Source organism: Collinsella intestinalis DSM 13280, from assembly GCF_000156175.1.
Classification (GTDB): domain Bacteria; phylum Actinomycetota; class Coriobacteriia; order Coriobacteriales; family Coriobacteriaceae; genus Collinsella; species Collinsella intestinalis.
Genome location: NZ_GG692710.1, coordinates 914046 through 956831, shown reverse-complemented (window position 1 = coordinate 956831; position 42786 = coordinate 914046). Strand labels below are relative to the sequence as shown.

The window sequence follows — 42786 nt, the reverse complement described above, 5'->3', positions numbered from 1 at the left end:
CCTGAAGGACGAGTTCCTCCGCGGGCGCGACTGGGACACGTTCGAGGAGTTCAAGGCGGACCTGGAGGACTACATCCACCACTGGAACAACGTGAGGCGCCAGGTCAAGCTGAAGGGCCTGACCCCGGTGGAGTTCCGGGAGCAGGCCCTTCGGGGGGCCGCTTAGCGGTTATGATTTATCGCGTCCAAGTTTCGGGGCGCAGTTCAGAAATCTGGTCGCACCCCCATCTGTTTAAGAGCGTTTTGCTTGGTAAAGTCGGGCTGCGGGCGAGCCCGACGGGTGGCTGGGCGAGCCCGGCGGGCGGCCGCTATTCGACCTCGTAGGGCCAGCTGTTGATGCCCCCGAACTCGACGACATTGGTGTAGCCGAGGTCCACGAGTGCTTGCGAGGCCTGCTTGCTGCGATTGCCGCTGCGGCAGTATACAAGGATGAGCTGGCCCTTGTCGGGCAGTGCGTCCTCGGCGGCAGTCGCCACGGTGTCGTGGGGGATGAGGATGGCGCCGGGGATGTGGCTCTCGTCGTACTCGGCTTGCGTGCGAACGTCGAGGATGACGTAATCGTCCTCGGTATCCATGAGCTCTTTTGCGGTTTCGGCGTCAACTTGCTGGTAGGAGCTAGAGTTGCTGCTGTCATTCGTAGCATTGCTTCCGTTGCCGTTGCCGTTGCCGTTGCCGTTGCCGTTGCCGTTGCTGTCGGCGGCCGCTCCAAAGCAGCCAGTGAGCCCGGCGAGGGAGACGATGCTCGCGAAGGATGCGGCAATTAGGAATGTGCGACGGTTCATTCTGTGCCTTTCTCTCGGCTTTTTCGATTCCAGCATATCAGGAAATGATTGTGTCCTTGTCACATAGAAGGCAGGCGGGGTTATGCGCGAGCCGTAAAATCGCCGCAGGTAATTGCCGGCGTCTATGCAGGGCAAAAAACGTATCGGCTGAAAAGCGTGTTTTTCGCCTGCCGGCGGCCGTTCATTTTTCAGAGTCTGGTCAAAATACCCTGATTGTGCGCTGAAGGAAGCCGGGAAACGGCTGTGAAACCCGCGGTGCCCGGCATTTCTCCCTCATTTCGATCTCCGGAAAGGGCTGAGGGACAAAGATAATGAACAGATGACAATTATTTGAGAAATGTATAAGGTTTCTGGGCACATTCAAGCGTCAAGTCGGCGCACCATCAGGGTATTTTGACCACAATCGCGAAAACGCACGATGCCCGGCGCTCCAAAGAGCCCGCGGTGCCTCATCTAGAGGCAAGTAAATCCTCAACAAGGCTCGCAATGCGGTTCGCAATGAGCAGAGAGCCGGCTTCGCTTGGATGAATCCCGTCCGCAGCGTAGAGATCTTCTGGCTTCTCATATTGGGCGGCTATGCTCGCCATGTCGACCAGCGGCACGCATGCCGCATTTGCCGCCCGCCGGCCCCCTACGCTCATGAGCTCGCACATCTCTTCTGCGGTCATCCCAAGTTTTTCGAGACGAGGGCATCCGACCTGATATCCCCAGGTGCCATACAGAAGCGGAGAGGCGTCGTGGCTCCTGGCCAACTTGCTCATTGCCGCAACGGAGCGCACATGCGCCGCCGGATTCGTTGCGGCGAGGTGGCTCATGTCCTGCATTATGACCAGGTCAAAGTCTCCAGATGAAAGCGCTTCCCGTGCACGCTGACCTGTCCGGGTTTTCTCATTCGAAAACTCCGCCAACCGCGCTCCGCCGCGCGTGATGGCGATGACCTCGGTATCCAAGATGGACGCGAGCGTCTGGGGGATGTTGTTGGCTGAGGTCAGGCTGTTGCCAATCATGAGTATCGAGCGCATAGAGAGTCTTCCATGTGAGAGCTGCTTAAAGCCAGTGAACCCGTTTATCGTAGCAGTCGTCATCCGTGCAAACGAGCCGCGAAGAGCCGAGGCGGTTAGACTGGTGTTGCCAGGGCGTGGGCGCGCCCGTTCTGCTGGGGGGTCGGAGTTCAAGAAAGGGGTCCAGATGTCGCCATTCGATTACTATATGTATGTGCTCGCCTGCGGCGACGGAAGCCTCTACACCGGGTATGCGACCGATGTTCAAGCGCGCTTGGCGGCCCATCAGTCGGGCCGTGGCGCCAAGTACACCAAATCCCATGCGCCCGTCAGCCTTGTCGCTTATGCCCGGTTTTACTCGAAGGCTCGTGCGATGAGTGCGGAGGCTCATTTCAAGCAGCTTTCCCGTGAGCAAAAAGACAAGCTCCTGGAACGGTCCAAGCATGAGCCGCTTGAGGACGTGCTGCGGCGTGAGCTTCCGGGTTTTGGCGAGGACACCGCTGCCGAATTCGTATGCAGGAGCTTGGCAAACCACGTGGACCCCAACTACGCCGCATTCATGAGGCCGCTCGTTCCCACGGTCGATCCCCGCCGGCTTGTTGGTGTTCGCACACCGCATTTGCGAAAGATCGCTCGCGAGCTGTGTCGACGCGACGATGCATCGGACTTTTTACGCTCACTTCCGCATGTCCTGTTTGAGGAGAACCAGGTCCACGCGTTTGCCATCGGCATGGAACGGGAGTGCGAGCGGGCGATTGAGTTGTATGACTTGTTTTTGCCGCATGTAGACAACTGGGCGACATGCGACCAATTGCCGGTGCGAGTGCTGGCCGAGCAGCCTGCCCGAACGCTGGAGTGCGCGCGGCGTTGGATGAGCTCGGAGCACGGCTTTACCGTGCGCTTCGGCATCGGAGTTCTCATGCGTCTGTTTTTGGACGACCTGTTCGAGCCGAGGTTTGCGGCGATGGTTGCGGCTGCGCGCATGCCGGGTTCGCCCGCGCGCCCCGAGCCGGAATCGGACGCCTACTACGTTGACATGATGCGGGCATGGTATTTCGCTGAGGCGCTGGTCAGGCAGCCAATGGCGGCATGGCCGTATATGGAACGTCGGGATGAATGCGCGCTGCTTGATGAATGGACGCGCCGCAAGGCAATCCAAAAGGCCTGCGAGAGTCGGCGCATTTCCGTTGAGGCAAAAGAGCGCTTGCGTTCGTTCCGCTAAACCTTGGTCGTGGGCGGTCGTTTCCGCGTTGAGATGGGCGGGCGATGGGCATAACGCGTGCCGGGCAGGCGTGGACCTCGGCTGAACGAAGATATCCGGGGTTCATGTCACATATGCAATAGAATAAGAAGCAATTGAGAGCGATTGAAGGGAACTGTCATGAAGAAGTATGCCAACAGCGCTTTGATTTACGCGATTCTCGCCATGGTGGGAGGCGTGTTCTTCCGTGAGTTCACCAAGTTCAATGGTTTCGAGGGGGCAACGACCCTCGCGTTCGTCCACACCCATTACTTTGCGCTGGGCATGATCGTCTTCCTCTTGCTTGTGTTGCTTGAGAACGCCCTGCACATCACCGATGCCAAGGTGAGCCGCGCCGTGACGGCGTATCACATCGGTCTCAACGCCACCGCAGCGATGCTCGTGGTGCGCGGTGTTCCGCAGGTACTCGGCATTGAGCTTGCCCACGGTATGGACGCGGCGATTTCCGGCGTTGCCGGTCTCGGCCACATAGTGCTCGGCGTGAGCATCGTGCTCATCTTGCTGGGCGTGAAGCGCGCCGTCTCCCGAGCGGAGGCGTAGGCCCTCGCAGGCTCGATGCGATTCAACTCGAATCGGCAAACGCCCGACACCTCGATAGTGAACTGTCTCCCATTTCTTGGACATGAGAAATGGGAGACAGTTCATTGTGGGTGCCGGGCGCTTTTAAAGTTACAAACATCGTCTACGAGCGCGCCTGCGTGCAGCGCGCGTTCAGGTGTTACGGCTGATCCTAAATGGTGAACTCGGCGAAAGGCGCATCGTCGCCGGTGGCGGGGCCAGTCGCGGGTGTTGAGAGGAATGTGCAGCCTCCGTCGGCCCCGCCTTCTCCGTTGAGCAGGTCTTTGAGGGCGACATCGGGGTTCTGGCACATGATGTCCAACAGCTCGATGAAATCGCGGATGACTTCGCGCGGCGTGAGGTGCGTGTCGGCACCCACGCGGCCGAACTCGATTTTGAGGAAGTTGACCAGATCGCCCTCGTCCAGGTTGCTTTCGTATCCGAAATATCCGGCGTGGATTTGCGCGAGCTTTTCAATGAGCACGAGCAGCTCCTCATAGGTGAGCGGCTGAAGTCTGATGATGGGGGCGAGCATGTCGCGCATCCCCTCGCGAGCGAAACGCCCCTGAGTGAGGCGGCTGCGCAGCGCCTCGTATGAGAACACGCCGCGCCTGCGGTCCTCGATGGAGGTCGGCGTACCGCCCATGATGATGCCCAGGTGTTGGGCCTTGCCCTGCAGCGTGTCGTTATACATCTGCAAGATCTTCTCGTAGTTGTATTGACGGGTGATGGCGTTGGGAATCTTGTACAGATTGACCAGCTCGTCGATGAGGACGAGCATGCCGCGGTATCCGGCTCCGGTAAGAAAGCGCGCGAACAGCTTGACGTAGTCGTACCAGGAGTCGTCATCGATGATGGCGCTTATCCCCAGCTCTGCTCGGGCTTCCGTTTTGGTGCGGTACTCACCGCGCAGCCATTTGACGGCGCGGCTCTTCATCTCGTCATCGCCTTGGGCGCAGGCCGCCCGGTACACGCCGAGCACGCGCGTGAACTCGAAGCCGTGGACCATTTCCTCGAGGTCGGCGAGCTGCCTGCGAAGGCCGGTGTATGTCGGGCCGTTATCCGCCGTGATGCCTATCGTGGACCCGGCGTTCATCGCGGATGCGTTCGCTGCCGCCGAATCCTCCTCTGCTTGGATATTGGCGACCCATTTATCGAGAATCAGGGTAAGAGCCCCGCCTTCGGGCCTCGTTTTGGTCGAGAGATTGCGGATGAGCTCACGATAGGTTGCGAGGCCCTGGCCCTGACCACCCTGTAGGCGACGTTCGGGGGAGAGGTCGGCATCGGCGACCACGAAGCCCTCGCCCATTGCATGGGTGCGGATGGTCTGCAGCAAGAAGCTTTTGCCGGCGCCGTATCGGCCTACCAGGAAGCGGAAGCTCGCCCCTCCGTCGGCGATGAGGGCGAGGTCGGTGAGAAGGGCCTGGATCTCGATTTCACGGCCAACGGTGATATAGGGAAGGCCTATACGAGGGACCACGCCGCCCTTGAGGGAATTCAAGATCACGGCGGCGACGCGTTTGGGAACGCGCGGTGCGGCGGGCTGGTTACTCATGGTTCAGAAATCCTTCCACGTCTTCGCGGTAATCTTCGATCAGCTCGGGTCCGTCTGGTCCGTATTCGATCACGGTGTCGCCGACGAGGTCGAAAAGGACCTCGTTGATGGCATCGACAAGCATGTCTTCGGAGCCGTACTTCTCCTTGGCGATCTCGGCAGCCTCGGCTTGGTCTTTTTCGAGCAGAGCTCTCAGGTAGCCGACCTCGGAGGGGACGAGCCCTGCGGTTTGGTGCGTGTACCCAGCGGCGGCTGTGGCGGTGGGCGGCGAGATGGGCTCAACCGGAGACGCGGCCGCAGCCGCCATGGGGAGCGGCTCGGGGGCCGTACGGTCCACGTGCGTCACATCGTCGCTCTCGCCGTCGCGGGTATCGCCGTCCGCCGCGTCGAGCAGCGCCCCTGTCCCCTCGCGCTCCTCGTCGATGAGGAGCGATTCGCGCGTGCTTGCGGCGGCACGACGGATGTCCGTGAGCTGCGAGAGGTCGATCTCGACGCGCACGGGTGCATGCGCCGCGCTCCAGGCGAGCCAGGCCGCAACCTCCTCCTCGATGAGCCCCTGCAGGTACTTGGGGAGCTTGCCCTGCTCCTTAAGGGGGCGGTCGAATCCGAGCCCCTCGCGTAGGATCCGGTCGGCGGCGCGCATGGCTTGGCCGAGTTTGGCGTTGCGCGAGCGATTGCCCTGATAGCGTTCGCAGGACCAGGCGCCGTTGCGGCAGCGATACCGATGAATCTCGTCGAGCTCGTAATCAGCGTCAGGATGGCGCTCGGGTTCGAAGAACACCGCCGAGCCGAACATGGTGTACGCGAGCTCGAACTGCCCGCCGAACAGGCTTTCCGTAAGGCTGTATTTGCGCTGCTTGTGATAGTACTCGCTCATGCGGACAAAGACCGCACAGCACACGTGGCGCAGCGCCTCGGGCCTTGATTTGTAGAGTCGGCTTCCGGCGAGATGATACGTCGAGAGCGCATCCAGGGCATCGAACAACCGCTGCTCGGCAGCAGGGTCCCCGGGCAGGGGCAGGGCGGAGGAGCCTTTTTTACGTCGTCCTCTCTGGGGGTTGGCAAGGCGGGCGCACGCCAGCTCCTCGGCGCGCGTCAGCGCGACGAGGGCCCGATCGAAGGAGAGCGTCTTGTATGGTTCGAGCAGCTGGGGCGACAGTCCGTGGTAGACGACGTAATCCTGCAGCCATGTGCGGGCGTAGCGGTCGATCTTGGGCGAGAAAGCTCGGTACGCTCGCCAGAAGGATTCGAGCTTCTGAAATCCGTCCATCGGGTCCGTGACGCCGATTCCGCAGATGAGCTCGTAGAGGTATACATAGGCGAAGGAGAGGCACGACTCTCGGACGTCGCCCTGGCGCACCGCCGCGCGCCAGGTGAAATATCCGCGCAGCTGACGATCGCTCATCGCGTTGTACGTGGGAAAATACGAGTTGAACGTGCCCGGGTAGGGGCAGTCATCCTCGAAATCCGCCATGAACGTGCCTTGCCGGTAGAACAGCTCCGCCTCGGAGAGCCAGCGCCCACTGCCGTTCGAGTTGGTCTCCCAGCGCGAGATGGCCTTCATTTCGCGATAGCGGTCGGGGAGGTAGTTCGCCATTTGTCGGCCGGTGGTGAGGATCGGTTCGCTCGCATACACGCGTTCGGAGAAGTGGGAGCTGCCTTGCAAGCGCTCGCTCGCCATAATGCGGTCTATGAGCTCGCGAGCAGCGGGCTTCAATCCGTTCATCGGCTTCATGGCTCACCTCCCCGGCATATCGGATGTACTCTCCAGTATACCACAGAACCAAACAGATGTTCGTATTTTAAGGGAAGGGATGGCGCCTCAGGCCCCTCTTCAGCGTTTCCCAAGCTCTCTTACAAAAGCGCAAGGCGTGCGTAAGCCAAATCGATGGTGCTGTTTTCGCAGGTGGCGGATGATGCAGTCAAGAACAAAAGGGCCGCCCGTCCGCAGGCCGATAAGGAGGCAATCGATGAATACCCGCAATCCGTACGAGTACAACCCCTATGCTCTCGATGACGAGGCGCGCCACCGCGGTGTGAAGGGCCTATTCGACAGGGCCTTTGGGATGGTCGGCTGCCTGGCGGCTTCCGCCGCCCTGTTCTTCGGCATGATGTACCTGCTCGGAAAAGCAGCGCGCTAATCGCGCCGCCCGCCGCCGGCTGTATTGAGCGCGTCCTCAAGTCCGCGGATCAACGGTCGGTCCCCTATAATCTATCGGCTGTTCAGCTGGCCCCGTGTCGTGCGGGGCCAGCCGCTTTTGAGGATCGATGCGAAGGGGCGTATGAATATGGGGCGCGTGAGCGGGGGAATCGGAGCGAGCGACACCGGGCGAATGGGCGAAGAGGCCGGCATGACATCTCGACAGTGGATGGCGCTTGCGGGCCTGACGCTCTCTGCGTTCATGCTCAATACCTCGGAGTTCATGCCCATCGGCCTCTTGACCGATATCGCTTCGGGCTTCGGCATCACCGAGGCCGCCGCCGGTGTCATGATCACGGTGTACGCGTGGGCGGTGATGCTGCTCTCCCTGCCGCTCATGATCGCGGCGTCGCGCATCGAGTTCAAGCGCCTGCTCCTGGGCGTTCTCGCGGTGTTTGCGGTGGGTCAGGCCCTCTCGGCCGGCGCCCCCACGTTCGCGATTCTGGTGGTCGCGCGCATCGTGGTCGCCTGCGCCCACGCGATTTTCTGGTCCATCGCCTCGGTTATGGCGACGCGCCTGGTGAGCACGAGGCATGCGTCGGTTGCGCTCGGCATGATCGCGACGGGAACGTCCATCGCCATGATCTTCGGAATGCCGCTGGGGCGCGCGATCGGCCTCGCCCTGGGATGGCGCATGGCGTTCGGCGTCGTTGGGGCGGTTTCTGCGTTCGTGGCCGTCTACCTTGCCTTCATCTTGCCTAAGATACCGGCGGGCGAGCCCTTCACCCTCGGCAAGTTGCCGGCGCTCATGCGAAATCGCCGCCTTGCGGCCATGTATGCGGTGACGGTCTTGTTCGCCACGGCCTACTACACGGGCTATAGCTACATCGAGCCGTTCCTGGCGCACGTGGGTGGGATGGAGCCCACCGCCATCACCGCGGCGCTCACGGTTTTCGGCTGCGCCGGTTTGATGGGAAGTATCCTGTTCTCCCGCGTGTACGATGGTCGTCGCAAGGCGTTTATCGCGTGCTCCGTCGCTGGCATGGTCCTGGCGTTGTTCGCGTTGCGCGCATGCGCGGCGAGCTTCGCCGCCACGAGCGCGGTTTTCGTCTTGTGGGGCTGCTGCGCCACGGCGTTCAACGTGGCCTTCCAATCGGAGGTCATCCGCGCGGTCGAGGCGGACGAGTCCGCCGTGGCCATGTCCATCTTTTCCGGGCTGTTCAACTTCGGTATCGGGGCCGGTTCCGCGGTGGGCGGGTTCGTGGTGACGAGCCTGTCGGTCGAATTGCTCGGCGTCGTGGGCGGTGCGGTGGGCGCCGTTTGCTTGCTGGTCACGGTGGGGGTTCTGTTCAGGCTCATGCGGTAGGTCGGGTGCGGCGGCCTTTCCGTAGCCGCCGCACCCCTCTCGCATTTCGGGCACTTGGATGCCGATTGAGTTCTCGTGGCGTCCGTCACCGTGCACCGGAGTTGTCCGCGTGCTCGGGTATACTGCAACAAGCTAAAGTACCCGCGCGCCATCGGCCGCGGACGTGGGGCCGTATGGTCAGGATGGAGTGCGCGCATGGCAGAGCCGGTGAAGCTGTATAACGGTGGCGTTTATCTCGTGGATGGGAAGACGATCATCTCCGAAGAGAGCGTGTCCGGGGCCATGCAAGACGCCCCCCAGCTCCCCAACCCGGATGCCGCCCGCGAGGGGACCATCGCCTATGGGATCCTTGCCGAGCACAACACGAGCGGCGACATGGGTCGCCTGCGCCTGCGTTTCGATGCACTCGCCAGCCATGACATCACTTATGTGGGCGTGATCCAAACGGCCAAGGCCTCGGGAATGACCGAGTTCCCCGTACCCTACGTGCTCACCAACTGCCACAACACCCTGTGCGCCGTGGGCGGTACCATCAACGAGGACGATCATGTCTTTGGCCTGTCCGCCGCAAAGAAGTACGGCGGCATCTTTGTCCCGCCACATATCGCCGTCATTCACCAGTACATGCGCGAGATGCAAGCCGGCTGCGGCAAAATGATCCTCGGCACCGATTCCCACACCCGCTATGGCGCCCTGGGCACGATGGCCATCGGCGAGGGCGGCGGCGAGCTGGTCAAGCAGCTGCTGCGCGACACCTACGATGTGGCCTATCCCCGCGTGGTGGCAGTGTATCTCGAGGGTGCTCCCGCGCCCGGCGTGGGCCCGCAGGACATCGCTCTGGCAATCGTCCGCGCGGTGTTCGATTGCGGCTATGTGAAGAACGCGGTCATGGAGTTCGTCGGCCCCGGCGTGGCGAGCATGCCGACCGATTACCGCAACGGCGTGGATGTCATGACCACCGAGACGACGTGCCTCACCTCCATTTGGCGCACGGACGAGGATACGCGCTCCTATCTTGCCGAGCACGGACGCGAGGCGGACTACCGCGAGCTCAATCCCGCTTCCGTCGCCTACTACGATGGGTGCGTGCGCGTCGACCTTTCCGCGGTGCGCCCCATGATCGCGTTGCCGTTCCACCCCTCGAACGCCTACGCCATCGAGGAGCTCAACGCCAACCTCGAGGATATCCTGCACGAGGTCGAGCTCCGCGCCGCCGAGGTGGGCGGAGGTCGCGCGTCGCTGTCCTTGCTGGACAAGATCCGTCCGGACGGTCGCCTACAGGTGCAGCAGGGCGTCATCGCGGGTTGCTCGGGCGGCAATTTCACCAATGTGATGCAGGCCGCTCGCGTGCTCAAGGGCAAGACCTGCGGCAATGGTGAGTTCGCGCTCTCGGTGTACCCCAGCTCCCAGCCCGTGTTCCTGGAGATGGCGAGCAATGGCGCCGCATTCGACCTCATGCAGGCCGGCGCGATCGTGCGCACGGCGTTCTGCGGTCCGTGCTTCGGCGCGGGCGACACGCCGGCCAACAACGGCCTGTCGATCCGTCACACCACCCGAAATTTCCCCAACCGCGAGGGCTCAAAGCCCGGAAATGGCCAGCTCACGGGTGTGGCGCTCATGGACGCACGCTCTATCGCCGCGACTGCAGCCGCGGGCGGCGTGCTAACCGCCGCGACCGATCTGCCCGAGGATGTCTGGGATGAGCGCATGTCGTACCATTTCGACGCAAGCGCGTACGAGCACCGCGTGTACCAGGGGTTCGGCGCCGCCGAGGGCGGGCGCGTCCTGGTGTACGGCCCCAATATCAAGGACTGGCCGGACATGGAGCCGCTTGCCGAGAATATCTTGCTGCGTGTCGCCTCCAAGATCATGGACGACGTGACCACCACCGACGAGCTGATTCCCTCGGGCGAGACGAGTTCGTATCGTTCCAACCCGCTGGGCCTCGCCGAGTTCACGCTGAGCCGCCGCGACCCGGAATACGTGGGTCGCGCCAAGGCCGTGGCTGAGCTTGAGGCGCAGCGCCTCGAGGGCGCTGTGCCTGCCGAGGTTGCCGGCGTGTTCGATGGCCTCGTCGCCGCCGGCGCGCCCGGTGCGGACGACCCGGCGTCCGTGGAGATCGGGTCGACCATCTATGCGGTCAAGCCGGGTGACGGATCCGCGCGCGAGCAGGCCGCCAGCTGCCAGCGCGTGCTGGGCGGCCTGGCCAACATCACGCGCGAGTACGCCACCAAGCGCTATCGCTCCAACGTGATGAACTGGGGCATGGTCCCCTTCCAGATGAAGGGCGAGCCCATGTTCGAGGTGGGGGATTACGTGTACGTGCCGGGCATTCGCTCCGCGCTCGAGGGCGCGATGGACGCGATTCCCGCGTGGGTCGTGCGTGCAAATGGCGAGGTCGAGCAGATTGAGCTGTTCGTCGCCGATATGACGCCCGAGGAGCGCGCCATCGTGAAGGCCGGTTGCCTCATAAATTACAATCGCGACCGCGCGAAGAATAACTGACACCTGCTTGGAGTTGCTTGTCGTGGGTATAAACGCCACGTGAACAGGGCATGCCCGCCTCACGACGAGGCGGGCATTTTTGCACGAAAGGCTCCATGCATGTCGCAGATCGAAATCGACCGCAATCCCAAGGGTCAGAAAATCCCGGGCAAAGTCGCCTTTGTGGCCACATTGCTTTTGCCCATCCTCGGCGCGGCGTGCCTTGTCATGCCCGAGCCCGTGGCCGAGCACCTTCCGCACCTCCTCGGCGGCGTCATGCTGTTCGTCGGCACGGCGGATATCGTGACGGACATCTTGGAGCGCAACTCGAATCCCGGCAAGATCACCGTGGGTACGGACGTGGTCATGATCGTGCTCGGTATCGTCACGTTGCTCAACACGCATGAGTCGCTCAACGTCATCGCCGTCATGTGGGGCCTGCTGGGTCTGGAGAACGCCGCGGCGGAGATCGACGAGTCCCTGAAGGCGTACGCTGCCGGCTACAAGTGGATCGCTCCGCTCGCCTCCGGAATTTTCGAGCTGGTGCTCGGCACCATGCTGCTGCTCGCGCCCATTGCCAACTTGGGCCATCATGTCCTGCTGCTCGGTCTGGAGCTCGTGGTTTATCCGTTCCACGTTGCCAACCACGAGGAGCAGCCGAGCGCGTAGCGGCGCGGCGGCGGCACGGCATCGCCCGGTCTTCACACATGGCCGCCGTGGCATCGGTACAATAGTCAGCTAACGGTTCATACGCGCCCGCCATCGCGGGCGCTTCGCATCTGCGCGCTTGCCTGGGCGCGATAAGGGAGTTCGCATGGCCGAGCAGCACGATATGTTCGACGACATCATCGAGATCAGCAAGGGCGTCGACGCCCTCAAGAACCCCTTTGGGGGCATCACGGACGCGCTGCTGGGCACCGTGGACGAGAGCAAGCCGCATTGGAATCCCGCCGATTACAAGGAGCGTCCGCGCGTCAACTGCATTCCGTGCCTGGCCTGCAAATCCGAGAAGAGCAGCTGCCATGCGTGCATGGACGTATGCCCGGTGAACGCGATCGAGATCGAGGACGGCGCGATCGACGTTCTGGACAGCTGCCGCAAGTGCGGCCTGTGCGTCGCCGCTTGCCCCACCGAGGCGTTCGTGAGCCCTCGTCTGCAGCCCAAGAAGGTCTACGACGCCGTTGCCCGCGCCGCCACCGCGCATGAGACCGCGTATGTCACCTGCACGCGCGCCCTCAAGCGCATCCCACGTGAGAACGAGGTGCTCGTGGCCTGCGTCGGCGACGTGACGCGCGAGACCTGGTTCTCCATCCTGACCGACTTCCCCAACGTGAGCGTCTATTTGCCGCTGGATATCTGCGCCAACTGCCGCAACGCCTGCGGTGAGGAGATGCTCGGCGAGGCCATCGGCGAGGCCGAGGAGTGGGCCGGCCGCGGTATGGGCCTTGAGGTCGAGCCGCGCGACCTCAAGTGCAACAAGCGCCGTGAGTACGAGCGCAAGGAGTTCATGGACAAGATCGTGCGCCAGACGGGCCTCACGGTGTCCAAGCTCACGCCTGCCACGGCTGCCGTCGCCAGCGTGACGCAGCGCATCCGCGAGCACTCGAGCCGCGTGAGCGCGCTGGAGAAGACGTTGAACAGCGCCTGCGGCGTGACCACGCAGAAGCGTCGCCGCATCCTCACGCAGGGGCGCCAGCTCATGCTCTCCACGCTGCAGCAGCATCCTGAGCTTGCGGAGAACGTCCGTGTGCAGTTCCCCGAATTCGACCACGACAGGTGCACGATGTGTGGCGCGTGCGTCGAGGCGTGCCCGACCTTCGCCTGCGACCTGCTCAACGGCGGCAAGCTCGCCATCGAGCCGACGTATTGCATCGGGTGCGGCCTGTGCGCTGAGGTCTGCTCCGACCATGCCCTCAAGATGGTCGAGCGCGATGGATCCGAGCTCGTTGTTCCCGATCCGGAAGCCGAGCGTAAGGCCAAGCTCGCCGCGGAGGCCAAGGCGGAGTACGCGGAGGCCAAAGCCGAGGTTAAGCAGAGGCTCGGCCGTGCCCTCGACCAGATCGAAAAACTCGCAGACTAAAGAGAGCTGACTTCCCTAAATTGCAGAGTAGGGCGAGCGTCATCTGGCGTTGAATGCCCTGATTGCGGAGTTGCCGCCCGCGTGGACCGCGTGTCCTCAAGTTGAAGCGCCCTCCCTCGCTCTTTGCGATGGAGGGCGTGTTGCATCAATTCGAGGTTTGGCCGCGCCTTGCGAGAATTGACTACGCCGCTGGGGAAATTGCCTACGGTGTCCTGGCGATTGCCTATGGTGTGCTGGGAATTGTCTATGGGAATCTTCTTTACGGGTCGGTCAAATGGAGAAATCTCATAGGCAATTTTCGCGCGTGCTAGTGGGACGCTGCCGTGCCGCATGTGTGTCCGTTCATGCTTTTCGCCCTACAGCAGCACCCTGGACTTCACGGTCCCCGTGTTTGAAGTGTTTACCCTACAATACTTATATTGATGCAAAATGTAGGGTAAACTTTGATTAAGCCGAGGGAGGGACAGCACATGTCCGTGTTGGAAGACATACTCGAGGAAGAATACGAGCGCTCTGCACGTTTGATACGTCTTATGGAGGAAGAGATCGCATCCCTGCCCAAGGGTAGTGTCCGGACTCGAAGGATCGGTTCTCGCGATTACTACTACCTCAATTATCGGGAAGGCGATAAGGTGAGGTCCGATTACATCCAAATCTCTGCAGTCGAAGAGGTTCGAGGAAAGATAGCTCGACGTAAAGAGCTGCAAGCGGCTTTAAAGGAGCAACGCACGTCGCAGAGGCAAATCGAGCGTGCATTGGGAAGGCGTCTTCGAAATGAATGAGCAGCAAGGGGCGTTTTGCAGAATTCTTGATCTAATTGAAGATGCTGGATGCATGCGACATGTCATTCTAGTGGGGTCCTGGGCGGAGTTCGTTTATCGTGAGTCCGGGTTAATCGAAGGCTTTGCCCCCAATATCAGGACCTTAGATGTTGACTTCTTGATTAGGAATCTACGCAAGCCCACCCCTGCGGCAAATTTAAGCACGATGGCTCGAGAACGAGGCTATTTAGTCGAGTCGGACATTCTGAACGGCACGACAAGGCTGTTCGATACAACGGGTCTCGAGGTTGAATTTCTCATTGGAAAAGTTGGTGCGGGAATTGAACCTGCCCTTAAAACCAATGTGGGAGTGACGGCGCAGACTCTTAGGCACATGAATATTCTCTCTGGGAATTCGATTGAACTTCCGTGTTTCGAGCATATGGTGCGTGTGCCCCTGCCAGAGGCATATGCGGTGCATAAGATGGTGATTAATTCGCAGCGCAGGGGCAAGCGCGAGAAAGATCGTCGTGCCGTTCTTCAGATATGGCCGTACCTAGACAAGAAGCGCGTGTCGGTAGTGATGGCGGGTCTTACCAGAAAAGAAAACGCTAGGGTCAAAGAATTTATGGCGGCAAATGATCTGGAGTTAGATGAATGAATGATGCACTAGCGATACATTATCCATGCTCATGCATGGGCCATACGGGCCGCATCGGTCTATAATGGCAAGGTTTACGTATACGCAGCGCTTGCGGCGCTGAGCTATGAGTAAAGGAATCCCATGGCACTTTCCATCGGAATCGTCGGTCTGCCCAACGTGGGCAAGTCCACGCTGTTCACCGCTCTCACCAAGAAGGGCGGTCTGGCCGCGAACTATCCCTTCGCCACGATCGACCCGAACGTCGGCATCGTCGATGTGCCGGACGACCGCCTGAACGCGCTCGCAAAGATCGTGAACCCCGCTCGCATCCTCCCGGCCACCGTTGAGTTCGTCGACATCGCCGGTTTGGTGAAGGGCGCCGCTTCCGAGGGCGCAGGCCTGGGCAACCAGTTCCTGGCCAACATCCGCGAGTGTGATGCCATCTGCCAGGTGGTCCGTTACTTCAAGGACCCGGATGTCATGCGCGAGGCCAATCACACGGGCGAGTTCGTCGACCCGGCGAGCGATGCCGAGACCATCATGACCGAGCTCATCCTGGCCGATATCCAGACGCTTGAAAAGCAGCTTCCGAAACTCGAGAAGGAAGCCAAGCGCGACGCCGAGCTTGCTCCCAAACTTGCGGTGGCAAAGCGTTTGGTTGAGTGGCTGAACGAGGGCAACCGTGCCATCACGATGGAGATGACCGATGAGGAGCGCGCCGCCGCCAGGGGCCTGTTCCTGCTGACCATGAAGCCGATGCTCTACGTCGCCAACGTCGACGAGGACATGCTCACCGAGGACCTCGACGCAATCGAGGGCGTGAAGCCCATTCCGATTTGTGCCAAGGTCGAGGCGGAGCTCTCCGAGCTCGATCCCGAGGAGGCCGCCGAGTTCCTGGCTGACCTGGGGCTTGAGCGCTCCGGCCTCGAGGTCCTGGCCCAGGCCGCATACAAGCTGCTCGGCTTGCAGAGCTTCTTCACCGCCGGTGAGGTCGAGGTCCGCGCTTGGACGGTTCGCCAGGGCGCTACGGCCCCGCAGGCCGCCGGCGTGATCCACACCGACTTCGAGCGCGGCTTCATCAAGGCCGAGACCATCGCGTTCGAAGACTACGTTGCCCTCGGCGGCGAGAAGGGCGCCAAGGAAGCCGGCCGCCTGCGCATGGAGGGCAAGGACTACATCATGCAGGACGGCGACGTGGTCCACTTCCGCTTCAACGTGTAGATGCCCAAGGCCGCCGGGGGAGACCTCGGCGGCCTTCGCGATGTGATTCCGAATGCCGCCACAAAGCGGCTCATCTTCGAAAGGTGCGCTATGTTCTCTTACGGTAAATCCGCCGGCATGAAGGCCCTGCTGGCCCTCATGATCGCCTTCGTCCCCGTGCTCATGGTCCTCATGGCCTTTCCCGAGCTGGGCGACCAGGTGCCCATGAAGGTCAACGCCGCGGGCGAGGTTCTTCGCTACGGCAGTAAGGGCGAGCTGCTCTTCCTGCCCGTCATGGGCTTCATGCTCAGCGCAGCGACCGTCGCGATGGGTCTCAAGCAGGCCCGTAAGTACGGCGACGACCTCACCATGGCGACCATCACCTTTACCCGCGCCGGCCGTAACGCCATCGTCCAGGGTGTGGTGTTCGTCGCCGCGACGGGCATCCTGCTGTACGGAGCGCTCTCCGGGCACGGTATCGGGTTCTAGCAGAGACCTTCTTCCCAGCTATTCGCCACTGTCATATTTTGCGGTGCAAAGGCCGCTCCAGTTCGTTTCGCGGGCCGGGGCGGCCTTGTTTTTGCGTCCGCATTTTCTCTCGGGATGGCGATTAAACGCTTCAAGCTGCAGAAATATGTCATTTGGCAGTCTATATCGTGGTGAAACCCGCTACAATTTTGACCTGATATGCGTCGCGGCCGCGGTTTATGCGCGGCCGCGCACAGTTGGGGGAAATATGGGAGGGAAGCCAATGTTTTCTCTGCACAAGACAAGGGGCGGTGTGCATCCGCCTCAGTGCAAGGACATGCGGGACTTTGCCTGCACGTCCATCGCTCCGCCCGAGCGAGTGCTCATTCCGCTGAACATGCACATCGGCGCGCCGGCGAGCCCGGTGGTGAGCGAGGGCGATCATGTATATGTAGGTACGCTGATCGGCCAGGTGAACGGTCTGGGTTCGCCCATCCACGCGAGCATCTCCGGCACGGTGACCAAGGTCGCCACCGAGCAGCTGCCCACGGGCGCCACTGCACCTGTGGTGGAGATCGTTTCCGATGGCAAGATGGAGTCCGATCCCGCGCTCAAGCCGCCGACCTATTCGAACAAGGAGGAGTTCATCGCCTGCGTGCGTGACTCCGGTATGGTCGGTCTGGGCGGCGCCTCGTTCCCCACGTGGTTCAAGATGCGCGCCCCCGAGGGCAAGAGCTTCGAGTTCCTCGTGGTCAACGCCATGGAGTGCGAGCCCTACATCACGAGCGACTACCGTCAGATGATGGAGCATTCCGAGCGCGTGATCGACGGCGTGTTCCGCACCATTGAGGCGCTCGAGATCCCCGCCGCCGTGATCGGCGTCGAGGACAACAAGCCTGAGGCCATCCTCGAGCTCAAGCGCGTGGTCAAGGAGAAGGGGCGCGAGGACCGCATCGAGGTCATGGAGATCCCGACCAAGTACCCCGCTGGTGGCGAGAAGGTGCTCATCAAGGCCACGACCGGGCGCGACGTGCCCGCCGGCGGCCTGCCCATCGACGTGGGCTGCCTCGTGGTCAACGTCACCACCATTTCCCGCGTGGAACAGTACTTCCGCTACGGCATGCCCCTTACCTGCAAGACCGTCACGGTCACCGGTGACTGCATCGCCAATCCGGGCAACTATCGCATCCCGCTCGGCATGAGCGTCCGCGACGTTATCGAGGCGACGGGCGGCATGGTCAAGGAGCCGAAGAAGATCATCATGGGCGGCCCCATGATGGGTCGCACCATCACGAACATCGACTGCCCGATCCTCAAGGCCAACAACGCCATCGTGGCCCTGCATGACGCCGCCGTCCTTCCGGACGAGACCGCCTGCATCCGCTGCGGTCGCTGCGTGCGCGCATGCCCGCTGGCCCTCGAGCCGTTCGCGCTTGATTCCGCCTCTCGCAGCCATGACGTGGTCGCGCTCGACGAGCTCGCCGTCATGAACTGCATGGAGTGCGGCTCCTGCGCCTATGTGTGCCCGGCCCATCGCCGCATCACCGCGTCCATCCGCGAGGGCAAGGCCGTCTATCGCGGCGAGGTCGCTCGCCTGACCGCCCCGTCCGAGAAGAAGGAGGCGTAAATCCATGAACCTCATCAACGAGGCCTCGCCTCACTTCCACGGCAAGGGCTCCACGCAGTGGATCATGGGCATGGTGTGCCTGTCGCTTTTGCCCACGCTCGTGGCTTCCGTGTTTCTGTACGGTCTCGGCGCCCCGCTGCTCGTTTTGGTGTGCGTCGCCACGGCGCTCGTGACCGAGCATGTGTGCTGCCGCCTCATGAACCGCGAGAGCACCGCCGGCGATCTGTCCTGCGTGGTCACTGCCATGCTCTTCGCCTTCACGCTGCCGGCCAACTGCGGCTATTTCCCCGCGATCCTGGGCACCGTGTTCGCCATCGCCGTGGTGAAGATGCTCTTTGGCGGCATCGGCTGCAACTTCGCCAACCCCGCTGTTACGGCCCGCGTGTTCATCATGCTCGCCATGCCCATCGCGCTCGGCGCCTACCCTGACATCATGGGTCGTCCGCTCGACGCCATCACCGGCGCCACCCCGCTGGCCATGAACGCCGCCGGTGACGCGCCGTACAGCTACATGGACATGATGTTCGGCCTGCACGCCGGCGCGCTCGGCGAGACCTGCATCATCACGCTGCTCGCCGGCTATGTGTTCCTGCTCGTGATGCGCGTCGTCGACGCCTGGGCCACCGTGCCGTTCATCGCCACGGTTGCCGTCATCACCGGGTTTGCCGGTCAGGACGCCATCTACCAGGTGCTCTCCGGCGGCCTCGCCCTCGGCGCCTTCTACATGGCAACCGACTACACCACCACGCCCATGACGCCGAAGGGCAAGATCATCTTCGGCATCGGCTGCGGCGTCATCACCGCGCTCGTGCGCCTGTTCGCCGCCGCCCCCGAGGGCGTGGCGTTCTCCATTCTGTTCATGAACATGTTCACCCCGCTGATCGACCGCTACACGCGTCCTCAGCCCGCTGGAGGTGTGAAGCATGCCCTCGTCTAACAAGTGCCCGATGGCCCGTCGTCGCAACGGCGCCATCTTCTCCGCCTTTGCCGTCCTTGTCGTCGCCCTGCTGTGCGCGGGCGTGACGGCCGGCGTCCACCACGGCCTCGCGGGGGCCTTCGAGCAGTCTGACCTCGCGCTCGACGAGGCCAAGGGCGGCGCGCAGCGCAAGCTGCTGTTCCCGGATGCCACGTCCTTCGAGTCCCAGTCCGCCCCCGCGATCGAGGGCCTGAACTCTGTGTACAAGGCCGATACCGGCGCGTGGGTCTTCGATGTGACCTCCGCGCAGGGTTATCACGGCGATGTCGAGCTCATGATCGGCATCAACGCCGACGGCACCGTGGCCGGTATCCAGGTCGTGGCCGAGGACGAGACCGACGGCATCGGCACCAATGCGCTCACCGAGGAGTACTTCGGCGGTTTTGCCGGGGCGCCTGCCGCCGGTGAGCTCACGGTCGACGAGGCCGGTGCCGGCCAGACCCACGTCGACGCCGTCTCCGGCGCCACGTTCACCTCGCGTGCCGTGGTCGACTGCCTGAATATCGCCTTTGCCGCCTACGCCCAGATGGGAGGCAACTAATGGCTCTGAACGAGAATATTGTGCGCGAGCAGGACGCTCGCATTTCTAAGATGGTTCACACGCCCACGTTCCTGGTCGTCGCCGGTGCCCTGCCGGGGCTCTTCGCCGCGACCTCGCTCGAGAACGGCCTGATGATCGGTTTGGTTACCGCCGCTGCGATTGTGGTCATGGCCTCGATCGCGCCCCTTCTGCGCGCCTTCACCGGCGCGTGGTCGCGCACCGCGGTGATGCTCATGGTGAGCGTGACCGTCGTGACTCTGCTCGGCTTCGGCGTCCGTGTCACCGATCCTGTGGTGTTCGAGGCGCTCGGCATCTACCTGCCGCTCGTTGCCGTGAACGCGATCGTCGTGGCGTGGATCGCCGGCGACGGCCTGGTGGTCGCCCCGGCAAAGACGCCGCTCATGACCGCGATCTTCGCCGCCGCCATGGTGCTCGCCACCCTGGTGTTCGTCGGCTTCATCAACGGCATGCTCACCACCGGTCAGGTCTTCGGCCTCACCATGGGCGAGCTTGCCGCCTCGCCGATCGCCGCCTTTGGCAAGCCCGCCGGCTCGCTGCTGGTGCTGGCACTCGTGGCCGTGTTCGTCCAGTCCATCGAGCAGATGTGCGCCAAGGGTGCCGATGCCGATGCGACTTCCCTAAAGGGAGGTGAGCGCTAATGGCGTTCCTGAACGCGCTGTTTACCGCCGCTCTCGATAGCAACCTGGTGTTCGTCCAGCTCATCGGCATGGTGTCTGTGATCTTGATTGCGGCTCGCCCGCAGGACTCTTGGCGCTTCGGTGTCATGATCGCCATCGCCACCGCCGTGGCGGGCGCCCTGGGTTGGCCTCTGTATACGCAGGTTCTGCAGCCTTGGGGCGTCACGTTCCTCGCGCCGCTCGCTTACGTGCTCGTGAGTTGGACCGCGATCGTGGTCACGGCCACGGTGCTTGGCTCCGGCAAGACCGCTGCCGAGCGCGAGCGCCTGCTGCGTGTGTGCCCGATTGTGGCCTGCAACGCCGCCGTCCTGGCAGTGGCGCTCGGCAACGCCGCCGTGGCCGAGACCCTGACGTGGGACGCCGCCTTGGGCGCGTCCGTCGGTGCCGGCCTGGGCGTCCTGCTTGCCGTCGTGCTCTTCGCCTTCGTGCGCAGCCGTATCGACGAGCGTCTGGTTCCTGCCGCTCTGCGCGGTCTGCCCATCACGCTTGTGACCGCGTCGCTCATGGCGCTGGCGTTCACCGGTGTTGCCGGTATCGCCGGCGGCCTGTTCGCCTAAGGGGGTATGAGCCATGTTCGAATCTGTGTTCTACACCGTGGCGCCCATGGTCGTGATCGGTTTTATCGCCGTTCCCGCTGCTCTCGTGCTGTCCATCTGCGCCGGTGTGCAGAAGTACACCGAGTGGCGCGAGTACAAGGCAGCGCTTGCCGCCGAGGAGGCCGCTGAGGTTTCCGCCGCCGAGTCCGCTACTGACGGAGAGTAGTCTCGCCGACTGGGGTCCTTTGCTGTTGAACCTCAATTGAGGGACAGTCCCTAAATTGAGGTGGACGACAGGCCGCGATGGAATGCGATGTCCTCGCCGCCGAGAAGGCCGATGGGTTTTGTCCCCCTGCCATCGCCCGTTGCCCTGACATTGCCGGTATTGTCTGAGTTTCAACCGGCACCTTTTGGAGGATATGAACGACCGAATCGTTCATATCCTCCATTTTTATGCCGATTCGCTGTCTCATCCGTAGTTTATGAACGATTGGTCGTTCATAAACTGCAAAGGCGCCATGGAAAGGGCGAGCGCATGCGGATGCAAAGAGACTTTTGCATCGCGATTGTCGATCCGGCCGGTAGGAGTGGGTAGAATTGCGGCATCAGCAGGGGGGGCGCCGCATTGCGTCTCGGCGGGGTCGTGGCTGTTCGTTAAGAAGCTGCTTGCCTGTTTGGCCCATGTGGAATGGGGGCGAGAGATGAATATCGCATCGAAGGTCGGGTCGCGTATCCGCATCTTGCGGGAAGCGGCGGGATTGACGCAGTCCGAGCTGGCCGCCACCGCATACGTCACGCGTCAAAGCGTGGGTAATTGGGAGCGCGGGAACACGTTGCCCGATGTGCAGAGTCTGCAGCTCGTTGCCAAGGCCCTCAACACCAAGGTTGACGGGCTTTTGGGCGATGGGTTGCCCGACATGCTGGAAGAAACCGCCGAAGCCCGCCGTCAGTTGACACATTGCCTTGCTGCGCTTGGCGCTATTTTTGCACTTGAGCTCTTACTCGCTTTCTTGTATTCCTCTTTTTTGCGAGCACCTGGAAGCGGAGAGTTCCGTTTGGTGCTCAGCGGGATGAGGGTGGTGCTTTGCTTTGCCTCCATGCCGATCGCGAAGAGGTTTCGCAGCATCGCCTCAGGCCAAGATCTGGGAGACGCCATCAGCATTATGATGTTCGTCGAGGGTTATCCGAAAGGGAAGGAACCGCCGGCCACGTGGTTCTATCGAGTGCTCCTCACCAACCTACCGGCGTTCTATACGCTCTATATCGTGCTACTTGCCGCCGCGTTGATTGTCGTCGCGTACGCTTAGAGATCGATGTGGTTTAAGGTAATACCAGCTCAAGGCATGTGTTAAAGGGAATAGACAAGGGTTTCCGAGGTGAATTGCAAGGTCGAGGTTTAGGCGGGTGTACACTCAGCGCATGGAGTCCCAACCATGATGATGGGGAGGCCGCGATGTGGCAGGAAAACATTGTCGCACAGCAGACGCGTTCGGAAGATCCTGGCATCGATTGCGCTAAGCACGATGGGCCGGACGTGAATTCAAGCGGGCTTACTAGTCCGCTCGCCAAGCGAATCCGAGGCCTTCGCGAAGGTGCGGGCATATCGCAAGCGCGCCTGGCCAAGCTTGTGTTCGTGTCGCGTCAGACGGTGATCAACTGGGAAAAGGGGCGCACGTTACCGGACGCCGAGAGTCTGAAACGCCTTTCCGCTGCGTTTGGCATCACGTTGGACGCGCTTTTGGACGAACGTTCAGAGGAGTATCTGCGTCAAACCGCACGCGATCGAAGAACAATCAAGGTTGCGATCACGCTCAATTTCCTCTGGATGTTAGAGATACTCGTGGGCATCGTTGTCATATCGATCGCGCACAAGTTCCTTTCCCCCGATCAGGCGTATACGATCTCCGATACTGAAAACATCGTACATTGGTCAATTATGATTGCGAGCATCGTTGCTTCGTGGAAAATGCAGGGGATCAAAATTGAGCACAACCTTGAGAGCGTCGTAGATGTCGCGGCGTTTTTGGAGGGGTATGAGCCCGGCGCAGCGCTGCCACAGACATTCGTATGGCGCTGGCTGCTGCCACATTGGACATTGGTGACCACCGTGCTTTCGTTCAGCGCTATTGCGTGGACCTTCGTCCTTCTGGTCGCTTTGAAGCTGGCGTGATGCGGCATCGCACGTGGGTTCATAAGTAACAAATTAGGCGCCGTACGCGAAAATGCGCACGGCGCCTATGCAAGATGGCCCGAATCCCGTGCGGAGCTCGGTGGCTCATTGCGGGCATGCGGGTCGCTGCGGTTGGGACCGCCCTTTACGGCATGATGCTGTTGGCGCCGTCCACGATGACGCTCTGGCCGGAGAAGTAGCAGGAATCCGGGCCGGCGAGGAAGGCGATGACGGGCGCGATGTCCATCTCGGGGTCGCCGAAGCGCTTCATTGGGTTAAGGTTGACCTGCTTGGCGTACTCCTCCGGGAATTTCTCGGCCCATGCCTTGGCGGCCGGGGACTCGGCGCCGGGCAGCACAACGTTGACGGTGATACCGTACTGGCCCCACTCCTTGGCGGCGATCTTGGTCAGACCGCGCAGGGCCTCCTTGTTGGAGCCGTAGGCGAGCTGGCCGGCGATGCCGAACATGCCGGTGGCGGAGGCGAAGTTGATGATGCGGCCCTCGTGCTGCTCCTTCATGTGGGGGAAGGCGGCCTGCATATAGTTGAGGGAGCCGATCACACCGGACTCCCAGGCTTTGAGCATGTTGTCGTATTCGGTGTCCTCGACGGGCTGGGAGGGAACGATGGCCTGGCCGTTGTTGACGATGACGTCGATGGAGCCGTAGGTCTCGACGGCCTTCGCAACGACCTCGAAGACGCGCTCGCGGTCGGCGGAGTCGCAGGTCATGGCAAAGCCCTCGCCGCCGAGCTCACGGATCTCGGCGATGGTGGCCTCAATGGGCTCGAGGCGACGGCCGGTGGCGATGACCTTGACGCCGCGCTTGGCCAGGCACAGGGCAATGCCCTTGCCGATGCCCTGACCGGCACCGGTGACGACGGCGACCTTCTCGTTGAGCTGCTTCATGATGGTTCCTCTCTCCTCTGAAGCCGACGTGCGCGGGATTGCGCAGGTACATTTGGCAATGCGTACGCATTTGCACGGTTTGTATCCAGATGCCGATGCTTTAAGCGGGTGAACTGGAATTCACCGCTGGGTGGCGACACGTTATTCCGTTATCGGTATGCGGAGGAGGGAAAGCATCCGTGCGCGATGGTACTCTGTAGTGGTTGAGATTTGACTATCGGGGAGGCCCACGTGACGGAGCAGCAGAGCTTGTTTGGCGATATGGCGACGGATGGCGGCGCGCGGACGGATGGCGCTTCGGCGACTACCGAGTCCCCGCAGGACGTCCGCGCTCAGGCCGCAGCGCGCGCGGCCGAGCTGCGCCACCTGCTCGATTACCACGCCTATCGCTACTACGCCCTCGATGCGCCCGAGATCACAGATGCCGCCTTTGACAAGCTGCTGGTCGAGCTCCAGCAGATCGAGGCGGCCCATCCCGAGCTCGTCACCCCCGACTCCTACACCCAACGTGTGGGCGGTTATGTGTCCGAGCAGTTCACGCCTGTCACGCATATGGCGCGCATGTATTCCATGGACGACGCCATGAATCTCGAGGAGCTCGACGAGTGGCTCGCCCGTACGGAGGAGGCGCTCGGCGCGGGGCGCGTTGCCTACACCTGCGAGCTCAAGATCGACGGCCTCGGCGTGGCCATCACCTATCAAAACGGCGCCTTCGTACGCGCCGCCACGCGCGGCGATGGCACGACGGGCGAGGACGTTTCGCTCAACGTGCGCACCATCAAAGACGTGCCCATGCACCTCTCCGAGGCCGCGTTGGCCCACATGGGCGCGGACCGCGGAACGCCCATCGAGGTCCGTGGCGAGGTCTACATGCCCAAGGGCAGCTTCGCTCGTCTGAATGCGGAGGCCGACGCCGAGGGTCGTGAGCCCTTCGCCAACCCCCGCAACGCCGCCGCGGGCAGCCTGCGCCAGAAGGACCCCAAGGTCACCGCGACGCGCAGCCTTGCCACCTTCATCTATTCGATCGCCGACACGGCGCCCTTGCATGTGGACTCCCAGCATGCGTTCCTCGACTGGCTGCGCGAGGCGGGCTTTTCCGTCAACGCATCCGTGGCGCGCTGCACCTCGCCCGCGGAGGTCCACGCCTTTTGCGCCGATGCGCTCGCGCACCGTGGCGACTTGGATTACGACATCGACGGTGTGGTTGTGAAGGTCGATGGGTTCGACCAGCAGGCCGACCTCGGCTTCACCGCCCGCGCACCGCGCTGGGCCATCGCCTTCAAATTCCCGCCGGAGGAGAAGACCACCGTTCTGCGTGAGATTCGCATCCAGGTGGGGCGCACCGGCGTGCTCACCCCGGTTGCCGAGTTCGACCCCGTCACGGTGGCCGGCTCCACCATCGCCCGCGCAACTCTGCACAATCTCGACGAGATCCGCCGCAAGGATGTGCGCGTGGGCGATACCATCATCGTCCACAAGGCCGGCGACGTGATCCCTGAGGTCGTTGGTCCGATGCTGGACAAGCGCCCCGCCGACGCGGTCGAGTGGGATATGCCCGAGGCTTGCCCCGCCTGCGGCAGCCCCGTGGTGCATGAGGGTGACGAGGTGGCGTACCGCTGCGTGTCCCTCGATTGCCCCGCGCAGCTCAAGGAGCGCCTCATCCACTGGGTGAGCCGTGGCTGCATGGACGTGGACGGCCTGGGCGACGAGCTCATCGACAAGATGATCGAGGCCGGCCTGCTGCGCGATGTCGCCGATTTCTACACGCTCGATGCCAGCGCCATCGCAGCGCTGGATACGGGCCGAACCTACGCTAAGGACGACAAGAAGAAGGGCGTGGCCGCGGGCGATCCCATCAAGGTCGGTCACACCATCGCTGGCAAGGTGATGGACGAGCTCGTCCGTTCCAAGGCGCAGCCACTCTCCCGTGTGCTGTTCGCGCTGGGCATCCGCCATGTGGGCAAGTCGGTCGCCGAGGTCCTGGCGCAGCGCTTCCTCACCATCGATGCTCTGGCGGCCGCATCCGAGGAGGATATCGCGGCGTGCGAGGGTATCGGGCCCAAGATCGCGGCGTCGGTGCGCGAGTTCCTCTCTGTGTCCGAGAATCTCGAGGTCTTGCAGCGCCTGCGCGAGGCGGGCCTCGCGCTCGAGGAGAACTTGGGTGCGGCGGTGGCGCAGGCGGCCCAAGAGACCGGCGTCGATGCCGACCTGGCGGCGGGGCAGCCGCTGGACGGCCTCGCCTTCGTGCTCACCGGCACGCTCGTCAACCGCACGCGCGACGAGGCGGGCGCGGCCCTCAAGCTCCTCGGCGCCAAGGTCTCGGGATCCGTGTCTAAAAAGACGAGCTACCTGGTCGCAGGCCCCAAAGCGGGCTCCAAGCTCACCAAGGCCGAGAGTCTGGGCGTTCCCGTGCTCGACGAGGAGGCCCTGGAGCGGATCCTCGCCACGGGCGAGGTGCCGCAGGTGTAGTCGGCAGCGGAGCGCCGATGCGAAAAGCAGCCGGCGCTTCGCGTGCCCGCGCAGGTCGCGGCGGTAGAATGATGCGCGGACGAATTCGATGAGAGGACGACGCGCATGATCAAGCTGTTTGCGAGCGATTTAGATGGCACTCTGCTCAACGGTCTGCATGAGGCGGACCGCACAATCCGCGGTGCGATACAGGAGGCCATTGCCCAGGGAGCTCATGTGGTGCCCGCGACAGGTCGTTCCCTCTTGCCCGCCGGAGAGCATGGGTTCACGGGCCTTAAGGTCGACGCGGTCTGCGCGAACGGCTCGATCATCCGCGGGAGGAACGGCGAGCTGCTCAAGACCTTCACGGTCGATCCGGCGTTCGTGGAGGAGCTCATCCGTTCTTTCCCGCAGATCTGCTTCGATTGCTGCACGCCCGACGGCATGTTCTCAAGCGGCAGCTTTGAGATGCACCAAGAGGGGTTCGCCCGCGACAACCTGTTCCGTCGCATCGTGATGCGCGGTATGCGTGCCCGGGGAGGAACGCACGAGGAACAGTTCTTCGACCAATCGATCAGCTCGATCCTCTCCCATGATGTGTGCAAGATCAACTGCCGCGTGACGAGCGACGGCCTCGAGCGGGAGCTCAAGGCGTTTTTGGCCGATCACGCCGACACGGTGGTCAATGCTCCGTTCGATCCCGTGATGTTCGAGATCACGGACAAGGATTGCAACAAGGGGGCCTCGATCGCGTGGCTCGGCCGTCACTATGGCATCGAGGAGGATGAAATCGCCGTGTACGGCGATGGCGGCAACGACCTGGTCATGTTGCGTCGGTTCCGCCATTCATACGCGACGGCTAACGGTAGTCCCGAGGCCAAGGCGGCGGCGAGTGCGGTCATCGGCCGCTGCGAGTTCCACGCCGTGCCCAAGCACATCCTGCAGACGCTTCGCTCCCAGCGCGGTCGCGTGATGATCGAATAGATGAAAATGGGGCCCGTGTGAGCGGGCCCCGATGCGTATAAAGCGGTGCGACGCGTCCGTCGTGATATGGCTTATCGCGCCTTTTGCACGTAGTCGTAGACAAAGCTCGCAATGGCAGCCGAGTCGTTGATGTCGAGGAACGGTGGCAGATGGACGTCCGCCTCGGAGAAGGCGCGTCCGGCTTCCTCTGCGGCAGCGCGGGCCTGCTTGACCGCTCGGGTGCGGAAATCGCGCGCCACCACGTCGTTGCAGGCGACGGCGATCGTGTCGTCGTTGATGAGCTCGAAGGAATCGCGCCCGCGCATGCGGTCGATGCCCGAGCGGGCGACCACGATGCTCGGCAGGCCAGCGGCCTTGTAGCCCTCTACGATGACGGTGTCCACATCGGTGTAGCGCGTGAGCATGTCCAGCACGGGCACCTCTTCGGTCGTGCGGGAGTACTCGGCGTACATGTCCGGCGAGATCAGGCCCACATGGCGGCTACCCGCCTGCGCATGGCGCCAGGAATCCTTGCCGGGCTGATCGATGTCGAAGCCCTTGTGCCCATGGTGCTTGATGGAGCCAACGCGGACGCCGCGCTGCGCGAGGCGGGAAATGACTTTCTCCACCAGTGTGGTCTTGCCGGCGTTCTGGTAGCCCACAAAGGCGACGGCGGGTGCCGGCGTGCCCGTGCGCGGCCCTCCGGGAAGTGGGGAGGGGAGTTCGGCGGCGATGATCTCGGCTTCCTTTGCCTCGACATCGACCTCGTCGGTATGGGTGTGTTCTCCGTCTCGTGCCCAGAGGCCGGAACGCCCGCCTTCCTTCCGCAGTAGGCGGACATCGACGATCTCCATACCGCGGTCGACCGCCTTGCACATGTCGTAGATGGTGAGGCAGGCGGTCGAGGCGGCCGTGAGCGCTTCCATCTCGATGCCGGTGACGCCCGTGACTCCGCAGGTGGCGAGCACGTGGAAGCCCACGCGATGGTCCTCGCGCGCGGGCGCCCAGCCGGGGGCCGCGACTGCGGAGGACGAGATGGGCTCGATCTCGACTTTCGCCTTGGTGATATTGAGCGGGTGGCACATGGGGATGAGGTCGCTCGTGCGCTTGCTCGCCATGATGCCGGCGACGCGTGCGCATGCGAGGACGTCGCCCTTTTTGGCGCGGTCCTCGAGCACCATGGCCTGGGTTTCAGGGTGCATGAGGATGGTGCCCTCGGCGATCGCGATGCGTTTGGTGACCTGCTTGTCTCCCACGTCGACCATACGCACGTCGCCGTGCTCGTCGACATGTGTGAGATCGTCGCGGTAGGCGTCGCGCTCACCGGGGGAGGCGGGGGAGTTCGTCGTGTGCTCCGACTTGGTGGGGCCTGGCGCGTCTCCGTGCTCGCCCCCCTCGACGAGGGTGAGCTCGGGTGCCTCGCCCACAACGGCGGCGGGGTACTTCTCGTGCACGGTGCGACCGAGGGTGCGCGGGCGTTCGGGTTTATCGGGGGTGTGAGTGGTCATGGGGATCACCCTCCAATCTGCGACATGAATCGCTGGGTGCCGTCGATGTCGTCGTGCTGGCGGGGTTTGCGGGCGATGGCATTGCGGTAGATGGCGCGGACCGCGTCTTCATCGCCGGAGCGCAGGGCCTCGCGTACGGGATATTCGGCATCGGAGAACAGGCAGGGGCGAATCGTTCCGTCGGCGGTGAGGCGCAGGCGGTTGCACGACTCGCAGAAATGGTTGGACATGGCCGAGATGAACCCGACGGTGCCGGCCGCGTTGGGGAAGGCCCAGTAACGCGCGGGGCCCGCTCCAAGGGGACCGCCGTTTTGCACGGGTTCGAGTGCGCCGAGGCCCGCGGCGGCAGCTTCGGAGGAGATGCGCTCGCGAAGCTCGGTGGAGGGGACCACATCGCTCGCGTCCCACAGGTCAGGGTTGAGCGCGCCGCCGGTTCCAGCCGCTCCGGCTCCGCAGTGCGGGTCGAGCCCGTGGCCGCTGCTCGGGTCTTCGGCGGATGCGCTCTGACCACCGCCGATGGGCATGTACTCGATAAACCGTACATGGACCGGGCGGTCGACGGACAGGCGCGCGAGGTTGAGTACGTCCTGATCCATACGACGTACGACGACGGTGTTCACCTTGACCGGCGTGAAGCCGTATTCGAGCGCGGCATCGATACCGGCGAGCGCCTGCTCGACGCGGCCGAGGCGCGTGATTTGGGAAAACCGTGCGGGGTCGAGCGTGTCGAGCGAGATGTTGACGCGATCCAGACCCGCTGCGCGCAGGTCGGCCGCCATGCGCGGCAGCAGGGCACCGTTGGTGGTGAGGGAAATGTCCTCGATCTCGGAGATCGAGCGGATTTCCTCGATGAGCGGCACGATGCGATGGGAGACGAGCGGTTCGCCGCCGGTGAGGCGGACGCGCGTGATGCCCTCCTGCGCCACGATGCGTACGAAGCGGGCGATCTCCTCAGCGGTGAGCAGCTCGCCGTGGGCACGCGCGGGCACGCCCTTCTCGGGCATGCAGTACACGCAGCGGAAGTTGCATTTATCCGTCACGGAGATGCGCAGGTAGTTGATGCCGCGGCCAAAGCCGTCGTGTAGTTCGCGGGCCATGCGCGCCTTTCGGGTGATCGTATGGGGTGTCAGCCTAAGTATGAACCTATGGTACCCGAACCGCGCTTCGACAGGGCAATTGGTCAATTGGGGACAGGTACAAATTGCGCACTTTGCATCGGTTTCCAATTGAGCGGTCGCGAATGTGCCTGGTATATCGCTTTGATACACTAGTGCACTAAAGTGCAAGAGGAGGGGAGCATGAAGAAGGGCTCGATCGAACGGGGGCGTCGCGGTTTGTCTTTCGCCACACCGCAGCTGACGCATCAGATGCGCCGGTTCATCGCGGCCCGCTTTTTCCTGTATCTCGGCGCCATGTGCAGCTATTTCATCGGGGTGATGGGCACCCTGACCTTCTCCATGGGTGCAGGTGTGGGCGATAACGCCATTGCCGTGGGGCTGCTCAATTTGTGCATCGTGATCGGCCAAATCCGAGGTGGAGCTCTCCTCGATAGAATCGGGCCTCGCGTGTTCTTCCGATTGGCGTCATTCGGCTTGATTTTGAGCGGCCTGTTGTACCAGGTGGTGGGGACGAGCATCGCGGGCGTGTTTCTCGGCGCGGCGGTCTTCGGCATGACTTGGGGAATCGCCGATACGGTGCCCCGTGCGTTCCCGGCGTATTTTACTGCTGACCTCGACGAGCTCAAGCGTATCAACGCACTCGTGACGTTGACGGGCAACCTCGCGATCGTCATCGGTCCTATCGCTGGTGGCGCAATCGCGCTCGTTGCACCCACGCAGGCGGTGTTCCTCTTCATGGTCGCGTGCGCCGCCATCTCCCTCATTCCCGGATGGGGCATCGAGGCCCTGCGAGAACCTGAGGTCGCGGCGGGCAGTGCGGATGAGGGCTTCGATGCTCCGAGCGGTTCGGTCTCCGCGGGCTTCTCGGCGATTTTCGGCAGCAAGGTTCTCACCTTGCTGTTTTGGGCGACCATGCTCTCGTTCATGGGGTACGGCGCGTTCGACCCGCTCGAGTCCCTGTTCTACCGGGATGTGCTCAAGGTGGGCGCCTCTTGGATGGGCTGGCTTTCCGCGTTGTCGGGCGTGGGCGGGCTGTTGGGCGCGGCGATCGCCGGCGTGTTGCCCCCTCGCTTCGTCAACGTGCGCGCCCTACTCGTTGTGCTGTTCGTCACGGGGGCCGGGAGCCTGCTGTATGTCGCGACTCCGTATGTGCTCGTGGCGTGTGCGGGGCAGTTCATCCTCGGTGTTGCATTTTCAGCGTTCGGCCCCATTAAGGACACGCTGGTCCAGATTCACACGCCGCTCGACCGTATTGGGCGTGTGAACGCCGCCATGGGCGCGGGCAATAACCTTGCGGGGGCCATCCCGCTGCTCTGTGCACCCGCTCTTGCTCATGTCCTGGGCGTGCAGGGAACCCTTGTGGCCGCCGGGGTGCTGGTGGTCGTCGTACCGCTCGCGATTCTCATTATGCGAGGCAGAGAGATTGGCGATCTCGTCGACGAGGAGCGCGCTCGAGAGGCCGCGGGCTTTGCCGATGGGTGCCGCGCCGGGGGAGCTTGTGGCTTTGGCGACGACGGCCTCGCTGGGGGGCAGTCGAAGGGCCTCTAACGGGAATGTCGCTCGGCCGCAATTGGTGCCTGTCCCCACATGTGCCGCGATGACCGAGCGGATGCAACATGGGAAAACTGGTATTAAAAAGTGTAAATCTGTGGAGAAGGCGTGCATGGCTTCGATGTCGTCGTGGGCCCGTCTTGCCGTGTCGAAAAACCTCGGATAGGCTGGTAATACACGCTGTTCACTTGGGAGACGTGATATTTATGCCGCGCGAGACCACGCAGCACCACACTGATCTGGAAATCTCGAATATCGACGAGGGGTCGGGTGAGCCTGACTGTATGGGCTCGGCTGAACCGGATGTCCTGGGCGAGCCGTGCGCCTCGGATGGGACGGGGGCCTCGGCTGGGCCGGATGCCTCGGACGAGCCGTGCACCTTGGGCGAGCCGTGCGCTTCAGATAGAACGGCAGTCTCGGACGAGCCCGCCAAGTTCCTCATCGCGGGCTTGCGACCCCTCGACTTCGTCAAGCGCATAGCCATCATCCTCATCGGTTCGGCCATCTTCACGTTTGGCGTCCACAACATCCATAACGTCACGGGCATCACCGAGGGCGGCATCATCGGCTTGGTGCTGTTCGGCAACCACTGGTTCGGCATCCCGCCGTCGATCGTGTCGCCGGCGCTTGACTGCCTGTCCTACGCCGTGGCGCTCAAGGTCCTGGGCGGTGGCTTTTTGGGCTGGTCCGCCGTGGCGACCGTCGCGGTCGCGGGCTTTTACCGCTTATGGGAGAGCCTGCCCTACATGTTGCCCGACCTTACGAACAATCCGCTGCTCGCCGCTGTGCTCGGCGCGCTGTTCGTGGGCGTGGGCGTGGGCCTGGTGATCCGCCAGGGCGCATCGGCCGGCGGTGACGACGCGCTGGCGCTTTCGATCTCCAAGATCACCGGGTGGCGCGTGGGCCGCTGCTACCTGTTCACCGACCTCTCGGTGCTCGCGCTCTCCCTCACCTATATTCCGGTGGTGAAGATCGCCTTCTCGCTTATCACGGTGACGATCTCCTCTGCGGTGATCGATGTGGTGAAGGATGCCTCGTGGGATCATGTCGAGCAATTCACCGAATGGCTGCGAGAGAAGAGGCGCGTACGGGCGTAGTGCGCCAGCTTGTCCATCTCGAAAGAGCGTGTATCGTATGGGGCACTCCATGCAAGTGGAGTGCCCTGTTTGTCTATAATGGAGCGATTGCACGGAAGAACCGAAAGGAGCGCACATGGCGGTACTGACCGAAGATGACGTGCGCACGATCGCCGATTACGCGACCATCGCGCTCGATGAGACCGAGCTCGCTGCGATGACGTCGTACCTGAACGACGCCGTGGCCATGCTCGAGCCCATACTGGATTATGCGGCCGAGGATGTCGAGCCGACGTTTCACCCGGACGGCGGCATTGCGAATGTGATGCGGCCCGATCAAGCCGATGAGGGCCGTGCCCTCGGCATCGATGAGGCTCTGTCCAACGCCGCCTCTGCGCGTGACGGCCAGTTCCGCGTGCCCTCGATCATGGGTGATGGGGGTGAGCGCTAATGGCGACATTCATCGATTCCCTCACCGCTGTGGATATCGCCGCGGGTGTGCGAGCTGGAGAGTTCAGCGCCGTCGAGGTGGCCCGCGCGGCGCTGTCCGCCATCGATGCGCGCGAGTCAGATGTCCAGGCATTTCTTCAGGTCACGCCTGAGGTGGCTCTTGGCGCCGCCGCCCGTGTGGATGCGCTTCGCGCCGCCGGCGAGCCCCTGCCGCCGCTGGCCGGCGTACCCCTCGCCATCAAGGACAACATGAACATGCTGGGCACGCGTACTACCTGCGCCTCTCGTATGCTGGAGAACTACGAGTCGCCCTATACCGCCACGTGCGTCCAGCGCATGCTCGACGCGGGCTGCGTGCCGCTCGGCAAGGCCAATATGGACGAGTTCGCGTTCGGTTCCTCCACGGAGAGCTCGGCGTTTCACCGTACGAACAATCCATGGGACCTCGAGCGCGTTCCCGGCGGCTCCTCCGGAGGCTCGGCCGCGGCGGTCGCCGCGGGCATGGCAACACTTTCCCTGGGATCGGATACCGGCGGTTCGATTCGCCAGCCCGCGGCGCTTTGCGGCGTGGTTGGTGTGAAGCCCACATACGGAACCGTGTCGCGTTACGGTGTGGTGGCGTTCGGATCTTCGCTTGACCAGGTCGGTCCGTTCGGTCGTACGACCGCCGACGTCGCGCTCTCCCTGGATGCGCTCGTGTCCGGTGGACGCGATGCATACGACGGCACGAGCCGCGATGTCGAGGCCTCCTTTACCGAGCATCTTGAGGATGGAGTTGCGGGCAGGCGCGTGGGCATTGTCCCGGCGTTCATGGAGGCCGCGGGTCTTGCGCCCGAGGTGAAGCGCGCCGTGGAGCGCGCCGCCCGCTCACTCGCCGATCAGGGCGCCGAGCTCGTCGAGGTCGATCTGCCGCACCTCGATGCGGCGATCGCCGCCTACTACGTGATCGGGCCCGCCGAGGCGTTTTCCAATCTCGCTCGCTTTGACGGTGTCCGCTACGGATATCAGGAGCCCGGCTGCGCGAATCTGGCCGAGCAGAGCGCCAAGAGCCGTGCGCGCGGCTTTGGCGCCGAGGCCAAGCGCCGTCAGCTGCTCGGCGCCTACCTGCTGTCCTCGGGCGTGTACGACAAGTACTACTTTGCCGCCCAGAAGGCTCGCACGCTCATCACCGACGACTACGCCCGTGCGTTTGAGCAAGTCGACGCGATTCTCATGCCGGCGAGCCCGACGGCCGCCTTCAAGTTCGGGGAGCTGTCCGATCCCACGCAGATGTATCTGTCCGACCTGTTCACCATCTCGATCAACATCGCCGGCAACGGTGGCGTCACGGTGCCGATGGGTTTGGGCGAAGATTCGGGTATGCCCGTTGCGGCCCAGCTGGTCGGCAAGCCGTTCGACGACGTGCGCCTGTTGTCCTTTGCTCGCGCGGTCGAGCGCGCCGCGACGGAGGCGGGCGCCGCTTCGGTCCTGCCCGTCGCCCCCGCGTTCGCCGAGAAGGGAGGTGAGCTCGCATGAAGGAGCTCAGCGAAGTCCTGAAGGACTGGGAGGCCGTTATCGGTCTGGAGATCCACACCGAACTCACGACGCTCGAGACCAAGATGTTCTGCGGTTGCAAGCTCAGCCATGACGACGCGCCGAATACGCACGTGTGCCCCGTATGCCTCGGCATGCCCGGCGCGCTGCCCGTGCCCAACCGCCGTGCCATCGAAAGCATCGTGAAGGCGGGTCTCGCCACGAACTGCGAGATCCAAAAGCACTCGATGTTCTATCGCAAGCATTACTTCTATCCCGATATGGCCAAGAACTTCCAGACCACCCAGGGCCCCGTGGCGTTTTGCATGCACGGCCGTCTGGACCTGGAAGTCTCCGGCCGCGGTGCCGCCGAGCGTCCTGAGTGCGCGTTCGGCGAGAACGAGGCGAAGAGCCTGGCGAGCGCGAGTGCGAACGCCGTGGGTCTGTCGCGCCAGATGGCCGAGGGTCTGCCCGAGGGCGTGGAGGTTTCCGCCGCGGCGCTTGGGGGCATGGGCTCCTACGATACGGCCGGCCTGGCTGTGCCGGAGCGGCGCGCGGATGGTTCCTACAGCGTGCCCATCCGCATCCTGCGCATCCATATGGAGGAGGATGCCGCCAAGATGGTGCACGTGGGTGGTGCCGAGGGCCGCATCGGCGGCGCCGCGGAGAGCCTCGTGGACTATAACCGCTGCGGCACCCCGCTCATCGAGCTGGTCACCGAGCCCGATTTGCGCACGCCCGAAGAGGCGCGCCTGTTCATGGAGAAGCTGCGCCGCATCTTCCTGACCATCGGTATCTCGGATTGCTCGATGGAGAAGGGTTCCATGCGCTGCGACGGCAATGTGAGCCTGCGCCGTCGCGAGGAGACGGGCTTGGGAACTAAGACGGAGCTCAAGAACCTCAACAGCTTCAAGGCCCTGCACGACGGCTTGGCTTACGAGATCTGCCGTCAGGCGGAGGTGCTGGAAAGCGGTGGGACGATCTACCAGGAGACGCGCCATTGGGAGCCTTCCCGCAAACGCACCGTGGTGATGCGCGTGAAGGAGACCGCGGACGATTACCGCCTGTTCCCCGACCCCGACCTGGAGCCGTTCGACTTGTCCGACGGGTTTATCGAGCATTGCCGTGCGGAGCTGCCCGAGCTGCCGGATGCCAAACGCGACCGTATTGAGCGCGCGTTCGGCGTCAAGCGCCCCGACGCCGAGCAGCTGGCCGGCGATCCCGTGACGGCTGCGTTCTTCGAGGAAGCTGCCGCGGGCCTTTCCGGCAAGGCGGCCCAGACGGTTGCGAACCTCGTAGTGAACGAGCTGGCCGCATATCTCAAGGCTTCCGGAGTGGCGCTGGGGGAGAGCGGTATCGCGCCGGCGCAGGTGGCCTCGCTTGCCAAGTTGCTCGCTTCCGATGCGATTTCGAGCAACCAGGCGCACGAGGTGTTCGAGGCCATGGCGGCAAGCGGTGACGACCCCGAGAAGATCGTGGATGAGCGCGGCATGCGCCAGGTGAGCGATGCCGGTGCGTTGCAGCCCATCGTGGACGAGGTGCTCGCAGCATGTGCCGATCAGGCTCAGCAGTATCGCGACGGCAATCAGAAGGTCATCGGGTTTTTGGTGGGCCAATGTATGAAGGCGAGCCGGGGCAAGGGCAATCCCAAGCTCTTCAATGAGCTGCTGCGCTCGAGCCTGAGCTAACGTCGCGCCGCAGGTCGCGCTGCCTTGCCGCCCGAGCCACAGGTCGCACTGCGTAGCGCGCCGCCCGCCGGTCCTCAAATCTTCGGAGCGCTTTTCGAAATTCGGTGCACTTTTCGACTATTTTTCCTGACGGAAATGGTCGAGAGGTGCACCGAGTTTTGTCGCGGTGCACGGAGCTTTGATTGTCCCATGTGAAGCGAAACGAGAAATCGCAGACGGCGTGCCGCTGCCTCGACGTTTGCTGCGATGAATGCAGATAACAAAGGGCGAACCGTCAATCATGGTTAACAGTTCGCCCAATTCTCTTATGGTGGAGGCACGGAGAATCGAACTCCGGTCCACGAAAGTTCCCTGATCGGCATCTCCAGGCTCAGTCACTCATTTAGTCTCGGACACGTTGCGCGGAGCGACACGCTCGCGGCGTCCCAACCGGTTCAGTCTTAGCCTTGGCCATACCGATTACGTGCCAAGGAGCGTTCCCCTAAAATGACGTCGCGCCGGTGTCGGGGAAATCACCGGGTTGACGCGCCGCTATATATTAAGCAGCGAGAGCCAGCTGGGGCTCAAAAGAAGAATTCTTGTCAATTCATTTTGACAGTACCCCTGTTTAACGTGGCGAGGAGACCACGGCCTGCTTCCTCTCTCAGAACTATCGTGTCGAAACCAGTTGCCCCCTTTTGGGTGGTCGTTGGGATTCGCTCAAGTCCAGACCATTCATCAGCGCAATTCGCGCCATGCCGGTCGAGGGCGAATCCTCTTTCTGGTGCCGCAAGCGGCAACGACCTGTCAAAGTACGCGGATCGCGCCCGAGGCACAAATCCGTAGTTGAAAAGTCTACCACGGAAGGCGCCCAATCATGAAACCGCGATCTGCGCGGGTCAAATTCACGCTACATCGGGATAAAGTGTACGTTTTGGGGAAGGTTTTGAGGCCTCGAGCACTTCCGAACTAAATCGAGCGAATTGTGAGCTGCGGTTATGTTGGACGAACACGTGGCAGGCCGCAGAAATAGAGGCAAAACCTTCCCCAAAACGTACACTTTGAAATCGGCGTTCCATATTTGGATGGACATTCGTTCATGTTCCGGTGCCCATGGGGTACAAGGGCTTCAGAATGAAAGGAGCTCCGATGCAGGACAAGGCGAAAAACGCTGGGAAGGTTGCAATCGTTTTGGAGGGCGGTAGCTTCCGCGGTGAGTTCACCGCGGGTGTGCTCGACGTTCTCATGGAAAACGGCGTCGAGGTTGCGGCATGCTACGGCACGTCTGCCGGAGCGCTTAACGGCTTGAACTATAAGAGTCGGCAGATCGGGCGCGTTAATCGCGTCAACCTCGCATTCTGCAACGATCCTCGCTACATGGGCGCCCAGTCGCTCGTGACCACGGGTTCGATGGTCGGGTACGATTTCATCTTGAACGACGTGCAAGACCGTCTCGATCCGTTTGACAACGAGGCGTTTTTTGCCAACCCCATGGAGATGTACGCCTGCGCGACGGACATCGTGTTCGGTACTGCGGCGTACTTGCCCGTTCGGGATGCGACCTTGGACATCGATGCCGTGCGTGCTTCGACCTCGCTTCCCTTGGTGACCAAGCCTGTCGAGATCGATGGGCATCTCTACCTCGACGGTGGCACTGCGGATTCGGTCCCAGTCGAGCAGGTGCTCGAGGATGCGGGTTTCGACCGTGCGATCGTGGTGCTCACGCAGGATCGGTCCTACCAGAAGAGCCCGTACGGACTGATGGGCGCTGCCCGCGCCGCGTACGCCGGGTACCCCTATTTGCTCGAAGCCATGGAGAACCGTCACGAGCGGTATAACGAGCAGCGCGAGCACATCTGGGAATATGAGCGCGCCGGCCGCGCCCTCGTCCTTGCCCCGCCGGTCCCAGTCGAGGTAGCCCATGTCGAGCACGACACCGAGAAGCTGCTGAATCTCTATATCCAGGGTCGTCAGGAGGCCAAGCACCGTTTGGGCGAGATACGGGAGTTCGTCGGACGTTAGGGGCCACGGCCCGCATGAGGGCCTTTTCCTCACAACAGATCAAACCGACCGCCGCCTGTGCAGAAGTTCTGCACAGGCGGCGGAAAACGTTTGACTTGCCGCATATAGGGGTTATTATTGACAGGTTACTTTCCAGAGCCCCGTGAAACTCTGTTAAGACACGTACTGTACATGGAGGAAAAGTGATTCTTAAGTCGACTCACTACGCCAAGCAGGGTGAGGTTACCCGCAACTGGGTCCTCATCGATGCCGAGGGCGCCACGCTGGGCCGTCTCGCTGCCCAGGTTGCCAAGATTCTGCGCGGCAAGAACAAGCCCCAGTTCACGCCCAACTCCGACTGTGGTGACTTCGTGGTTGTCATCAACGCCGATAAGGTCCAGCTTACCGGTAACAAGGCCGACCACAAGACCTACTACCGTCACTCCGGCTACAATGGCGGCCTCAAGGCGGAGTCCTTCCGCCAGGCTATGGAGAAGCACCCGGAGAAGGTCATCGAGCGCGCTGTTCGCGGCATGCTCCCCAAGACGACCCTCGGCCGCAAGCAGCTGACCAAGCTCAAGGTCTACGCTGGCACCGAGCATCCGCACGCTGCTCAGAACCCCGTTAAGATCGAGCTGGAGGGCTAAAAGATGGCTGAGAACACCGTTGTTTACTACGGCACCGGCCGTCGCAAGAATGCCGTTGCTCGTGTCCGTATCGTCCCCGGCACCGGTAAGGTGACCATCAACAAGCGTGACGCCGAGGAGTACTTCGGCCGTCATCAGCTCGTTGAGGATGCCCTCGCCCCGTTCAAGGTGACCGACACCCTCGGTTCCTTCGACGTCATCGCCCTGTGCGATGGTGGCGGCATCACCGGTCAGTCCGGCGCCCTGCGTCTGGGTATCGCCCGCGCTCTTCTCGAGGCTGGCGACTACCGTGCCGACCTCAAGCGCGCTGGTTTCCTCACCCGCGACGCCCGCGTCGTCGAGCGCAAGAAGTGCGGCCTCAAGAAGGCCCGTCGCGCGCCTCAGTTCTCCAAGCGCTAATCTGTCGCAAGACGTTTCCGCTATGGATTCGGGCCTGTCGAGTTTCTCGGCAGGCCCGTTTTTTGTACCATGGTGAGTTGCGTCATACACGTGAACCGCCCACGCGATGGGCGAGTGATATCGAAGGGATACGCTATGAAATATTTCGGCACCGATGGTTTCCGCGGAGAGGCGGGCGTCGTACTCACCGTTGAGCATGCTTACAAGATCGGCCGTTTCGTCGGCTGGTATTACGGTGCGCGCCAGGGCCGCAAGGCCCGCGTGGTTGTGGGCAAGGACACCCGCCGTTCGAGCTACATGTTCGAGTCCGGCTTGGTCTCTGGTCTGGTTGCATCCGGCGCTGATGCGTACATGCTGCACGTCATCCCCACGCCCGGCGTTGCCTACGAGACGATCGACGGGTGCTTCGACTGCGGCATCATGATCTCGGCGAGCCACAACCCGTATTCCGACAACGGTATCAAGCTCATGAACGGCGACGGTTGCAAGATGGATGAGGAGGTGCTCGGGCTCATCGAGGATTACATCGACGGTAAGAGCGAGGTTCCCTTCGCCACCGGTGACGAGATCGGCTGTACCGTCGACTACATGCAGGGCCGCAACCGCTACATCGCTCACCTCATCGCGAGCGCAAACTTCTCCCTCCAGGGTATGAAGATCGGCCTGGACTGCGCCAACGGCTCCGCGTCCTCGGTGGCCAAGCCCGTCTTCGACGCCCTCGGCGCCGATGTCCGCGTGATCAGCAATGCGCCTGACGGTTTCAACATCAACGTGGATTGCGGTTCCACCCATATCGATCGCCTGCGTCGCCATGTTGTGGAGCAGGGCTTGGATGTCGGCTTTGCCTACGATGGCGACGCCGACCGCTGCCTGGCCGTGGATGAGCGCGGCAACCTGGTCGACGGTGACCTGATCTTGTATGTGTGTGGCACCTACCTGCATAAGCACGGTCGCCTCGCCGCTGGCACCGTTGTCCCCACGGTCATGAGCAACCTCGGTCTGTTCAAGGCCTTCGATCGTGCAAATCTGAGCTACGAGACGACTGCCGTCGGCGACAAATACGTCACCGCCTGCATGCGTGAGAACGGCTACAGCCTCGGTGGCGAGCAGTCCGGTCATATCATCTTCGGCGATATCGAGACCACGGGCGACGGCATCATGACCTCTCTGCGCATCATGGAGGTCTTGCGCGCCGAGCGCGAGACGCTCTCGCAGCTGTGCGCCCCGGTGAAGATCTTCCCGCAGGTGCTCGTGAACGTGCGCAGCGAGCGCAAGGCAGAGCTCGATTCCTGCCAGCCGGTGTGGGAGGCCGTGCGAGCTGCCGAGGAAAAGCTGGGCGATCGCGGCCGCATCCTGGTCCGCACCTCCGGCACCGAGCCGCTCGTGCGCGTTATGGCCGAGGCCGAGACCCAGCAGGAAGCTCAAGACGCCGTTGATTCCATCGTCGAAGTTGTGAAGCGCGAACTGCCTTAGTCGGACCGTTTGTTCGTTCGCGTCTCTTCGCGATAGAATAATGCGTGCTGATTATTGCAGGGGGTTTGATGTTCACCAGCTTCTTCAAAACTTTGGGTGTTGGCGCCCGCACCACGACTCTCGCAGCCCCGATGGCCGGCCATGTGATTCCGCTTTCCGAGGTCGAGGACCAGATGTTTGCCAAGGGCCTGCTTGGCCAGGGTGTCGCCATGGTGCCGACGGGCGATCGCGTGGTCGCTCCGTCCGATGGCAAGATCGAGGCAATCTTCCCCACGGGTCATGCCGTCGCCGTGCATACGATGGAGGGGCTCGACGTGCTCATTCATGTCGGCCTGGAGACGGTCAAACTCGATGGCAGGCATTTCAAGGTAAACGCCGCTGTCGGCGATATCGTGAAGCGCGGTGACGTGCTCATCGAGTTCGATCGCGAGGCCATCTCCAAAGAGGGCTACGATTTGACCGTGCCGATCCTTATCTGCAATTCCGCCGAGTTTGCCAGCATCAAGGGCAATGTCGGTGATGATGTCGAAGAGCTCGGTCAGCTCTTGGTCGCACGCTCCCGATAATCCAAATAGACGATTTCTCGCAAGGCCCCCGGTGTTTCCGGGGGCCTTGCATTTCTCAATGCGAGCGGCGAATATAAATACGTTCGGGCATATTCTCGCCCGAATCGCTGTGGACGGGCAGGGGCCTCGACACCGCGGGTCTTCGAGCTGTGCGCGCCCTCGCCCTGGACGGTGCGCTCTCACGTTGGTTGCGGCCGACGAGGCCCGCATGGACCGAGATGAACTCTCGGAGAAAAGGAGCGCTTCATGCGTATCATTCACGCCACCGACTATGAGGACATGAGCCGTAAGGCGGCGAACATCATCGCCGCTCAGGTCGTTATGGACCCCGCTTGCGTTCTCGGCCTGGCCACCGGTTCCACGCCCATTGGGACCTATCAGAATCTCATCAAGGCCTACGAGGCCGGCGACCTAGATTTCTCCCAGGTCAGCACGTACAACCTTGATGAGTACCGCGGCCTGTCGCACGACGACCCGCAGAGCTACCACTACTTCATGAAGGAGAACCTGTTCGATCACATCAACATCGACCAGGCCAACACCCATGTGCCGGATGGCTCCGACCCCGATGCCGAGGCCGCCTGCTCCGAGTACGACCGTATTGTCGAGGAGGCCGGTTACCCGGATCTGCAGCTTCTCGGTATCGGCAACAACGGCCACATCGGCTTCAATGAGCCCGACACCTGCTTCTCCAAGGGCACGCACTGCGTCGATCTTACCGAGAGCACGATCGAGGCGAACAGCCGCCTGTTCGACAACATCGAGGATGTGCCCCGTCAGGCCTATACCATGGGCATCCAGACGATCATGAACGCCTACATGGTGCTCGTCGTCGCCAACGGTGAGAAGAAGGCCCAGGCCGTGCACGACATGTGCTTCGGGCCCATTCAGCCTTCCTGCCCCGCTTCCATCCTGCAGCTGCACCCCAACTGCGTGGTCATCGCCGACGAGGCCGCTCTTTCCCTGTGCAAGTAAGCGCCCGCCGACATATCGACGAGATTGCGACCTCCGTTTTTGGGGGTCGCTTTTTTATGTAATTGCAAGCCGAGAATAGGGGTCTGAAAAATACTCGAAACAATCTGACCAGATTTATCCGCTGACGGAATAATTATCAACACTGGCGGAACTTACATTTTTCTCAGAACAGCCGGGCATATGCTCACTGATACATCCTACCTGGTTAAATATTAGCTATGGACAGCAGGTGATCGAGAGGGGGAAGGAGAGGAGGAGAGCATATTGTGACCCGAATCCCGATTTATCTGACCCATAGCTGATGGGGCAGTAAAAATGCGAGCATTTATCGATCGATGGCGAATGACGGCCATTATCGTGGGGGCAATGCTCGCAATCAGGTGAAGGGAAGGAAGATGGCTGAGCGAGAAGAAAGGGATCGAGAGGTATATGTGGACGGATCGGCGCACGAGGGCGGCCCGGTCGTGCCCGCAGAGCGCTTGGTGCACCGCGAGCGCTTGCTTCGAGATCTGAGGACACAGGGAGAGGAAGCCGGCATCACGGTTATTGTCGCGCCAGATGGTTTTGGCAAGACGACATTACTTGTTCAGCGCGTCGCAGAAGTGCGGTCGCGCATTGAGAGAGGGTCAGCCCGCATGCTGGACCTGGAGGGCCTCGACGAGGTGCAGGCGTATGAGT

Annotated in this window: 40 protein-coding genes and 1 other RNA gene (1 of these 41 cut by a window edge); 33 read left to right on the top strand and 8 right to left on the bottom strand. The window is 62.4% G+C overall.

What is annotated here, in order from left to right; genetic code table 11:
• Window position 1: 1 nt before the first annotated feature.
• Window positions 2–166 carry an IS3 family transposase gene (locus tag COLINT_RS04455; RefSeq protein WP_006723191.1) on the top strand — a complete coding sequence of 55 codons (165 nt, stop codon included), beginning with the start codon at window positions 2–4 and terminating at the stop codon, window positions 164–166.
• A gap of 142 nt (window positions 167–308) precedes the next feature.
• On the opposite strand, the gene COLINT_RS04450 is transcribed toward COLINT_RS04455, so the two are convergent.
• Together COLINT_RS04450 and COLINT_RS04445 are read right to left on the bottom strand one after the other, a co-directional pair.
• Window positions 309–782, bottom strand: a complete 474-nt coding sequence (locus tag COLINT_RS04450; RefSeq protein WP_039910350.1) for a rhodanese-like domain-containing protein — start codon at window positions 780–782, stop codon at window positions 309–311.
• A gap of 449 nt (window positions 783–1231) precedes the next feature.
• Complete coding sequence (locus COLINT_RS04445) at window positions 1232–1804, bottom strand: SGNH/GDSL hydrolase family protein (protein WP_169302857.1); 573 nt, start codon at window positions 1802–1804, stop codon at window positions 1232–1234.
• A gap of 166 nt (window positions 1805–1970) precedes the next feature.
• On the opposite strand from COLINT_RS04445, the gene COLINT_RS08150 reads away from it, so the two are divergent.
• Together COLINT_RS08150 and COLINT_RS04435 are read left to right on the top strand one after the other, a co-directional pair.
• Complete coding sequence (locus tag COLINT_RS08150) at window positions 1971–3005, top strand: GIY-YIG nuclease family protein (protein ID WP_156780326.1); 1035 nt, start codon at window positions 1971–1973, stop codon at window positions 3003–3005.
• A 159-nt stretch (window positions 3006–3164) separates the two neighbouring features.
• Window positions 3165–3584 carry a DUF2871 domain-containing protein gene (locus COLINT_RS04435; protein ID WP_006723186.1) on the top strand — a complete coding sequence of 140 codons (420 nt, stop codon included), beginning with the start codon at window positions 3165–3167 and terminating at the stop codon, window positions 3582–3584.
• A 190-nt stretch (window positions 3585–3774) separates the two neighbouring features.
• Here the strand turns inward: COLINT_RS04435 and COLINT_RS04430 are convergent, their stop codons facing one another.
• Complete coding sequence (locus tag COLINT_RS04430) at window positions 3775–5157, bottom strand: ATP-binding protein (protein ID WP_006723185.1); 1383 nt, start codon at window positions 5155–5157, stop codon at window positions 3775–3777.
• On the bottom strand, window positions 5150–6892 hold the full coding sequence (locus COLINT_RS04425; RefSeq protein WP_006723184.1) for a TerB N-terminal domain-containing protein: 1743 nt from the start codon (window positions 6890–6892) through the stop codon (window positions 5150–5152). The genes COLINT_RS04430 and COLINT_RS04425 overlap by 8 nt, the downstream gene beginning before the upstream one ends.
• Before the next feature lie 235 nt (window positions 6893–7127).
• Here COLINT_RS04425 and COLINT_RS08505 point away from each other — a divergent pair, with 235 nt between their 5' ends.
• The 16 genes from COLINT_RS08505 (at window position 7128) to COLINT_RS04345 (ending at window position 22847) form a co-directional block, all read left to right on the top strand.
• A complete protein-coding gene (locus tag COLINT_RS08505; protein ID WP_006723183.1) occupies window positions 7128–7298 on the top strand; it encodes a hypothetical protein in 171 nt (56 codons plus the stop codon).
• A 192-nt stretch (window positions 7299–7490) separates the two neighbouring features.
• A complete protein-coding gene (locus COLINT_RS04420; RefSeq protein ID WP_039910584.1) occupies window positions 7491–8663 on the top strand; it encodes an MFS transporter in 1173 nt (390 codons plus the stop codon).
• Between the two features lie 195 nt (window positions 8664–8858).
• Window positions 8859–11168 (top strand): hydratase, encoded by a 2310-nt coding sequence (locus COLINT_RS04415; RefSeq protein WP_006723181.1) that lies wholly within the window; start codon window positions 8859–8861, stop codon window positions 11166–11168.
• A gap of 99 nt (window positions 11169–11267) precedes the next feature.
• The gene (locus COLINT_RS04410) at window positions 11268–11816 is read left to right on the top strand and encodes a DUF308 domain-containing protein (RefSeq protein WP_006723180.1); all 549 of its coding nucleotides are present in this window, start codon (window positions 11268–11270) and stop codon (window positions 11814–11816) included.
• Window positions 11817–11961: 145 nt separating this feature from the next.
• Complete coding sequence (locus tag COLINT_RS04405) at window positions 11962–13227, top strand: 4Fe-4S binding protein (protein ID WP_006723179.1); 1266 nt, start codon at window positions 11962–11964, stop codon at window positions 13225–13227.
• 774 nt (window positions 13228–14001) lie between these two features.
• On the top strand, window positions 14002–14649 hold the full coding sequence (locus COLINT_RS04395) for a GSU2403 family nucleotidyltransferase fold protein (protein WP_006723176.1): 648 nt from the start codon (window positions 14002–14004) through the stop codon (window positions 14647–14649).
• Window positions 14650–14772: 123 nt separating this feature from the next.
• Window positions 14773–15852, top strand: a complete 1080-nt coding sequence (gene ychF, locus COLINT_RS04390; RefSeq protein ID WP_006723175.1) for a redox-regulated ATPase YchF — start codon at window positions 14773–14775, stop codon at window positions 15850–15852.
• Between the two features lie 90 nt (window positions 15853–15942).
• The gene (locus COLINT_RS04385; RefSeq protein WP_156780325.1) at window positions 15943–16320 is read left to right on the top strand and encodes a DUF1648 domain-containing protein; all 378 of its coding nucleotides are present in this window, start codon (window positions 15943–15945) and stop codon (window positions 16318–16320) included.
• 247 nt (window positions 16321–16567) lie between these two features.
• A complete protein-coding gene (rsxC, locus tag COLINT_RS04380; RefSeq protein WP_324604493.1) occupies window positions 16568–17926 on the top strand; it encodes an electron transport complex subunit RsxC in 1359 nt (452 codons plus the stop codon).
• Window positions 17927–17930: 4 nt separating this feature from the next.
• Complete coding sequence (locus COLINT_RS04375; RefSeq protein WP_006723172.1) at window positions 17931–18863, top strand: RnfABCDGE type electron transport complex subunit D; 933 nt, start codon at window positions 17931–17933, stop codon at window positions 18861–18863.
• Complete coding sequence (locus tag COLINT_RS04370; protein ID WP_233418332.1) at window positions 18850–19443, top strand: FMN-binding protein; 594 nt, start codon at window positions 18850–18852, stop codon at window positions 19441–19443. Before COLINT_RS04375 ends, COLINT_RS04370 begins: the two co-directional genes overlap by 14 nt.
• On the top strand, window positions 19443–20102 hold the full coding sequence (locus COLINT_RS04365; RefSeq protein WP_006723170.1) for an Rnf-Nqr domain containing protein: 660 nt from the start codon (window positions 19443–19445) through the stop codon (window positions 20100–20102). The genes COLINT_RS04370 and COLINT_RS04365 overlap by 1 nt, the downstream gene beginning before the upstream one ends.
• A complete protein-coding gene (locus tag COLINT_RS04360; RefSeq protein ID WP_006723169.1) occupies window positions 20102–20698 on the top strand; it encodes an Rnf-Nqr domain containing protein in 597 nt (198 codons plus the stop codon). Before COLINT_RS04365 ends, COLINT_RS04360 begins: the two co-directional genes overlap by 1 nt.
• A gap of 13 nt (window positions 20699–20711) precedes the next feature.
• Window positions 20712–20903, top strand: a complete 192-nt coding sequence (locus COLINT_RS04355; RefSeq protein ID WP_006723168.1) for a hypothetical protein — start codon at window positions 20712–20714, stop codon at window positions 20901–20903.
• A gap of 475 nt (window positions 20904–21378) precedes the next feature.
• Window positions 21379–21984 carry a helix-turn-helix domain-containing protein gene (locus COLINT_RS08145; protein ID WP_006723166.1) on the top strand — a complete coding sequence of 202 codons (606 nt, stop codon included), beginning with the start codon at window positions 21379–21381 and terminating at the stop codon, window positions 21982–21984.
• A gap of 146 nt (window positions 21985–22130) precedes the next feature.
• Window positions 22131–22847 (top strand): helix-turn-helix domain-containing protein, encoded by a 717-nt coding sequence (locus COLINT_RS04345; protein ID WP_006723165.1) that lies wholly within the window; start codon window positions 22131–22133, stop codon window positions 22845–22847.
• 145 nt (window positions 22848–22992) lie between these two features.
• Here COLINT_RS04345 and COLINT_RS04340 read toward each other — a convergent pair whose 3' ends face one another.
• Window positions 22993–23754 (bottom strand): SDR family NAD(P)-dependent oxidoreductase, encoded by a 762-nt coding sequence (locus COLINT_RS04340; RefSeq protein WP_006723164.1) that lies wholly within the window; start codon window positions 23752–23754, stop codon window positions 22993–22995.
• A 261-nt stretch (window positions 23755–24015) separates the two neighbouring features.
• Between COLINT_RS04340 and ligA the strand changes: the two genes are divergently transcribed.
• Both ligA and COLINT_RS04330 read left to right on the top strand, forming a co-directional pair.
• Entirely contained in the window at window positions 24016–26223 is a 2208-nt protein-coding gene (ligA, locus tag COLINT_RS04335) for an NAD-dependent DNA ligase LigA (protein ID WP_050750567.1), read from the top strand.
• A 105-nt stretch (window positions 26224–26328) separates the two neighbouring features.
• The gene (locus tag COLINT_RS04330; RefSeq protein ID WP_006723162.1) at window positions 26329–27186 is read left to right on the top strand and encodes an HAD-IIB family hydrolase; all 858 of its coding nucleotides are present in this window, start codon (window positions 26329–26331) and stop codon (window positions 27184–27186) included.
• A 71-nt stretch (window positions 27187–27257) separates the two neighbouring features.
• Here the strand turns inward: COLINT_RS04330 and moaC are convergent, their stop codons facing one another.
• Together moaC and COLINT_RS04320 are read right to left on the bottom strand one after the other, a co-directional pair.
• The gene (gene moaC, locus COLINT_RS04325) at window positions 27258–28673 is read right to left on the bottom strand and encodes a cyclic pyranopterin monophosphate synthase MoaC (protein WP_006723161.1); all 1416 of its coding nucleotides are present in this window, start codon (window positions 28671–28673) and stop codon (window positions 27258–27260) included.
• 5 nt (window positions 28674–28678) lie between these two features.
• Window positions 28679–29770 (bottom strand): GTP 3',8-cyclase MoaA, encoded by a 1092-nt coding sequence (locus COLINT_RS04320; protein WP_006723160.1) that lies wholly within the window; start codon window positions 29768–29770, stop codon window positions 28679–28681.
• A gap of 201 nt (window positions 29771–29971) precedes the next feature.
• Between COLINT_RS04320 and COLINT_RS04315 the strand changes: the two genes are divergently transcribed.
• The 5 genes from COLINT_RS04315 (at window position 29972) to gatB (ending at window position 36068) form a co-directional block, all read left to right on the top strand.
• On the top strand, window positions 29972–31339 hold the full coding sequence (locus COLINT_RS04315; RefSeq protein ID WP_156780324.1) for an MFS transporter: 1368 nt from the start codon (window positions 29972–29974) through the stop codon (window positions 31337–31339).
• Between the two features lie 209 nt (window positions 31340–31548).
• On the top strand, window positions 31549–32439 hold the full coding sequence (locus COLINT_RS04310; RefSeq protein WP_006723157.1) for a YitT family protein: 891 nt from the start codon (window positions 31549–31551) through the stop codon (window positions 32437–32439).
• A 115-nt stretch (window positions 32440–32554) separates the two neighbouring features.
• Window positions 32555–32869, top strand: a complete 315-nt coding sequence (locus tag COLINT_RS04305) for an Asp-tRNA(Asn)/Glu-tRNA(Gln) amidotransferase subunit GatC (RefSeq protein WP_006723155.1) — start codon at window positions 32555–32557, stop codon at window positions 32867–32869.
• Complete coding sequence (gene gatA, locus COLINT_RS04300) at window positions 32869–34383, top strand: Asp-tRNA(Asn)/Glu-tRNA(Gln) amidotransferase subunit GatA (protein WP_006723154.1); 1515 nt, start codon at window positions 32869–32871, stop codon at window positions 34381–34383. The genes COLINT_RS04305 and gatA overlap by 1 nt, the downstream gene beginning before the upstream one ends.
• On the top strand, window positions 34380–36068 hold the full coding sequence (gatB, locus tag COLINT_RS04295) for an Asp-tRNA(Asn)/Glu-tRNA(Gln) amidotransferase subunit GatB (RefSeq protein ID WP_006723153.1): 1689 nt from the start codon (window positions 34380–34382) through the stop codon (window positions 36066–36068). The genes gatA and gatB overlap by 4 nt, the downstream gene beginning before the upstream one ends.
• A gap of 308 nt (window positions 36069–36376) precedes the next feature.
• Here the strand turns inward: gatB and ssrA are convergent.
• Window positions 36377–36743: a transfer-messenger RNA gene (gene ssrA / locus COLINT_RS08310) on the bottom strand.
• Between the two features lie 453 nt (window positions 36744–37196).
• On the opposite strand from ssrA, the gene COLINT_RS04290 reads away from it, so the two are divergent.
• From COLINT_RS04290 to COLINT_RS04260, 7 genes are all read left to right on the top strand, one after another.
• Entirely contained in the window at window positions 37197–38069 is an 873-nt protein-coding gene (locus tag COLINT_RS04290; protein WP_156780323.1) for a patatin-like phospholipase family protein, read from the top strand.
• Window positions 38070–38251: 182 nt separating this feature from the next.
• Window positions 38252–38695, top strand: coding sequence for a 50S ribosomal protein L13 (gene rplM, locus COLINT_RS04285; RefSeq protein WP_006723149.1), 444 nt, complete (start codon window positions 38252–38254; stop codon window positions 38693–38695).
• A 3-nt stretch (window positions 38696–38698) separates the two neighbouring features.
• Window positions 38699–39094, top strand: coding sequence for a 30S ribosomal protein S9 (rpsI, locus tag COLINT_RS04280; protein ID WP_006723148.1), 396 nt, complete (start codon window positions 38699–38701; stop codon window positions 39092–39094).
• 135 nt (window positions 39095–39229) lie between these two features.
• Window positions 39230–40567, top strand: a complete 1338-nt coding sequence (glmM, locus tag COLINT_RS04275; protein ID WP_006723147.1) for a phosphoglucosamine mutase — start codon at window positions 39230–39232, stop codon at window positions 40565–40567.
• Between the two features lie 68 nt (window positions 40568–40635).
• Entirely contained in the window at window positions 40636–41133 is a 498-nt protein-coding gene (locus COLINT_RS04270; protein ID WP_006723146.1) for a PTS sugar transporter subunit IIA, read from the top strand.
• Between the two features lie 246 nt (window positions 41134–41379).
• The gene (gene nagB, locus COLINT_RS04265) at window positions 41380–42108 is read left to right on the top strand and encodes a glucosamine-6-phosphate deaminase (protein ID WP_006723144.1); all 729 of its coding nucleotides are present in this window, start codon (window positions 41380–41382) and stop codon (window positions 42106–42108) included.
• Between the two features lie 395 nt (window positions 42109–42503).
• Window positions 42504–42786: the 5' end (the start) of an AfsR/SARP family transcriptional regulator gene (locus COLINT_RS04260; RefSeq protein WP_169302868.1), read on the top strand. It continues 2729 nt past the right edge of the window; only the first 283 of its 3012 coding nucleotides appear in the window; its start codon is at window positions 42504–42506; the stop codon falls past the right edge of the window.

Bases quoted from the DNA above. Each gene is read 5' to 3' on its own strand.
- COLINT_RS04450 (WP_039910350.1), bottom strand. From the start codon at position 782: ATGAACCGTCGCACATTCCTAATTGCCGCATCCTTCGCGAGCATCGTC.
- COLINT_RS04445 (WP_169302857.1), bottom strand. From the start codon at position 1,804: ATGCGCTCGATACTCATGATTGGCAACAGCCTGACCTCAGCCAACAAC.
- COLINT_RS08150 (WP_156780326.1), top strand. From the start codon at position 1,971: ATGTCGCCATTCGATTACTATATGTATGTGCTCGCCTGCGGCGACGGA.
- COLINT_RS04435 (WP_006723186.1), top strand. From the start codon at position 3,165: ATGAAGAAGTATGCCAACAGCGCTTTGATTTACGCGATTCTCGCCATG.
- COLINT_RS04430 (WP_006723185.1), bottom strand. From the start codon at position 5,157: ATGAGTAACCAGCCCGCCGCACCGCGCGTTCCCAAACGCGTCGCCGCC.
- COLINT_RS04425 (WP_006723184.1), bottom strand. From the start codon at position 6,892: ATGAAGCCGATGAACGGATTGAAGCCCGCTGCTCGCGAGCTCATAGAC.
- COLINT_RS08505 (WP_006723183.1), top strand. From the start codon at position 7,128: ATGAATACCCGCAATCCGTACGAGTACAACCCCTATGCTCTCGATGAC.
- COLINT_RS04420 (WP_039910584.1), top strand. From the start codon at position 7,491: ATGGGCGAAGAGGCCGGCATGACATCTCGACAGTGGATGGCGCTTGCG.
- COLINT_RS04415 (WP_006723181.1), top strand. From the start codon at position 8,859: ATGGCAGAGCCGGTGAAGCTGTATAACGGTGGCGTTTATCTCGTGGAT.
- COLINT_RS04410 (WP_006723180.1), top strand. From the start codon at position 11,268: ATGTCGCAGATCGAAATCGACCGCAATCCCAAGGGTCAGAAAATCCCG.
- COLINT_RS04405 (WP_006723179.1), top strand. From the start codon at position 11,962: ATGGCCGAGCAGCACGATATGTTCGACGACATCATCGAGATCAGCAAG.
- COLINT_RS04395 (WP_006723176.1), top strand. From the start codon at position 14,002: ATGAATGAGCAGCAAGGGGCGTTTTGCAGAATTCTTGATCTAATTGAA.
- ychF (WP_006723175.1), top strand. From the start codon at position 14,773: ATGGCACTTTCCATCGGAATCGTCGGTCTGCCCAACGTGGGCAAGTCC.
- COLINT_RS04385 (WP_156780325.1), top strand. From the start codon at position 15,943: ATGTTCTCTTACGGTAAATCCGCCGGCATGAAGGCCCTGCTGGCCCTC.
- rsxC (WP_324604493.1), top strand. From the start codon at position 16,568: ATGGGAGGGAAGCCAATGTTTTCTCTGCACAAGACAAGGGGCGGTGTG.
- COLINT_RS04375 (WP_006723172.1), top strand. From the start codon at position 17,931: ATGAACCTCATCAACGAGGCCTCGCCTCACTTCCACGGCAAGGGCTCC.
- COLINT_RS04370 (WP_233418332.1), top strand. From the start codon at position 18,850: ATGCCCTCGTCTAACAAGTGCCCGATGGCCCGTCGTCGCAACGGCGCC.
- COLINT_RS04365 (WP_006723170.1), top strand. From the start codon at position 19,443: ATGGCTCTGAACGAGAATATTGTGCGCGAGCAGGACGCTCGCATTTCT.
- COLINT_RS04360 (WP_006723169.1), top strand. From the start codon at position 20,102: ATGGCGTTCCTGAACGCGCTGTTTACCGCCGCTCTCGATAGCAACCTG.
- COLINT_RS04355 (WP_006723168.1), top strand. From the start codon at position 20,712: ATGTTCGAATCTGTGTTCTACACCGTGGCGCCCATGGTCGTGATCGGT.
- COLINT_RS08145 (WP_006723166.1), top strand. From the start codon at position 21,379: ATGAATATCGCATCGAAGGTCGGGTCGCGTATCCGCATCTTGCGGGAA.
- COLINT_RS04345 (WP_006723165.1), top strand. From the start codon at position 22,131: ATGTGGCAGGAAAACATTGTCGCACAGCAGACGCGTTCGGAAGATCCT.
- COLINT_RS04340 (WP_006723164.1), bottom strand. From the start codon at position 23,754: ATGAAGCAGCTCAACGAGAAGGTCGCCGTCGTCACCGGTGCCGGTCAG.
- ligA (WP_050750567.1), top strand. From the start codon at position 24,016: ATGGCGACGGATGGCGGCGCGCGGACGGATGGCGCTTCGGCGACTACC.
- COLINT_RS04330 (WP_006723162.1), top strand. From the start codon at position 26,329: ATGATCAAGCTGTTTGCGAGCGATTTAGATGGCACTCTGCTCAACGGT.
- moaC (WP_006723161.1), bottom strand. From the start codon at position 28,673: ATGACCACTCACACCCCCGATAAACCCGAACGCCCGCGCACCCTCGGT.
- COLINT_RS04320 (WP_006723160.1), bottom strand. From the start codon at position 29,770: ATGGCCCGCGAACTACACGACGGCTTTGGCCGCGGCATCAACTACCTG.
- COLINT_RS04315 (WP_156780324.1), top strand. From the start codon at position 29,972: ATGAAGAAGGGCTCGATCGAACGGGGGCGTCGCGGTTTGTCTTTCGCC.
- COLINT_RS04310 (WP_006723157.1), top strand. From the start codon at position 31,549: ATGCCGCGCGAGACCACGCAGCACCACACTGATCTGGAAATCTCGAAT.
- COLINT_RS04305 (WP_006723155.1), top strand. From the start codon at position 32,555: ATGGCGGTACTGACCGAAGATGACGTGCGCACGATCGCCGATTACGCG.
- gatA (WP_006723154.1), top strand. From the start codon at position 32,869: ATGGCGACATTCATCGATTCCCTCACCGCTGTGGATATCGCCGCGGGT.
- gatB (WP_006723153.1), top strand. From the start codon at position 34,380: ATGAAGGAGCTCAGCGAAGTCCTGAAGGACTGGGAGGCCGTTATCGGT.
- COLINT_RS04290 (WP_156780323.1), top strand. From the start codon at position 37,197: ATGCAGGACAAGGCGAAAAACGCTGGGAAGGTTGCAATCGTTTTGGAG.
- rpsI (WP_006723148.1), top strand. From the start codon at position 38,699: ATGGCTGAGAACACCGTTGTTTACTACGGCACCGGCCGTCGCAAGAAT.
- glmM (WP_006723147.1), top strand. From the start codon at position 39,230: ATGAAATATTTCGGCACCGATGGTTTCCGCGGAGAGGCGGGCGTCGTA.
- COLINT_RS04270 (WP_006723146.1), top strand. From the start codon at position 40,636: ATGTTCACCAGCTTCTTCAAAACTTTGGGTGTTGGCGCCCGCACCACG.
- nagB (WP_006723144.1), top strand. From the start codon at position 41,380: ATGCGTATCATTCACGCCACCGACTATGAGGACATGAGCCGTAAGGCG.